62 protein-coding genes, 1 rRNA gene and 1 riboswitch are annotated in these 56797 nt (G+C 52.5%); of the genes, 12 read left to right on the forward strand and 51 right to left on the reverse strand.

The genetic code is table 11. The annotated features are described in order from the left end of the window. Both BN2762_RS00985 and BN2762_RS00990 read right to left on the reverse strand, forming a co-directional pair. Window positions 1-332: ribosomal RNA gene (locus BN2762_RS00985) — 16S ribosomal RNA — on the reverse strand; the annotation flags it as partial. Between the two features lie 384 nt (window positions 333-716). Further along, window positions 717-1604, reverse strand: a complete 888-nt coding sequence (locus BN2762_RS00990; RefSeq protein WP_055105203.1) for a nucleotidyltransferase-like protein — start codon at window positions 1602-1604, stop codon at window positions 717-719. Window positions 1605-1726: 122 nt separating this feature from the next. Between BN2762_RS00990 and BN2762_RS00995 the strand changes: the two genes are divergently transcribed. Continuing rightward, window positions 1727-2110 carry a DUF2614 family zinc ribbon-containing protein gene (locus BN2762_RS00995; RefSeq protein WP_055105204.1) on the forward strand — a complete coding sequence of 128 codons (384 nt, stop codon included), beginning with the start codon at window positions 1727-1729 and terminating at the stop codon, window positions 2108-2110. A gap of 130 nt (window positions 2111-2240) precedes the next feature. Here the strand turns inward: BN2762_RS00995 and BN2762_RS01000 are convergent, their stop codons facing one another. The 18 genes from BN2762_RS01000 to BN2762_RS01085 all read right to left on the reverse strand — a co-directional run bounded on the left by BN2762_RS01000 (window position 2241) and on the right by BN2762_RS01085 (window position 16647). Next, a complete protein-coding gene (locus tag BN2762_RS01000; RefSeq protein WP_055105347.1) occupies window positions 2241-3911 on the reverse strand; it encodes a glycosyl hydrolase family 18 protein in 1671 nt (556 codons plus the stop codon). Window positions 3912-4101: 190 nt separating this feature from the next. Further along, window positions 4102-4527: a Fur family transcriptional regulator gene (locus BN2762_RS01005; RefSeq protein WP_055105205.1), complete on the reverse strand. Its 426-nt coding sequence runs from the start codon at window positions 4525-4527 to the stop codon at window positions 4102-4104. A 138-nt stretch (window positions 4528-4665) separates the two neighbouring features. Further along, complete coding sequence (locus BN2762_RS01010) at window positions 4666-6498, reverse strand: DUF4097 family beta strand repeat-containing protein (RefSeq protein ID WP_230202394.1); 1833 nt, start codon at window positions 6496-6498, stop codon at window positions 4666-4668. Between the two features lie 182 nt (window positions 6499-6680). Continuing rightward, entirely contained in the window at window positions 6681-7157 is a 477-nt protein-coding gene (locus tag BN2762_RS01015) for a GNAT family N-acetyltransferase (RefSeq protein WP_055105206.1), read from the reverse strand. 63 nt (window positions 7158-7220) lie between these two features. Beyond that, entirely contained in the window at window positions 7221-8660 is a 1440-nt protein-coding gene (gene gatB / locus BN2762_RS01020; RefSeq protein ID WP_055105207.1) for an Asp-tRNA(Asn)/Glu-tRNA(Gln) amidotransferase subunit GatB, read from the reverse strand. A gap of 42 nt (window positions 8661-8702) precedes the next feature. Beyond that, entirely contained in the window at window positions 8703-10157 is a 1455-nt protein-coding gene (gatA, locus tag BN2762_RS01025) for an Asp-tRNA(Asn)/Glu-tRNA(Gln) amidotransferase subunit GatA (RefSeq protein ID WP_055105208.1), read from the reverse strand. Between the two features lie 139 nt (window positions 10158-10296). Next, window positions 10297-10584: an Asp-tRNA(Asn)/Glu-tRNA(Gln) amidotransferase subunit GatC gene (gene gatC, locus BN2762_RS01030; protein ID WP_055105209.1), complete on the reverse strand. Its 288-nt coding sequence runs from the start codon at window positions 10582-10584 to the stop codon at window positions 10297-10299. A gap of 192 nt (window positions 10585-10776) precedes the next feature. Beyond that, a complete protein-coding gene (locus BN2762_RS01035) occupies window positions 10777-11160 on the reverse strand; it encodes a hypothetical protein (RefSeq protein ID WP_055105210.1) in 384 nt (127 codons plus the stop codon). A gap of 116 nt (window positions 11161-11276) precedes the next feature. After that, a complete protein-coding gene (locus tag BN2762_RS01040) occupies window positions 11277-12062 on the reverse strand; it encodes an ABC transporter permease (RefSeq protein ID WP_074048542.1) in 786 nt (261 codons plus the stop codon). Further along, window positions 12059-12976, reverse strand: coding sequence for an ABC transporter ATP-binding protein (locus BN2762_RS01045; RefSeq protein WP_055105211.1), 918 nt, complete (start codon window positions 12974-12976; stop codon window positions 12059-12061). Before BN2762_RS01045 ends, BN2762_RS01040 begins: the two co-directional genes overlap by 4 nt. 1 nt (window position 12977) lies before the next feature. Continuing rightward, the gene (locus BN2762_RS01050; RefSeq protein WP_316246751.1) at window positions 12978-13172 is read right to left on the reverse strand and encodes a PLD nuclease N-terminal domain-containing protein; all 195 of its coding nucleotides are present in this window, start codon (window positions 13170-13172) and stop codon (window positions 12978-12980) included. A gap of 4 nt (window positions 13173-13176) precedes the next feature. Then, a complete protein-coding gene (locus tag BN2762_RS01055; protein ID WP_055105212.1) occupies window positions 13177-13413 on the reverse strand; it encodes a hypothetical protein in 237 nt (78 codons plus the stop codon). Continuing rightward, entirely contained in the window at window positions 13410-13751 is a 342-nt protein-coding gene (locus BN2762_RS01060) for a DUF5345 family protein (protein WP_055105213.1), read from the reverse strand. The genes BN2762_RS01055 and BN2762_RS01060 overlap by 4 nt, the downstream gene beginning before the upstream one ends. After that, the gene (gene sigY, locus BN2762_RS01065; protein WP_055105214.1) at window positions 13741-14271 is read right to left on the reverse strand and encodes an RNA polymerase sigma factor SigY; all 531 of its coding nucleotides are present in this window, start codon (window positions 14269-14271) and stop codon (window positions 13741-13743) included. Before sigY ends, BN2762_RS01060 begins: the two co-directional genes overlap by 11 nt. Before the next feature lie 143 nt (window positions 14272-14414). Next, complete coding sequence (locus tag BN2762_RS26695; protein ID WP_222861004.1) at window positions 14415-14687, reverse strand: hypothetical protein; 273 nt, start codon at window positions 14685-14687, stop codon at window positions 14415-14417. 152 nt (window positions 14688-14839) lie between these two features. Further along, window positions 14840-15466, reverse strand: coding sequence for an MBL fold metallo-hydrolase (locus BN2762_RS01075; RefSeq protein ID WP_055105216.1), 627 nt, complete (start codon window positions 15464-15466; stop codon window positions 14840-14842). A gap of 1 nt (window position 15467) precedes the next feature. Then, a complete protein-coding gene (locus tag BN2762_RS01080; RefSeq protein WP_055105217.1) occupies window positions 15468-16034 on the reverse strand; it encodes a thioredoxin family protein in 567 nt (188 codons plus the stop codon). A gap of 1 nt (window position 16035) precedes the next feature. Further along, window positions 16036-16647, reverse strand: coding sequence for an undecaprenyl phosphate transporter UptA (locus BN2762_RS01085; protein ID WP_055105218.1), 612 nt, complete (start codon window positions 16645-16647; stop codon window positions 16036-16038). A 130-nt stretch (window positions 16648-16777) separates the two neighbouring features. On the opposite strand from BN2762_RS01085, the gene BN2762_RS01090 reads away from it, so the two are divergent. After that, window positions 16778-17116 (forward strand): dehydrogenase, encoded by a 339-nt coding sequence (locus BN2762_RS01090; RefSeq protein WP_230202395.1) that lies wholly within the window; start codon window positions 16778-16780, stop codon window positions 17114-17116. Here BN2762_RS01090 and BN2762_RS01095 read toward each other — a convergent pair. From BN2762_RS01095 to yyaC, 6 genes are all read right to left on the reverse strand, one after another. Continuing rightward, window positions 17113-19479, reverse strand: coding sequence for an O-antigen ligase family protein (locus BN2762_RS01095; protein ID WP_055105219.1), 2367 nt, complete (start codon window positions 19477-19479; stop codon window positions 17113-17115). The two genes, BN2762_RS01090 and BN2762_RS01095, sit on opposite strands and share 4 nt — an antisense overlap. Window positions 19480-19678: 199 nt before the next feature. Then, on the reverse strand, window positions 19679-20845 hold the full coding sequence (locus tag BN2762_RS01100) for a class I SAM-dependent methyltransferase (protein WP_055105220.1): 1167 nt from the start codon (window positions 20843-20845) through the stop codon (window positions 19679-19681). Between the two features lie 63 nt (window positions 20846-20908). Further along, window positions 20909-21556 (reverse strand): DUF6483 family protein, encoded by a 648-nt coding sequence (locus tag BN2762_RS01105; protein WP_055105221.1) that lies wholly within the window; start codon window positions 21554-21556, stop codon window positions 20909-20911. Between the two features lie 20 nt (window positions 21557-21576). Beyond that, window positions 21577-21735 carry a hypothetical protein gene (locus BN2762_RS26700; protein ID WP_154674759.1) on the reverse strand — a complete coding sequence of 53 codons (159 nt, stop codon included), beginning with the start codon at window positions 21733-21735 and terminating at the stop codon, window positions 21577-21579. Between the two features lie 116 nt (window positions 21736-21851). Beyond that, window positions 21852-22652 carry an alpha/beta fold hydrolase gene (locus BN2762_RS01110; protein WP_055105222.1) on the reverse strand — a complete coding sequence of 267 codons (801 nt, stop codon included), beginning with the start codon at window positions 22650-22652 and terminating at the stop codon, window positions 21852-21854. 98 nt (window positions 22653-22750) lie between these two features. Continuing rightward, the gene (yyaC, locus tag BN2762_RS01115; protein ID WP_055105223.1) at window positions 22751-23296 is read right to left on the reverse strand and encodes a spore protease YyaC; all 546 of its coding nucleotides are present in this window, start codon (window positions 23294-23296) and stop codon (window positions 22751-22753) included. Between the two features lie 137 nt (window positions 23297-23433). Here yyaC and BN2762_RS01120 point away from each other — a divergent pair, with 137 nt between their 5' ends. Further along, the gene (locus BN2762_RS01120; protein ID WP_055105224.1) at window positions 23434-23661 is read left to right on the forward strand and encodes a DUF1128 domain-containing protein; all 228 of its coding nucleotides are present in this window, start codon (window positions 23434-23436) and stop codon (window positions 23659-23661) included. 112 nt (window positions 23662-23773) lie between these two features. Here BN2762_RS01120 and BN2762_RS01125 read toward each other — a convergent pair whose 3' ends face one another. Together BN2762_RS01125 and BN2762_RS01130 are read right to left on the reverse strand one after the other, a co-directional pair. After that, the gene (locus BN2762_RS01125; RefSeq protein ID WP_055105225.1) at window positions 23774-24493 is read right to left on the reverse strand and encodes a pirin family protein; all 720 of its coding nucleotides are present in this window, start codon (window positions 24491-24493) and stop codon (window positions 23774-23776) included. A gap of 143 nt (window positions 24494-24636) precedes the next feature. Continuing rightward, on the reverse strand, window positions 24637-25650 hold the full coding sequence (locus tag BN2762_RS01130) for an asparaginase (RefSeq protein WP_055105226.1): 1014 nt from the start codon (window positions 25648-25650) through the stop codon (window positions 24637-24639). A 207-nt stretch (window positions 25651-25857) separates the two neighbouring features. Here BN2762_RS01130 and BN2762_RS01135 point away from each other — a divergent pair, with 207 nt between their 5' ends. The 3 genes from BN2762_RS01135 (at window position 25858) to BN2762_RS01145 (ending at window position 26920) form a co-directional block, all read left to right on the forward strand. Beyond that, window positions 25858-26223, forward strand: coding sequence for a YtxH domain-containing protein (locus tag BN2762_RS01135; protein WP_055105227.1), 366 nt, complete (start codon window positions 25858-25860; stop codon window positions 26221-26223). A gap of 97 nt (window positions 26224-26320) precedes the next feature. Further along, window positions 26321-26641, forward strand: coding sequence for a DUF5665 domain-containing protein (locus tag BN2762_RS01140; protein WP_055105228.1), 321 nt, complete (start codon window positions 26321-26323; stop codon window positions 26639-26641). 51 nt (window positions 26642-26692) lie between these two features. Continuing rightward, window positions 26693-26920: a hypothetical protein gene (locus tag BN2762_RS01145; protein WP_230202396.1), complete on the forward strand. Its 228-nt coding sequence runs from the start codon at window positions 26693-26695 to the stop codon at window positions 26918-26920. Between the two features lie 151 nt (window positions 26921-27071). Here the strand turns inward: BN2762_RS01145 and BN2762_RS01150 are convergent, their stop codons facing one another. From BN2762_RS01150 to BN2762_RS01200, 11 genes are all read right to left on the reverse strand, one after another. Further along, window positions 27072-28049, reverse strand: coding sequence for a magnesium transporter CorA family protein (locus BN2762_RS01150; protein ID WP_055105230.1), 978 nt, complete (start codon window positions 28047-28049; stop codon window positions 27072-27074). 83 nt (window positions 28050-28132) lie between these two features. Continuing rightward, complete coding sequence (locus tag BN2762_RS01155; protein WP_055105231.1) at window positions 28133-28906, reverse strand: sigma-70 family RNA polymerase sigma factor; 774 nt, start codon at window positions 28904-28906, stop codon at window positions 28133-28135. Next, complete coding sequence (rsbW, locus tag BN2762_RS01160; RefSeq protein WP_055105232.1) at window positions 28903-29355, reverse strand: anti-sigma B factor RsbW; 453 nt, start codon at window positions 29353-29355, stop codon at window positions 28903-28905. The genes BN2762_RS01155 and rsbW overlap by 4 nt, the downstream gene beginning before the upstream one ends. Before the next feature lie 18 nt (window positions 29356-29373). Beyond that, window positions 29374-29712 (reverse strand): STAS domain-containing protein, encoded by a 339-nt coding sequence (locus BN2762_RS01165; RefSeq protein ID WP_055105233.1) that lies wholly within the window; start codon window positions 29710-29712, stop codon window positions 29374-29376. 54 nt (window positions 29713-29766) lie between these two features. Next, a complete protein-coding gene (locus BN2762_RS01170; RefSeq protein WP_055105234.1) occupies window positions 29767-31461 on the reverse strand; it encodes a response regulator in 1695 nt (564 codons plus the stop codon). 29 nt (window positions 31462-31490) lie between these two features. Next, entirely contained in the window at window positions 31491-32363 is an 873-nt protein-coding gene (locus BN2762_RS01175) for a CheR family methyltransferase (RefSeq protein ID WP_055105235.1), read from the reverse strand. A gap of 57 nt (window positions 32364-32420) precedes the next feature. Further along, on the reverse strand, window positions 32421-36089 hold the full coding sequence (locus BN2762_RS01180) for a response regulator (RefSeq protein WP_055105236.1): 3669 nt from the start codon (window positions 36087-36089) through the stop codon (window positions 32421-32423). Further along, window positions 36086-37261 (reverse strand): SpoIIE family protein phosphatase, encoded by a 1176-nt coding sequence (locus BN2762_RS01185; protein WP_055105237.1) that lies wholly within the window; start codon window positions 37259-37261, stop codon window positions 36086-36088. The genes BN2762_RS01180 and BN2762_RS01185 overlap by 4 nt, the downstream gene beginning before the upstream one ends. 228 nt (window positions 37262-37489) lie before the next feature. Beyond that, window positions 37490-37834 (reverse strand): YflT domain-containing protein, encoded by a 345-nt coding sequence (locus BN2762_RS01190; protein WP_055105238.1) that lies wholly within the window; start codon window positions 37832-37834, stop codon window positions 37490-37492. 121 nt (window positions 37835-37955) lie between these two features. Beyond that, a complete protein-coding gene (locus tag BN2762_RS01195; RefSeq protein ID WP_055105239.1) occupies window positions 37956-38513 on the reverse strand; it encodes a hypothetical protein in 558 nt (185 codons plus the stop codon). 51 nt (window positions 38514-38564) lie between these two features. Then, window positions 38565-39071, reverse strand: coding sequence for a DUF948 domain-containing protein (locus BN2762_RS01200; protein WP_055105240.1), 507 nt, complete (start codon window positions 39069-39071; stop codon window positions 38565-38567). A gap of 264 nt (window positions 39072-39335) precedes the next feature. Between BN2762_RS01200 and BN2762_RS25685 the strand changes: the two genes are divergently transcribed. Continuing rightward, window positions 39336-39500, forward strand: a complete 165-nt coding sequence (locus tag BN2762_RS25685) for a DUF1328 domain-containing protein (protein ID WP_074048543.1) — start codon at window positions 39336-39338, stop codon at window positions 39498-39500. Window positions 39501-39626: 126 nt separating this feature from the next. Here the strand turns inward: BN2762_RS25685 and BN2762_RS01205 are convergent, their stop codons facing one another. Further along, on the reverse strand, window positions 39627-40211 hold the full coding sequence (locus BN2762_RS01205; protein WP_055105241.1) for a hypothetical protein: 585 nt from the start codon (window positions 40209-40211) through the stop codon (window positions 39627-39629). Window positions 40212-40339: 128 nt separating this feature from the next. On the opposite strand from BN2762_RS01205, the gene BN2762_RS01210 reads away from it, so the two are divergent. After that, on the forward strand, window positions 40340-40663 hold the full coding sequence (locus BN2762_RS01210) for a hypothetical protein (RefSeq protein WP_055105242.1): 324 nt from the start codon (window positions 40340-40342) through the stop codon (window positions 40661-40663). A 97-nt stretch (window positions 40664-40760) separates the two neighbouring features. On the opposite strand, the gene BN2762_RS01215 is transcribed toward BN2762_RS01210, so the two are convergent. Together BN2762_RS01215 and BN2762_RS01220 are read right to left on the reverse strand one after the other, a co-directional pair. Further along, window positions 40761-41792, reverse strand: a complete 1032-nt coding sequence (locus tag BN2762_RS01215) for a C40 family peptidase (protein WP_055105243.1) — start codon at window positions 41790-41792, stop codon at window positions 40761-40763. A gap of 292 nt (window positions 41793-42084) precedes the next feature. Continuing rightward, window positions 42085-42957 (reverse strand): cation diffusion facilitator family transporter, encoded by an 873-nt coding sequence (locus tag BN2762_RS01220; RefSeq protein WP_055105244.1) that lies wholly within the window; start codon window positions 42955-42957, stop codon window positions 42085-42087. A 194-nt stretch (window positions 42958-43151) separates the two neighbouring features. On the opposite strand from BN2762_RS01220, the gene BN2762_RS01225 reads away from it, so the two are divergent. Then, entirely contained in the window at window positions 43152-43340 is a 189-nt protein-coding gene (locus tag BN2762_RS01225; RefSeq protein ID WP_055105245.1) for a hypothetical protein, read from the forward strand. A 1610-nt stretch (window positions 43341-44950) separates the two neighbouring features. Here BN2762_RS01225 and BN2762_RS01230 read toward each other — a convergent pair. The 6 genes from BN2762_RS01230 to BN2762_RS26705 form a co-directional block, all read right to left on the reverse strand. Next, complete coding sequence (locus BN2762_RS01230) at window positions 44951-46576, reverse strand: ABC-F family ATP-binding cassette domain-containing protein (RefSeq protein WP_055105246.1); 1626 nt, start codon at window positions 46574-46576, stop codon at window positions 44951-44953. Window positions 46577-46737: 161 nt separating this feature from the next. Continuing rightward, window positions 46738-47688 carry an MBL fold metallo-hydrolase gene (locus tag BN2762_RS01235; RefSeq protein ID WP_055105247.1) on the reverse strand — a complete coding sequence of 317 codons (951 nt, stop codon included), beginning with the start codon at window positions 47686-47688 and terminating at the stop codon, window positions 46738-46740. A 107-nt stretch (window positions 47689-47795) separates the two neighbouring features. After that, window positions 47796-47897: a cytochrome bd oxidase small subunit CydS family protein gene (gene cydS, locus BN2762_RS28275; protein ID WP_407668402.1), complete on the reverse strand. Its 102-nt coding sequence runs from the start codon at window positions 47895-47897 to the stop codon at window positions 47796-47798. A gap of 8 nt (window positions 47898-47905) precedes the next feature. Then, complete coding sequence (locus BN2762_RS01240; RefSeq protein ID WP_055105248.1) at window positions 47906-48937, reverse strand: cytochrome d ubiquinol oxidase subunit II; 1032 nt, start codon at window positions 48935-48937, stop codon at window positions 47906-47908. Then, on the reverse strand, window positions 48934-50283 hold the full coding sequence (locus tag BN2762_RS01245; RefSeq protein ID WP_055105249.1) for a cytochrome ubiquinol oxidase subunit I: 1350 nt from the start codon (window positions 50281-50283) through the stop codon (window positions 48934-48936). Before BN2762_RS01245 ends, BN2762_RS01240 begins: the two co-directional genes overlap by 4 nt. Next, window positions 50216-50449, reverse strand: a complete 234-nt coding sequence (locus tag BN2762_RS26705; RefSeq protein WP_148499847.1) for a hypothetical protein — start codon at window positions 50447-50449, stop codon at window positions 50216-50218. The genes BN2762_RS01245 and BN2762_RS26705 overlap by 68 nt, the downstream gene beginning before the upstream one ends. 162 nt (window positions 50450-50611) lie before the next feature. On the opposite strand from BN2762_RS26705, the gene BN2762_RS01250 reads away from it, so the two are divergent. Beyond that, a complete protein-coding gene (locus BN2762_RS01250) occupies window positions 50612-51760 on the forward strand; it encodes a virulence factor (RefSeq protein ID WP_055105351.1) in 1149 nt (382 codons plus the stop codon). A gap of 138 nt (window positions 51761-51898) precedes the next feature. After that, a riboswitch (Lysine riboswitch) is annotated at window positions 51899-52103 on the forward strand. 99 nt (window positions 52104-52202) lie between these two features. After that, the gene (locus BN2762_RS01255; RefSeq protein WP_055105352.1) at window positions 52203-53675 is read left to right on the forward strand and encodes an amino acid permease; all 1473 of its coding nucleotides are present in this window, start codon (window positions 52203-52205) and stop codon (window positions 53673-53675) included. Window positions 53676-53755: 80 nt separating this feature from the next. Here the strand turns inward: BN2762_RS01255 and BN2762_RS01260 are convergent, their stop codons facing one another. Then, complete coding sequence (locus BN2762_RS01260; protein WP_230202397.1) at window positions 53756-54916, reverse strand: transglutaminase domain-containing protein; 1161 nt, start codon at window positions 54914-54916, stop codon at window positions 53756-53758. 291 nt (window positions 54917-55207) lie between these two features. Here BN2762_RS01260 and BN2762_RS01265 point away from each other — a divergent pair, with 291 nt between their 5' ends. Beyond that, a complete protein-coding gene (locus BN2762_RS01265; RefSeq protein ID WP_055105250.1) occupies window positions 55208-55405 on the forward strand; it encodes a hypothetical protein in 198 nt (65 codons plus the stop codon). A gap of 105 nt (window positions 55406-55510) precedes the next feature. Here BN2762_RS01265 and BN2762_RS01270 read toward each other — a convergent pair whose 3' ends face one another. Beyond that, on the reverse strand, window positions 55511-55759 hold the full coding sequence (locus BN2762_RS01270) for a glutaredoxin family protein (protein ID WP_055105251.1): 249 nt from the start codon (window positions 55757-55759) through the stop codon (window positions 55511-55513). Window positions 55760-55791: 32 nt separating this feature from the next. After that, window positions 55792-56742: a thioredoxin-disulfide reductase gene (trxB, locus tag BN2762_RS01275; protein WP_055105252.1), complete on the reverse strand. Its 951-nt coding sequence runs from the start codon at window positions 56740-56742 to the stop codon at window positions 55792-55794. Window positions 56743-56797: the final 55 nt, after the last annotated feature.

The following is a 56797-nucleotide window of genomic DNA, read 5'->3' on the forward strand; positions in this document are numbered from 1 at the left end:
CCCAGTGTGGCCGTTCACCCTCTCAGGTCGGCTACGCATCGTCGCCTTGGTAGGCCATTACCCTACCAACTAGCTAATGCGCCGTAGGCCCATCCCTTAGTGACAGATTGCTCCGTCTTTCATTGCTCCTTCATGCGATGAAGCAAATTATCCGGTATTAGCTAACGTTTCCGCTAGTTATCCCAGGCTGAGGGGCAGGTTGCCTACGTATTACTCACCCGTCCGCCGCTAGGTTGCTTCGGAAGCAAGCTTCCAAAACAACCCCGCTCGACTTGCATGTATTAGGCACGCCGCCAGCGTTCGTCCTGAGCCAGGATCAAACTCTCCAATAAAGTTGGATATCCCTCGCCCGAAGGCGATGACAATCCAGTTGGAATAAGCTGATTAAGCTCATTTTGAATCTGACGAGATCAGATTTGCATCTGACTCTATTATTTAGATTTCACTTCCGTGAAACCCGCTCACTCGTTGTTCAGTTTTCAAAGATCAAACCTTGTTTCGCACGCCGCTGTTGTTTCAGCAGCGACTCTTATAATATATCATATTCACCCGGTTTGAGTCAACAAGTTTTTTCGAAAACTTTTTTGGCTGTTTTTTAATGCCTGTATTAAGATTCTTAAAAACTCGATGCCTTGAAGGGGCGAGATTTAATTTAACACAGATCATCCATTGGAGTCAATCTCTATTTATATTTATTTTCCTGGAAATGAGTGACATCAGTATTTGCCCGCCAAATACCTGATCTCGCGGTCTTCGTCAATGCTTCCCTTCGGCTCTTTGATAATTTCCTTTGCCAGGGAGTGATGAACCAGCTTACGCAAAATCATCGGAATATCCTCCCGAACATGAGCCAGCTCGGATAATCCTCTGAGCTCCTGGATGCTCCAGGCTTCTTTGCGGCTTGATAGAATACGAAGCAGCACAGAGCAGCAGTCAGCCATTTTGGACATAATCGTAAACTCGCAGGCCAGCAGCACAAGCTGAATGCGCTGCTCCAACGTCTCCTTATTATCCGTCAGCTCATCAAACAGCTTATACACGACAGAATTCAGCGGGCGCACCTGTTCCCATACGCTGTTCTCCGGCAGCATTCCCTGTTCGATCAGCTCGATCCTTGCATAATGCTTTAAAGCCTGCAGGACATGATAGTAAGCATCGAGAAAATCAAGCTCCTGAGTATAACGCTTTGCCTCTATGTACATTTTAAGAAACTTGGCAAATTCAATGAATTTGCGCTGTTCCCTTATACCTGCCCCGAAATCAATGACTTCCTCGCGCAAACGGGCCAATTCTCCTTCAACATCCCAGATAATATCCCCATGTAAAAAACACTGTACAATTTCCCGGTTCTCACCGGTCATTACCCAGCGTTTCAAATCCTTGTTGCTAATATGAATCAATTGGTACTGCAAATCCCCATTCGTGCAGTGTTCAATTTCGATGCCCGCGTCATTCTGCCCCTCGCATACCGTAATGACAACCAGTTCGAAGTCATACGCGAGCGAGCTGTGAAATTCGCCGTTATTATGGCGATATCCGATAGCGCCTAGTGCTTGGCGGCCGACACTATCTTCATCAACCAATGAAAAAATAGTTGGTTCCACGATATCCCCCTACCTTGGCGTTCCCCCGCCAATTCGTTATAATATAGTTCTACGCTATATTTAAGTTTCCTGCTTTTCTGAAGAAGCGTTCTAAAAAAAATAATGAATTGAGGTTTGCTCAAATGTTCTTCAAATCAAGCAAAATCAATGAATTCAGACTATGGGGCCTCCTCTTGACCATGCTAGGGATGGGCTTAATGGTTCTCGGCACCGCAGGAATCGTCTTCTGGGGACAGTCAGGCAAAGTGATCGCCGGAATAGGACTCGTCATTGGACTCATTGCAATGCTGGGGAGCCTGGCCATTTATTTCATCGCAGGCATGCTGTCCACGTCTGCCGTTCAGCTGGAATGCCCAGAGTGCCATAAATTGACCAAAATGCTGGGGAAGACAGACCGCTGCATGTTCTGTAAAACCATGCTGACCTTGGATCCGGAACGGGCAAACATTACAGCCGAACAACTTGAGCAGCAAAAAGCCGCGTCGCAGACAGCCGAATCACAATAAAAAGTAAATAGCGATTATAGAGGCTTCAGCTCTGCGGAAGACTCACCAAACCCTATAATCCGCAACGAAATAATTCACAACGAAAAAGGCGGGACCTGCACAGGTCCCGCCTTCTTTATTCCCAAACTGCCTACTCGGCGATTTTGCTAAGCACGTCCCAGGCTTCGCTCGATGCAAAGCTCCGGTTCCACGTCGCGATGCCTCCAAGCTGAAGCGATTTCGCCATTTCTACCCGACGCGCCAAAGATTCCTTGTCCTCCAGCCAAATTCGGTGCAGGGCGCCGTTTTCACGGTATTCGACGTAGTTTTGGCCGGTTTTTTCCGATAGCTTCGGCTTGAGTGACTTTTCCTTAATGATCTCTTGAGCCTTCTTCATGCCAATGGCCTTCGATTTGACTTTCGTTTTCCCGTCTTCTTCTGTTTCTGTCCATACCCGCGTGTATAGCGGTATCCCCATGATCAACTTGCTTGGCGGCACATCGTCTTCCTCAATAATGCGCGTCATGGACGAGCGGGACCAAGGCAGCGACGCTACGGAGCCGGCTACCGGGCTTGCCGCCCAATGCTCATCATATGCCATCACGATCAAATAATCGCTCACTTCCGCCAGTGCCCTGCGATCAAGGAACGCCGACCACATCTCACTGTTCGACTTCGGAGTCACGTCAATGGACAACACCAGCCCCTGCTCCTGGGCGAGCGGCCAGAGCTCCCTCATAAACTGGGTCAAGTTGGCCCCATCCTTCGTATGAACATTCTCATAATCGATATTGATTCCGTCTAAATCATATAATTTAGCATAATGGAGCATTTGTACGATCGTGGTCATCCGGCGGTCAAACGTCGATAAGGACTCCGATGTAATCTCCGGTTCGAAGCTGTTGCTGAACAGCCCCCATACCTGCATGCCCCGCTCATGCGCCCACTTCACATATGCACGGTCCGCCTTGCTCTTTACATTTCCTTGCCCGTCAACCAGCGAGAACCAGGTAGGGCTCACTACATTGACGCCCGGCAGTTCCCCGATCGAGGAAGGTTTGGGCGCTACATTGTATACGGCCTCCCAGGTCAGATTAACAACCTTGGATTGCCATTTTTGCTTAGCTGGAGGCACCTCCTGCTGTTCCAGCGGCGGAATCGTCATTAGGCTATCCAGTGCAACATTCTTTTTTTTCACGTATCCCGCATAGCCGTTGTCCAGTTGGGCATAATACCAGTCATCCGCCTCATCCAAAATCCGCAGCTTCTCCCCCGGCTTCATCTCCGCCAATATCGGGGCATGAATACTGCTGTCCTGCCGCATAGCAACCGTGGCATCCTTACTGCGGCTGGACGTCTGGACATGAGCCATCTGAATCGTCTCCCCGGCCCTGTAGAGCAGAACGGCACCGGACGCGGCATCCTCATGCACCTCAATGCCATACAGCTCCTTCAGAAGATAAGCGGGCAGATATAATTCGCCTTCCTCCTCCACAGGGGCAAACAGCAATTGAACCGGCTTGTTGTTGATTTTTCCCTTCATATCGTCCGCCTTCATCCATACAAGCTTGCGCTGCGTGGTAAGAATAACCGATTTGCTCTCTTCCTCATATCTCACATGGGGATCAACCTCTGACTGAATGACGGAAAAAGGGAGCTTAAGCCCCTCACCGTTGTCCAGAGCGGGCAAGTCCATCACTTCGCCTGCAACAAATATCGGCTTCTCGAATTTCCCCTTCCATTCCGGAACCGCATGCTCCCGGCTTGGCAGAAGCTCCGATGCCGCCCAGTACGCACCGGCTGCAAGAAGCACAAGCACCATAAACCATTTCAACCGTCCCCCGCGCCTCCGCTTCGTACGAGCCGTTCTTCTTCTTTTCAATCCGCAGTACCTCCATCAATAAAAATAGTAAATTGCGATGCGGCAGCTTCATATTGGACTCCAAAAAATAAGAACGTGAAGAATTCACGAAGGAATCCGTCACGTTCTTCCAAACCCGCAGGTCAAATGATTATTGTTTCCGGCAATCGCCGCAAACCCCGTAAAGCTCCATTCGGTGACCATGCACCTGGAAGCCGGTCATCTCTTCGGCCTTTTGTTCCACATCCTCCAGCGAGGAGTATGTGAAGTCTTTGATTTTGCCACACTTCTCACATATCACATGATAATGATTCGAGACGTCCGCGTCAAAGCGGCTGGAGTTGTCCCCGTAAGTCAGCTCTCGAACCATGCCAGCTTCAATAAACATCTTCAAATTGTTATATACTGTTGCCACGCTCATATTCGGAAAACGGGGCGCTAGCGCACGATAGATTTCATCTGCCGTCGGATGGCCCATCGATTCCATAAGGAACGTTAAAATGGCATGACGCTGCGGCGTAATGCGGACCCCGTTGATTTTCAATTGGTCCAATGCATGCTGTACCCGCGTAGTCATTATGTCCACCGCCTTTAAGAGGTTGTTGCCAATCCCCTCTTCTGTCTTCTTACAACTTTATTGTACTTTTACAATAATTCGTTTGTCAACGAGAGCAGCCGGAAGGTATGAGGCCTGACAAGCCCCGTGGCAGCACGTTCATTGCCCGTTCACATATAAATTGCTGTTTCCCTCGATTTTTACCAAATGCTCCCCTGTACCCTGGACTCCATAAATTTCCTTGTTATCCACCTTAAAAGGTAAGTCCGTCTCAATATCGCCGTATCCGCTCGAGCCTTCCAGCGTGTAGTCGCCTTCCGCCGGAATGGTCAGCTTCATTTCCCCTACCGCGCTATAGACATTCCAGTCCCCCCCGATCAGCGGGGATTCAATCTCAATCCTGCCGTTCAAGGATTCGGCCTTTAACGCAGCGGGGACGCCCTTGATGGTGATGTTGCCGTTCTTTGTATTCGCATGGATATCGTCATCCACGTTCAGCAGCACGATATTGCCGACCAAGGTAGACATGGACACCTGTCCCGTAATCATGTTGCCGATCATGTTCCCCCCTTGGGTCTCTGCGCTGACATTGCCGAAGATCCGGTACATTTCCGCATCGCCATTCAGCGTTTTTGCCGTTACATCTCCATTGATGTCCCACAGCTTTAAATCTCCGTTGCCTGTCTGCAGCTTGATTTGCTTCAAAGCCCGGACGCCGCTCATCTTGATTTTACCGTTTGTGGTGCTTATATCGATATCCAAAAAGCGATTCTCCGGCAGGTATACCGTTATATTCATGCGCGGATGCCTTTTGCCGGAAACGCCGTACACCTTATCCTTTACATTCAGAGTTAGCGCCTTGCCCCCGGCTATCTGCAGCTCCGTATCCTCCGCCACAGACCGGGCTTCCTCGACCGGCAGCTGATCGACCCATACCGTGCTCTCCACGCGGACTCCTTCAATTTCCGCCCTTCTTACATCAATATTTCCATTAATGCCGTTAATGACGATTTGTTCAGTGCGCAGGTCGATGGGAATCTCCAGCGTATCTTTAGCCAGACTGTAGCCTTCCTCTGCGCTGAAATCCGTGCCGGCCGTCGTTAGATCCAGACTGACCCGGTTCCATAAATGCATATAGTGATCCTGCTGCGTGACTGCAAAGACCGAAAACGCCACAAACAGCGATAGCAGGAGACCTTTGATGTCAACGCGAAGCATGCGCAGCGGGTGAGCTGTTTTACGCCGATTCCACAGGAAAACATAAATCTGTTCAAGGCCGGCAACAACCAGCAGCATCGGCCACCAATTCAACAGGCGAAGCATCAAGCTGCTTCCCGAAGCGACGTCGGTCAGAAGGATAACTCCTGTGCCCATAAGAAGCAGTGAGGCGGTCATCCGGCCCGTTCTAAACAGGCGGCGCCGGCACTCTCGAACCATGAGTGCAGCGGCGCCTAGAATAAGCCCCGCCGCCACCGCATATCCCGCGCTTGCCTGAATGACAGCTGCGAGCCAAGGCGGCTTCTGATTCAGCAGGAAAATTACGCCGCCGCCCGTGATAAGCAGAAGACCGGAGAGCATCCCCCTCCAGACTTGCCCATGAGTTCCGACGGCCTGTTCCCTTGGGGCAATCCTCTCATTCCTTACTCGCGCATTAACTAGATCGGTAGATTGAAGCACGTCATAAATGCTATAAAAATAAATTGCAGGAATCAAAATACCTAGCAGAAACAAAAAGGGGATATTGATGGTCATTCGTACGGATGAGAAATAAATCATGGACGAAGCATCCAAGATCAAAAAATAACTGATGGCTATTCCCCGCCAGAACATTCGCAAATAAAGATGGCCTAGACCCGGAAACAAGGCCGAGAGCATGCAAGCTATGAATTTACGTTTAAATCGTCTGGGGCGGTAATGTCTGGCCTTTTTCCCGGCTCCCGACTTCTGATTATGCCGTGCTTGATCCGTTGCGGTCATTGGTTCCGGTGTCATATCCATCCTCCTCTTTTGATTAATCATAACCGATTTCGGCCTTGCTCGTAACTTGGAATTCCTGGCGAAGCAATTCTTCTAAGGGAGCATGCGCAGGGATACAGAAATTGTTCTGGCAAGCGGCAATTTCCCCCTGCGAGGAGACTTTACTTCAGGGCATGGGGAAATGCAAAGAAACTCTCCTATGAAGAGGAGAGTTTCAAGGGCTCTAGCCGGTATATCGTTAATTCAACGTTGGACATCGCCATTATCGTGCCTGCGGCTATGAAGCCCTGCTGCTCATACAACGAGACAGCCGGGGCATTCAGCGTGCCCGCCTTCACCTCGAGCAGCGATGTATCTGAATATTTCTCGATAACATAACGCAGCAATGACCGCCCTATACCCTGACGAAGATGCTGAGGATGCACCATAAGGCGCGTAATCTCGACTTCACCCTCCTTCTTCCGGGCAACCGCGACCGCACCGAGAACTTCCCCTTCCGGAGTAACTGTTCCATAGAAGGACTCAGAGCTGTTCGCCAAAGTCTCAAGAGTATCCGGAAGCGGGGGCAGATGCCTTACCCCTACCGCGTGCGCCTCAAGCCGGTACGCCGCATGCTGCAGGCTCCATATTTGTTCGACGATATCCGGATCCCGCAGCGATAGTGGCACGATCACACGCTCGCCCCCTTCTTCATAGATCCCATTTGAAATAGTTCAGCGGCGGCCGGAATAGAAGCTCTAGCCCTTCAGAACATCTACCAGCAGCTTGTTGACGAGCCCAGGATTAGCCTTGCCTTTACTGCGCTTCATCACCTGTCCTACGAGGAAGCCGATCGCCTTCTCCTTACCCGCCTTGTAGTCCTCGACAGAGGCCGGATTCTCGGCAATGACTTCATTGACGATAGCCAGAATCGCCCCTTCGTCGCTAATTTGGACGAGTCCCTGCTCCTCAACGATTTGCTGAGGCAGCTTGCCGCTCTGCAGCATTTCCTTGAACACCGTCTTGGCAATCTTGGAGCTGATCGTTCCTTTCTCAATCAGGCCGATCATTTCACCCAAGCCCTGGCCGGTCAGCTTCACATCGGACAACTCTAGGCTGTTGCTGTTCAAATACCCGAGCAGATCACCCATGATCCAGTTGGACACCGATTTGGCATCCTTCGTGAACTCCAGACTGCTCTCGAACAGATCGGCCAGCGCCTTGGATGAGGTAATGACTTCCGCATCATAACTAGGAAGCCCAAGCTGCTCCGTATAGCGGGCCTTGCGGGCATCCGGAAGCTCGGGAATGGATGCTCTGATCCGATCCTTCCAGGCTTGATCGATATGCAGCGTCACTAAGTCCGGATCCGGGAAATAGCGGTAATCATGCGCTTCTTCCTTGCCGCGCATCGAGAAGGTCTTGCCCTGGGCCTCATCCCAGCGCCGCGTCTCCTGAACGACCTCTCCGCCCTCATCCAAAATCTCGGCTTGACGGTATTGCTCATACTCCAAGCCGCGCAATACGCCGCGGAAGGAGTTCATGTTCTTAAGCTCGGCCCGGGTGCCCAGTTCCTTCTGCCCCACGGGACGAAGACTGATGTTCGCATCGCAGCGCATCGAGCCCTCTTCCATTTTCACATCGGACACGTCGCAGTACTGCATGATCGCGCGCAGCTTCTCCAAATAAGCCCGCGCCTCCTCCGGTGAAGAAATCTCCGGCTCGGATACGATCTCTACCAGCGGAGTACCCACGCGGTTGAAGTCGACGAGCGAAGCATACCCCCCATCGATATGGGTGAGCTTGCCCGCATCCTCTTCCAAATGAAGACGGGTAATGCCGATGCGCTTCGTCTTCCCGTCAACTTCGATGTCGATATAACCGTTCTGCCCGATCGGCTGGTCAAATTGGGAAATCTGATAAGCCTTCGGGGAGTCGGGATAGAAATAGTTCTTCCGGTCGAATTTGCTGACATCTGCAATTTCGCAGTTGAGAGCCATGGCGGCCTTCATCGCGTAATCCACGGCCTGGCGGTTAAGCACAGGCAGCACGCCGGGATGCCCGAGGCATACCGGGCAGGTATGACTGTTGGGCGGAGCGCCGAATTCCGTGGAGCAGCCGCAGAAAATTTTGGATTTCGTATGCAGCTCCACGTGCACTTCCAGCCCGATTACCGTTTCATATTTGGATGTTGACATATTGATCCTCCTGAACACTTTAGTGAAACCATCCTGCTTCTCTTACAACGCCGGGCGCCGCTTGTGATGGTCGGTATTGGACTCAAAAGCATGAGCAAGCCGCAATATCGTGCTCTCATCAAACGCTTTGCCGATCATTTGCAGCCCGATCGGAAGCCCGTCCGCAAATCCGCAAGGGATGCTAAGGGCCGGCACTCCTGCAAGACTAACTGGAATTGTCAATATATCATTCAAGTACATCGTCAGCGGATCATCCACTTGGGAGCCTAACGAGAAGGCAGTCGTCGGCGTCGTCGGCCCGACGATGACATCATATTTCTCGAACGTCTGATCAAAATCTTGCTTAATTAAGGTGCGTACCTTCTGGGCTTTCAAATAATATGCGTCATAGTATCCGGAGCTAAGAGCGTACGTACCGAGCATAATGCGGCGCTTGACCTCTGGACCGAAGCCTTGGCTGCGGGATTCATGGTAAAGATCGATCAGGCTGCCCGCATGATCAGCGCGCACCCCATACCGTACGCCGTCAAAGCGCGACAGGTTCGAGGATGCCTCCGAGGAAGCCAGCAAATAATACGCGGCGACCGCATACTCGGTATGCGGAAGCGATACCTCTTCCCATACAGCTCCCAGGCTCTCCAATAGACGCAATGCCTCCATCACGGAAGCCTTGATCTGCGGATCAACGCCTTCGAGGTATTCCTTCGGCACGGCGATGCGAAGCCCGGCAATATCACCAGTCAAAGCGCTGGCATAATTCGGGATTTCCACCTGCGCCGACGTGGAATCCTTCGGATCATAGCCTGCGATGGCCTGCAGCAGAAAAGCCGCATCCTCCACGTTCTTCGTAATCGGCCCGATTTGGTCAAGCGATGAGGCAAAGGCGACCAAGCCGTATCTCGATACAAGGCCGTAGGTCGGCTTCAGGCCAACCACGCCGCAATACGAGGCCGGCTGGCGGATCGAGCCGCCGGTATCCGAGCCTAAAGCAAAATAAGCTTCGCCCGCAGCCACGGCAGCAGCTGAACCGCCGCTGGAGCCGCCCGGTACCCGATTCAAATCCCAAGGATTGCGTACCGGATGGAAGCTAGAATTCTCATTGGAGCCGCCCATCGCGAACTCGTCCATATTCAATTTGCCGACCAGAACGGAATCCGCCTGCTTCAGCTTGGTGATGACCGTGCCGTCATAAATCGGATCGTAGTTGGACAGGAACTGGCTTGCACAGGTCGTGAGCAATCCCTCCGTCACCATATTGTCCTTCACTCCGATCGGCAGCCCGAACAGAAGACCAAGATCCTCTCCGCGGGCCAGCTTGTCGTCAAGCCGCGCCGCTTCCGCTCGCGCACCATCCTCGTTCAATGTCAAATAAGCGCCGATCCGTTCATCTCTTTCCCCGATCTTGGCAAAGGCTTCATTCACCAGATCGATAACCGATAACTCCTTGCTGCGGAGCTGGCTATGTATATCCTGTAAACGTAAATCAAAAAGCGTCACAACCGCTTCCTCCTTCCGAAATTGGGCAGCTCGTCCACTGGACAGCCATTGGTTGGCAGCATCTTCAAGGATGCATGCACTCCAGACCTGCACTGCATCGTGCGGCCAGGCATATTGCCGGAGCTCAAGTCAGCTCCGGTTACTCCAGGACGGCAGGCACCTTGAATTGCCCATCCTCTTCCTCAGGCGCATTGCGGAATACCTTCTCCTGCGCCAGGCTTTCCTGCACGATATCCTCGCGCATGACATTGCTGAGGCGAAGCACATGCGTCGTCGGCTCTACATCCTCCGTATCGAGTTCATTCAGCTTCTCAGCATATTGTAAAATAGCGTTCAATTGCTCTGTGAACATATCCCGCTCTTCATCCGTCAAATTCAAACGGGCCAGCTTGGCCACATGTTCAACATCTTTAGTCTCGATGCTCATTCCAAATCCTCCTCGTAACCTTCCCTGTCGGGACTGGTTTGTCCATTCTAACATGACCGCATAGATGATTAAAATTATATTGTAGATTATCCCACAATTCAATCCATTAGCGCGAAGCATGGAATAAATGCCAGGCCGCGGGCGTCAAGCCTAACCGAACTCAAAAAAGGCCGGCATCGCCGACCTTTTTCCCTAGATCCAAGCTCGCAAATTCACCTGCTTGATGAATTCCGCCTGAGACATAACTTCCTTTGTTGGTTCTTCTTGCTCCTCCGCGTGAGGATCTTCTCCATTGATAACCTGGTGGAACAGCTTCTCATTGTAAGTAGCCAGTGCATAGTCAATCAATGCTTCCTGGGTGGTGCGCTCTACTTCCTGCTCAATCAGCCGTTCTTCGGATTCCACATCCTGCGATGGGACAAAATAATTCCGCCCAGTCTTTGGAGACCGAACAACATAATCAAACACATTGTCCGGATTACGGTCATAAGCAATGATATAGCCATATTCCCCAACAGGAAGATTCTGCTCAAAAGCATCGCCGACGATAACAACCTTCTCTCCCAATTGCAGCATCGTCTACCTCCCTGATTATTACTGTCAGTTATTCTACTATCCTACTAAAAATACGCGAGATTGGTCAAGCGTTTCAGGGATTTATTCAACTTGCGCAGCAAAATGCGGGTGTCGGCCTATTCGCCCCTGAGATCAGGTATAGCTTGCCGGCGAAGTCCCCATATGGCCATGCCTACACATACAAGGCATAGACACACGGTCGATACAGCAGGAAAATATACCGGCTCCGCGAGCGCGTCCGCGATGGCCGCATTGGCCAGCGGAAGCAGCCGGGCCGGGCTCCAGGCAAACCAGGAAGGCGCCAGGCTGTGCCCCAGCGACAGCCCGCCGATCAACAGAAGCGAAGCCACGGCGGCAACACTGCCGCGCAGCAGGGTACTAAACAGCAAGGTCAAGGAAACGGCAAACGCCAGCCAAAGCATGTACAGCCCCCCGGCCATCAAGCCTGGCCGCCAGGGCACGGGACCGAGCAGAAGCACGGTATAGTACCAGGCAGCTGCATAACTTACCGTGAAGGAGAGGAGCAATAGCGTCATTTGACCCGCCCACTTTGCGGAAATGAAGGAGGCCGAGCTTACGGGACGAACGAGCACTAAAGCTGCCGTTCCTCCGTAGCGCTCGCCAGCTACGATCTGCATTCCGGCAATGACCAGAATCATTACGCCGATCGTACTGTACTGTCCAAGCACGCCTCCCATCACCTCGGCAGGACCCGGAATCGGAAATCCTGCAAGCATCTCCTCCGGAACGCTGCCTGAGGCGGCTAATATTTCCGGCAAATAATATGAAGTTACCGGCTGCATGACCACGAGCAGCAGGAATACGACCGGAACCCAGAGCAGCTGGTAGCTGCGAGCCATGCCAAGCATTTCCTTGCGATATATAAGCCATGCTTGTCTCATGCTGTCACCACCTTCATAAACATCTCTTCAAGCGAGGTCACCCCTGCCTGAAAGCTGATCAAAGGGATTTGCCGCGAAGAGACCTCATCCAATATGAGCCGTCTTGCTTCTTCTATATGATCGACGGTGAGGAGCGCGATGCTGCCCTGAATCCGCGCTTCCTGGACAAAAGGACGCGCCCCCAGCGACTCCAGCCATTCGCTAGCCGCCAATTGCCGATCCACCTCAATAGTAAGCAGCGGGCGCCGATATTTATCCGCAAGCGATTGCAGCTCGCCGTTCTCCACGATTTCCCCGTCCCGCATCATCATGATTCGGTCGCAGACCTCCTCGGCGTCCGGCAGCACATGGGTTGAAAATAATATCGTCGTCTCCGTACGAAGCTGCTGCAGCAAATTCATAACCTCGCGCCGTCCGATCGGATCCAGTGCCGATACCGGCTCATCGAGCAGCAGCAGCTGCGGCTGATGGACCAATGCCTGCGCCAGGCCAAGCCGCTGCTTCATTCCTCCGGAGTATCCGGCGATGCGCCGTTTGGCCGCCTCAGCCAAGCCAACCCGCTCCAGCACAGTACGCGTCCGCTCCCGGGCCTCTTTACGGCCCATTCCGCTTAATCCTGCCGCATATAATACGAATTCCTCCCCGGTCATCCAGCCATAGAACGCGGGATGCTGCGGCAAATATCCGATCAGCGAGCGATAGTCCCCGCTGGAATGCTGCCGTCCCTGAACAGTAATCCGTCCCGCGGACGGCGCGATCAGCCCGGCAAGCATCCGCATCGTCGTGGTCTTCCCCGCTCCGTTCGGACCTAGCAGTGCGGTGCAGCTCCCGCGTTCCAGCCCGAAGGAAATTCCTTTGACCGGGGTGCCCGAGCCGAATCGTTTCGTTAATTGATCGACAGACAGAAATGACATTTTAGTTCTCTTTCCTTCCGAGTATAAAATAAACGATGCTTCCCGCAATATTTCCAAAAATAATGACCAGTGCCCAAATCCATTTAGCCCCTGTCACCGATTCCGCCCGGGCCAGCGAAACAAGCGCGGTAAGCATCAGAATAAACTGCAGGACAATAATGGGGGCAAGCAAGCCCCAATTCACGTTGATGTCCACTTTCTCATTCCTCCGTTCTTTTGGCCTTGCGATAATCGGCCCACACGACAACAAGCAAATATACGAGCAGCGGGCTGGGGAAATTGATAACCCCCCACAGACCCCAGAACCAGGCATTTCTCCCTCGCTTGCGGGCATCTATAAACATCCATGTGCCTTGAACCAGCAGAAGCACCGCAAGGAGCACAAATACCCACCATGGCGGCAGCGTCTCTGACTCAGGTGTGAATGTCAAATTCATTCTGCTCTCCCCCTTCTCGCTGGACGTACCGCCGCGGCTACAGCTACGGCTACAGCCGCGACAACTCCAAGCCCTTGCAGCATTGCGTACATAACCGGAGTTGCCAGCGCGAACAGGAAACCTCCGCTAATCATCAGCAGGGCGACCAGGCAGAACAGCAGGACCTCCCATCTCTTCATCCTGGCCATCATGCGCCAGCGCTCTTTCACGGCCAGCTCCCAGGCTTCGGCCGAAGGCCCGTTCTTCTCGGGAACGACGCGATCCAAGGTCCTTAGATCCTTTAGAAGTTCATGTATTAGCTCGTCCTCCGGCTCCCTGTCTTGTCCATTATGATTCATGAGAATTCAACTCCTTTCGCAATTCACGCAGTCCATATGCGACTCGGGACTTTGCCGTGCCGGCAGGAATATTCAGCATGCTTCCGATTTCATCGTAGCTGTATCCGTAATAATGCTTCAGCAGGATGGCTATGCGGTGCTCGGGAGACAGCTTCGAGAGCAGCTCAAGCAAATCGCTCCACTCCTCCTGATTCGCTTCAAAATGCCATTTCAACCGGCTGGCGTTCCCGTCCTGCATCAGCCAATGCCTCTCTCTTTTCCTGCGCCGGGTTATATCGATAAACAACCGCGTTGCGATCGTTATGAGCCAGGAGGAAAAAGCGGAGGTTCCGTCATATCTTTGTATATTTTCCATGCATTTCAGCATCGTGTCCTGAGTTAAATCCTCGGCCGTTTTGGGCTCCATCGTCACCTTCACCAAATATTTGTAGACATAAGAATAATGAAGTTGCATCAATGAAGCGAGAGCGGCGGCATCGCCTTGTCTAGCTAGCTTGATCCATTCCTTCTCCTGCGGCATCCCGTCACCCCTTTTTGTCCACAGCACCTATAATACGCCCAAGCAGCCCAAATCGTTCAACGACGATTTACAAAAAGCGGGCAAATTCAAAAAAAAGCTGAATGAAGGGGTATACACCACTCATTCAGCTCATCCGAACATGCCTATCTATACAGCTCTTTCCGTATTTGCATCAGTTTATAATGCCACGGCTGGTTAATCCGCCCCGAAGCGATGGCAACCTGGCGCCATGCCCGGAAAGTATCGGAAGCCGAAGCCTCCGCAACCACCATACATTCCTGCTTCTTGCCCAAGTAACACCCAAAGCCCACATCCGTAAAATAGGATATGCTGCGCTTCACCTTTCCCGCTCCTTCCTGATCCTGCCGTGCGGCCCGTCTATCCCCGCCAGCCTTCGATAGTCCGAAAAAAGACAAAAAAAGAACGCAAACCGGGACTGATTCCGCAGCTTGCGTGCTTCGCAAAGGTTACAAACATTTAATTAATATACATCCTAGCAAAGGAATGTAGTTTTGTCTAGTATTTTTGTACTTTTTGTAGCAAATTCTCACTAAATTGCGTTTCCTGCTTAGGAAACGTACGGATTATTCGTTTTTTCGAAGCCGATCGTCGTTTTCGGCCCATGGCCCGGATATACCGTAACTTCGTCCGGCAGACGGTACAGCTTGCCGCGAATGGAGTTATAGAGATCCGCCTCCCGCCCTCCCGGCAAGTCCGTGCGTCCCACGCTGATCCGAAACAACACGTCTCCCGAGAAAAGGTCGTTTCCGCAAAGAAAGCTGACGCTCCCTGGGGAATGGCCCGGAGTATGGTAGACGGCAAACTCGTGGCCGATCAGCTTCAGCTTCTGCCCCTCGGCAAGCTCATACTCTGCCGGACTGCTCTCGATAGGCGGCGATACTTCCGACCAGCGCAGGGATCCGTTAAGGCCGGGCGTTGTCAGCCAGTCGCTTTCAAGGGAATGCAAATATACCGGGCATTGCTTCAAGCGGCGAATCTCATCCACTCCGCCAATATGATCAAAATGGGCATGCGTCAGCAGAATCGCTTCGATTTCAAGCCCTTCGATCCGGCGGATCAGCGGAGCCGGATTCATTCCCGGATCGATGATGATGGCTTTGCCCTCATCCTCCCCTCGAATCAAATAAGCATTGGTCTGCAGTGGTCCTAATGAAAATGTCTCAATCTTCAGCATGTTAAAATTTTGAGAGCAGCGCGCGAAGCTCGGTTACGACCTTGCCGTTGACTCCCGCTCCTTCCTCGTATTGCTGGGCCATTTGCTGTCGGACTACAGCGATCTTCTCTTCGTAACCAGGCGCTTCGCGGTCCGGGTTCTCCTGCTTGAACCGGATCATGAACTCCTGCACGTCTGCCGGTCTGGGCCCCCAGTGGCCAAGAACTTGTCCGTCTGTATTCACCACGATTACAATCGGAACGGCGCGGCCGCCCATAGTCAGGAAATGATCCATCACATCCTGATGCTGCTCTACAATGAGGACCTCCGTTACCACGCCTGCCGCCTCAAGCGCCCGGAAAATGACTGGAACGCTGCGAATCACGTCGCCGCACCAGTCTGCCGCAAGGACCAACACCCGCAAATCATTCCGGGACCGCAAGCCTTCGAAAAATTGGCGATCCTCCTCGCTCACCCAATGAAAGCCGTCATAGCCGGTCTGGAAGGCTTCTTTATTTCGCTGCATTCCTTCCATGAACTGCTTCGGCGAAATCCCTTTACCCCATTTATCTTTTAAATTTACACTCATTTCAAGCCTCTCCTTTCTTTTTCGATCCATACCATTTTACGAGGACATACCCGATCAGCAGCGCGAGGGCAACGAGCAGAATCGGGATGATGTAAGGTCCGGCTGTCTCATCGATCGTCTGCCACTGCTCCCCCAGCATCTTCCCTAAATAGACAAACAGCACCGACCAGGGGATAATGGCCAGCGTGGTCAGCCATAGGAACTTGCTAACAGGCATCTTGGCCATCCCCGCCGGAATGGAAATAGCATGCCTCACTACCGGAATGAAGCGAGCCGTAAAAATAACCCCTGATCCATATTTCAAAAACCAGGCCTCGGATAAATCGATATGCTTTTTCTGAATCAGAATGTACTTGCCGTACCGCTCCAAAATCGGCCGTCCGCCGTAGCGCCCGATCCAATACACGAACAGTTGGGCGATTACGCCGCCGATCACGCCGAATATCACCGCTCCAATGAAGCTGATGCGCTCCGTGTACACGAGATATCCCCCGTAAGCGAGCACGATTTCACTTGGGATGACCTCGATCATTAGCCCCAGCATAATACCGATATACCCCAGCTGCTGTATCCATTCAAACAATGCCCCGATTACATTTGACAACCATTCCAATACTAGTCCTCTCCTCAAAGTCTTCTTACTTCCAATCTATTCTATCATAGCCTCAGACATGCCTTCTAGTTGGAGAGCATGCAGCAACGGCTGGCGGCTGTGCCAGTGTCCAGTCTGAATCGGGGCGCATATGCTGTTACAAAAGGAGGCGATCATTCTGAACAAGATGCACGGCAAGCATCAAGCCGCCCTCCCGACGCCGCGCAAAATCCGCCGAGGGTGCAGCAAGGAATTGTACCGGACGATCAAACGGCTCGGAGTATACATTCCCGAGGATCTGCTCAGGGAAGGTGAGGCCTTGTACTATAAAAAAGTGATTGCCAACCTCCTCTGGATCGGCGAGAACAGCAGCAACCGGAAGGTGCTTGCGGACTGGTGGGACGAGGAGGTTGGACCCGAGCTCGCCGAGCTGTGGGGCCTTGACACCGAGGCGCTATGCAAGGCGTTCCGGGCGGCCTTCGGCGGCTAGCGATAACCGGGAGAGTAGCGGTGCACATACTCTCCCAGCTCGCGCCCGCGGTCCTTCGCCTCCGCCGTTACGCTGAAGCGCCGGTCATTGCGCCGATCCGGTGCAGCTGCCAACCGCCTGGCAAGCTTCTCGTAACGGACGTAGAGCTTGTAACCAGACCGGGCGGCGGCTAAAGCCTCCTCGGGCCGCTGGCTCCGCTGCAGCTGGCTGACGAGGGAGGCGAACCCGCCCAACGCCTCCGTCTGTCTTCTCCAGCTGTAGGGATCAAGCTCCACGGCCTGTTCCCAGGCAGCAGCAGCCTCCAGCGGCCGCGAGCCGGACAGCGCCCGCCCCAAGGCGGCCCATAGATCGGGATTGGCCCGGTCATAAGCGAGCCCCGGCTGCAGTACAGCAGCCTGCTCGTCAGCAGCGGACAAGCCGGCGAGATGCAGACGGGCCGAGGAGCGGGCGGGATACATCGCGAGCGACTGCTGCAGCAAGGCCGTGGCCTGCTCAGGCCTGCCCGAGGCGGATGCGGCCAGCGCCTGCTGCTCCTGTGCCAGGCTTGCGGCCTGCCGGGCTCCGGCTAAGCCCACGAGCATAAGCAGCCCGGCAGAGAGCAGAAGGAAGCTGCGGAACAGCGGCCGCGCAGACGCCGTTCGAACGGTTGGCGCGGCGGATGCCGGATGACGGGCATAGCCGGAGGCGGCCATCCAAATGACGAGCAGCCATGTCAGACCGTAGCTCATATCGAAATCGGCCGCGCTGTGGAGCAGCAGCACAAGGAAGGACGGCAGCATCCGGCTGCGCGTATACACCAAGGCAGCGCCGATCCCCACGAGCCAGAGCAGCAGGACGGCCAGCCCGGCCAGGCCGAGATCCAGGCCGATGTTCAAATAACCGCTGTGAACTTCCGCCCCGACGTAAGGCAAGCTCTGAATACTCCGGAACATCGCCCCCCAGGTTTTTCCCCCTTGGCCGACCCATGGCGAGCTGAGAAACAGGCTCCACCCGTCGTAATACATAAGCGCGCGGGCAGAAAGGGTTGCTAGCGGACTTGCCCGTTCAAGCAAGCCTTGGCTCGGCAGTGTGCCAAGAAGGCCTGCCCCTAGCAGGATGATAGTGGCGGCGACAAGGCGGCGCTGTCCTTGTCCTAGCTTCAGCTTCAGCTCAAGTCTTTGTTTTTGTTTTTGCTTTTTTCCAGCTCTTTGTCGTTGCTTTGCTCTATCTCCTGCTCTTTCACTTTGATCTTCACTATGCCTTAGCCCTTGTTCATCCTCTTGTTTATTAGGCTTCCCATGCTGCAGCTCTTGATGATGCTCTCCGTACCCTCGCTCTTGTCCACATCCACGCCCCTTTCTTTGTTCTTGCTCTTGTGCCTGACCCGTCCAGGTGGCCATGTTTACGGCAATCATGGCCGCCGCTGCGGCGACGGCAAGCCAGAGCAGCCCGGGAAGTAACGGCGGCGCAAGCGATGAGGCGGATAGCTGGCCTGCGGCAGCCCAGCCGCAGAGAAGCAGCGCTCCGCCTTGCCGCGCATAGCGGAAGCGGTCGACGGCCCGAAGCCGGTACAGCCCTACAGCCCACGCAGCGGCGGTCGACAGGCAGGCTCCTCTAGACTCTGTCAGCAGCAGGCATAGAATATAAAAAAAGGCGCTGCCTGCCGCGATATATCCTCTCCAGCCGTTCCTGCGGGTGAAATCGGCCCTCTCCATCCGGGCCAGAAGCATTAAGCGCTCCAGAAGAAACATGCCCATTACCGCTCCGAAGGTATTCGGATACTGCAGCGTCCCGCCAAGCCGAGCGCCGCTGGCAGATACCTCAGCCTGATCCGTGCGAAGAACGGCCTCGGGAAACGGAATCAGCCCATATACCGAGGCCAAGGCCGCTCCCACAAGCAGCAGCCCAAGGAAGCTCCAACCGATACGGAGAGCTGTCCTGCCCTTTGCACCGCTTATGGCAAAGCAGACCAACAGTCCAAAGCAGCCGCAGAAGCTCCAGCGGAGGACGGCCTCCCCAGTCGCCTGCACAGACAAAGGGCCGGCTAGCAGATGGACGGCATACAGCATGGCGATAAAGAACGGGCTGCCGAGCAGCAGCCAACGGATAAGCTGCCCCGCCTTGCTGCCGCAGCCGGCGGCTGGAAGGCTCATATCCCGGATCATCCCCCGGCCCGGCCCTCGTCCCGCCATCGCTCCTCCCGCCAGCAGGATGGCTGTCAGCAAAATCCCTGCTGACATCAGCACCAATACGGCCAGGTCGTCAGTAAAATACAGCCCCCGGCTCAAAGCAGCGATGCCCCCTGCCCCCATGCAGGCGATGGCGGCCAGCACTGCCGTTATTCCTTCTCTTCCCTCTTCTTCTCTCACCCCATTTGCGATCATCCCGCTTTCCTTCTTTACCTTGCCGATCTACGACTTCTGCTGCGATATCGCAGTACAGTACTGTGCAGCCGCCCGTTCAATCCAGCTCTTTCGCAGCGAGATTTTATCTAAAGCACGCAAAAAGGCCAACACTTCAAGTGTTGACCTTCCCTTGCCGCTTCAAACTATGAACAGCGATCGTTGCGCTGTATAACGGGACTTAGCTGCTGGGCAGCAAATCCCGGCAGGCCCTTTCCAGATAAGGATCGGCATGCAAGAAATCTCGGAAAGCGGCGTATTCCTGCCACAGCCGATCCTTATCAGCGGCAGACGACTTAACGGCTCGAATCAGTATGTTCTTGGGCGTATGCTCCATATCGATGAACTCGAGCAGCTGCGTCTTGTAGCCGAGCAGATCCAGCAGCTTGGCGCGCAGGGCATCCGTCGCCAATGCCGAGAAGCGCTCCTTCAGGATGCCGTGCGACAGCAGCGGCTCAAGCACGGGGCTGTGTACTTGATTGAACAGTTCATGCTGGCAGCAAGGCACGGACAGAATAACCGATGCGCCCCAGCGCACCGCCTTCTCCAGCGCGGCATCCGTGGCCGTATCGCAAGCGTGCAGGGTGACGACCATGTCCACTTGGCTCAGCTCATCGTAATCCGCAATATCACCGACAAGGAATCGCAATTGATCATATCGCAAATTCCGCGCGAGCGTTCCGCAATGCTCGATGACGTCCGCCTTCAAATCAAGCCCTACGATGTTCAGCTCCCGGTGCTGCTGCACGGACAAATAATGATACAGCGCGAACGTCAAATAGGATTTTCCGCAGCCGAAATCGACGATAGTGAGCGGACGATCCTCCGGAAGATGAGGGATCACGTCCTCCACCATTTCCAGGAAACGATTGATTTGCCGAAATTTATCGTACTTCTTGGCGAATACCTTCCCGTCCGGGTTCATGATGCCCAGCTCCACCAGGAACGGCACCGGTGTGCCCTCCTCCAAAATGTACCGCTTCTGCCGATTATGCGTCAGCGGGCCGGGCTTCTTGGAAGGGGACTTCTTCAAGATGGATACCTTGTATTTCTTGCTGATCAACACCTGATAGTCGGCTTGGACGGTACAAAACAGCCCCTGCCGGAAGGTATCCTCGAACAGCTTCATCATCTTCTCTTCAAGCAGCGAAGCCGCAACATTCTCGTGCTTAACCTTATTTGCATAATGATAAGCCAGCTGATAGTGAAGGCTCTTCTTCAATTCAACAGGTTTAATGACCACTTTTGTATAGCCGGCATCTCCCGCCTTGCGGCGCTGACTGAGTGTAGCGGAAATCAGGGTGCCTTCTTCCGCCAGCTGATGGACAAGATTCCGCAAAGACTCCATAGTTTAGACAACTCTCTTTCGCTTCTCAAAATAATTGTTTCTCAGGTCGCTAATTAAGCCATTTTACAAGCGATGGCGCAGTTCGGCAAGCCCTTCCTGCACCTCGGCTGCGGATAGCCCGCCCTCCACCAGCCGTTGCGGATCCAATTCAGCCAGCCGTTCGTAGAACGCGATGCCTTCATGCACATCCATTGCCTGCTGATCCATCAGACGATACAAAGCATTTTCGGCCAGATCATACCTTCCCATCTCCTCCGCAAAATCGAATACCAGCCTTTCTGTATCCGGGTTCAAGGAATAGCCCTTGAGCTTGGACATAAGACCGAATATCTCTTCATCCAGCTGCCACAGAGATGGATCCGCACCATGCTGCCTGGCCGTGAGAAATAAATGGAGAGCCTTCTGCTGCCTCATCCGGCCTTCATCCGTCTTGCCGCTGTCCAGGAATATATCCCCTTCCTCCCGAAGCAGCCGGGCCAAGGTCTGCAATTTATCTGCCTCAACGAAGCCTCCGCTGCGGAATAACTCGGTAATATCCTTGGGCGACAGCGATCCAAGCAGCAGGGAGCTAAGGCGGAACTGGGTTTGGTACAGCTCTTCAAGCTCCCGCAGCGCATCGGGATGCTTCTTCTGCTGCTTCAAGCCAAAAATCACTCCCAGCGCTTCCGTAATTTCTTCGATGATTCGGACAAGGTAATCTTTTCGGAACATGCGCAAGGCCTCCTTCCCTTCTAAATGGCTAATATTTTATATGATTTTGGCTGCCATTTCCAGCTGGCCCCGCGCTTCTGCAAAATTCCTTGCCATTCGCCAGCCCCGGGGCCTTTTGTTTTATGAAAAGAGCGCCATATTGAAATTTCCGCCAGCTTGGCCGCAATTGCTATAACCACAGCCTAAAACTCCCTACGCCAAAAAACCGGAGTCTGCAGAAGACGTCCGGTCGTTATTGATGAAGCTGTAAAAACCATTGATTCGCATTTAGCTCATTATATAGCCAGCATGTAGCTCATTCGTTCTCTTCATGGATGTGGCGCAAGAAGTCGCTGATGACGGCTGCCAGCTGTTCAGGAGCCTCGTACATGCTCATATGACCCGCGCCTTTAATCACAGCCTTGGTCACATTGCTGCCCTCCGCTGTAAACGTCCGCTCGAGCGGAATAAGCCTGTCATCCTCTCCTGCCACCAGCAGGACAGGCAGCGTCGTAGCGGACAGGACGTCCCTGCGGTCGATCCGCTCACGCATTGCGAGGGCTGCGCCGGAGGCTCCTTGCGGGGGCGTCTTGTAGCCGATTTCTTTCGCGCGATCCAGTGCTGCTTCATGCGAAGCCGCATTCGCCGGAGCAAACAGCCCGGGCACAAGGCCGTCAACGAACGGCGTTATTCCCTCGGTGCCGATCACCGACACGGCCTGCAGCCTTTTCTCCTTGGCTTCCTCGCTATCCGGATAGGCCGTTGAATGGATCAGACCGAATCCGTTCAAGCGTCCCGCATAACGCTGCGCCAGCGAAAGCGTAACGTACCCGCCCATGGAGTGGCCAAGCAGCGTATATCGTTCGACCGACAATTGCTCCAGCAGGCCGGCTACATCATCCGCCATTTGCTCTATCGTATAAGCACCTAGCGGCGCATCAGACAAACCATGTCCCCGCAGATCAGGAGCGATAACGCGATATTGCTTGGACAGCAGCGGCATCACCTGCTCCCAATAAGCCGAACTGCCGCAGAAGCCGTGCAGAAGCACGAGTACATCTCCCTCACCCTGTGACTCGTATGCGATCGTTGTCCCGCTTATCGTTAGCTTTTCCATGTTCATCCTTCTTTCTTGTCTATGTATTGAATATATATAATTAAGCCAATATCATTCATCTGAAACGCCTCTGCCGATAATTTGAACTTGCCGGCAGTTTATTGGCCACCGGCGCCGAACCCTTCGACCGCCGCACGGACGATTTCATCCGCCATCTGCATGACCTGATACAATGAAGTCATCCCTAGCGTCCAATAAGGCTTCGGTCCGTTGACGTTCACGACGGCAGCAATGCTGTAGTGGCCGGCTTCCGGCAATCCACCGCCTACCGATTGGGCTGGAAGCAGCGGCTTCCCCGATACGATGTAACAGCCCACCGAAGCGGGAACGCCGAGGCAGGCATCAATCGCGACAATAACATGATCCTTGGGAATTGCATTCATCCGATGCACTAAATTATCGGCATCGCAGGGGTGGCGCAGCGAACCTACGACCGAAGGAAAACCCAGCTCCTCCAGGCGGGTGCCGACGAGCGGGCCAAGCGCATCCCCGGTGGAACGATCCGTCCCGATGCACAGAAAAGTAACCCTGTCCAGCGGATGCTTCCTACGAATGCTGTGCATGAACTCCGGCAGCTCCTCGCCTGTCAGCTTCCTCCGGTTAAAGGCAGAATCATTGTGAAGCCCTTGACCCTTTAACTTCATCCTCATCCCCCCCATATTCGATTGTATTTCGATTGTACCTTAACCTTCACTTCATCGCAAAGCGTAGAACCCGATGAGCGGTCATGATACAATACAATGAGGCCTTAACGAGCACATAAAAGAGAGGATGAACGGTCATGGCGGATTTAACGCAAAAAACCCAGGAGAACGTGGAATATATGATCGAAGCGATTAAAGCGAAATTGAGGATGGCGACCGGTGCGGCCATGTCGGCTTCCGCCTTTCATGTGGACCGCTACGACGACATTCTGGAGGTATACGAAATCGTCATGAGCAAGGAAAGATTGAGCATCTCGGAAGTGGAGGCGCTCGCCAAGGAGCTCGGACAGCTTAGAAGCAACTAACCTCCTCCCTGCAACTCCTAATATCTTGACGGCCCCCAAGCCAAGACAGGGCAAGAGTCCAATTCCCGCTTCAGCACGCAGCTGATGGCAGGATATTGGACTCTTTGCTCGTTTACGGCAGATCGATCAAAATGAATTCGGCCGCCTCTTCGCTGCCGATGCTTCGAATGGTCAGCCCCTCGGCATTTCGTACTCTGGCTGCGTCACCCGGCCGCAGCGAGAATTTTTGTCTGCCGCAGTACAGGCCAATATGGCCGGAGAGCATAAATACATGCGTTCGGCGTTCGCCGCGGGAAGGGATGGTCAGTTCCTCGCCTGTAGGCAGTATAGGAATGAACAGTTGAACATCCTGATTGATCCGCAGGCAGTCTCCCCGAGCCTGCTCAGCCGCAACGGGCTTCAGAAGCCCTTCGCGCTCCTGCCGCGGGAACCGTCGGCTAGCCCAAGCAGGCTGCAAATTTCTCTCCGCTGGAAGGAACCACATTTGGATAAAGCGGACAGGCTCCGTCGGCGAGGGATTGCTCTCGGAATGGCGGATGCCTGCGCCGGCGCTCATCACCTGTACGCTCCCTGCCGTCAGATCCTGCGTGTTTCCGAGATCATCCTTATGCCGCAGTGTGCCCGACACCACATAAGTAACAATCTCGAGGTCATGATGCGGATGAGAGGCCAGCCCCTGACCGGGCTGAACAACGTTGTCATTTAATGCAAGCAAACAACCGAAATGAGCATTGCTTGGATCGTCATAGTCGGAAAAGGAGAAGCTGAATTCGCTATGGATAGCCCCCTTGATCGAAGTATGACGCTCCTCAGCGGTGACCACTTTGATCATCGTTATCCTCCTCGCTCTCTATCAGGATCAATACTTGGATTTTTGGTTTATTGAAGGGTAGATTTAAATATTTCTTACCCCTAACGCAAAACCGCTAATCAAAGCACATCTCGTAAAGAACTCGGACTTAGGGGGACAGGCAGCTAATTCTCAAGCGTGAATACCGTTTCCGTATGTCCGACCGCGCTTCCTTCGTCATTCAAGATGCGGGCCGGAAATTGCTCCTCCAGTCTGGACATCAGCTCCACATTCCCATAGCGGATCTGCCGCAATATTTCAAGGACGATCCGGCCCCATTCTTCTTCCGAGCCATCCGATATTTTAAAGGCGATGCCGAGCCGTTCCCGTCTCAGGCTAAATCCATACACGCCTTTAAAGCCGCCCTTGGCAATGATGTTGTCATCCTCCAGCAGCAGGGAATCAATTCGTCCGCGGCCACCGACAAGCTCCGGGCGCGCATGCATCGCCTGTGTAATCTGCCTTACGGCCTCCGCCGTCCGTTTGTCCTCAATCCGCTCCGGGCAGGCCAGCTTCATATAAGCTGCGGCCAGGGCGGACAAGGGCAATGCAAATACGGGGAACCCGCATCCATCGATGCCCCGGCCAAGATCCTCCGGCTCCATATCCGCAAGGCGGGCGAACGTCTCGACGATTTCCTGCTGAACGGGGTGAGTCGGCTCATGATAGCCCGCTAGGTCGTAGCCCTTCATTTTGCAATAAGCAAGCACTCCCAAATGCTTCCCGGAACAGTTATGATACAATCTGCGCCGCTCTCCCCCTGTACGAAGAAGCGCTTCCCTCGCTCTGCTGTCCAGCGGCAAGCTCGGAGCGCACACAAGTTCTTCCTCCTTCACCCCAATCTTGGCTAGTAAGGATTCCAGCGCATGAATATGAACATCCTCTGCACGATGGGATGCAGTCATTACTGCAACCTCGGCATCGGTTAAGCCGTAAGCTTCCTTTATGCCGGCCCGAATGGCCGGAATAGCCTGAAAAGGCTTTGCCGCCGAACGGGTAAATACCCGGACGCCAGGATTGCCGGCATGCTTCACGACTCGGCCATCCTCATTTACCACGCAAATATTCCCGCGATGGCTGCATTCCAGAATGCCTCCGCGATACTCCTGAATCAATAATGTATCTTCCAAGCTATCCATCGCTCTGATATCCCCTTTCATGAACCCGTTGCAATACAGTATAGTACAGCGGCTTCGCAGGTGCCAAATCGCCGGTGCCGGCGGCAGGCTTTGGCAGTCATGGCAAGGGATTCGCTGTTTCACTGCTCCTTCTGGCGTTTATATAGAAAGTAAGCTGGACATGATCTGGTCAATCAGGACAAACTGGCATATAAGGAGCGATGAGACATGAATAAAGAAGAAATGGATTGCTCGGTTCAAAGCGGTTCTACGTTTACCAAAGGCCTCATCATCGGCGCATTGCTCGGGGCGGCGGCCGCTCTGCTGTACGCGCCAAAGCCCGGACGCGAGCTGCGCAGCGATCTGTCCGAGAAGCTGAGCGCGGCCACGGATAAATCGAAGGAGGTCGCTGCCGTCGTAGGCGAGAAAGCTACCGACCTCGCCAAGAACGTAACCGAGAAGACGACGGACCTGGCCAAGACGGTCAGCGCCAGCGCAGGGAACATTCTAAGCAGCGCTAAAGAAGCCTCTGCCGATGTAGCCGAGGATGTAAAGCGCGCCTCCGACGACGTGATGAATGAAGCGAAGCAATAATGGGGCTGTCCCCTGAAGTAGCCGGCTCTCCAGAGCTGGCTACTTATGTTTCGCCCCCGAATAGGCTAATCCATACCACATTCGAGGAGGGATCACCATGGCGCGCAGTCAATCCTTCGATCCTCAGGAGCATCCCTTTGAATTGCGCCACGAGGTCAAGCGTTTGAACGGACGGTTGGACTATATCGCAGATTTGCTGGAAAAAGCGGAGTTCAAGGATATTCTGGAAAATTACACAAGTCCGAAAAAACGCATACTAACCAACTTCATGGCCGGCATGTCCCGCGGGCTCGGACTAAGCGTCGGCACCTTTGTCGTCCTTGGCCTGCTCGGCTGGATTCTTAGCCTGTTCGTGGATATTCCCATGGTCGGCGATTATATTAAAGAGCTTCAAGATTACATTAAATCCAAGCCTTAATGGCACACTGTGTATTAGGGGCTAGCTCCCAATCACTAAGAGGAGTTGATAATGATGGCTCGATCCCATGCAGAGCAGGAGCAGGAGGACTATGTGAAGAAACAGATCAGGGAAGCGCGTGAGGGCGAATACTCCGGGCATAAGAGCATCCAGGTGGCCCAGAACGGCTCCATGGTCAATGATATGGAGGATCTGAAGCAGCTCGGCGAGGACATGGAAGAGATGCGAACGAACAGCGAGGACAAGGCGCGGGGCCTGAAGCCCGATCCAGAGCAGTAAGCGCCGGCAAGGCGATCAGGCGAGCCCAGATCACTTAAACGAGACATATATCGCCGGGGTTTATACTTATATTTTCAATTACAAGGATTTATAAAACAAAGAACCTGCCGCCTTTTCTCAGCACCAGGTTCTTTGTTTTATTACTTTTCCTTCACAAATGAGCGTCCTTCTTGTCCACCTGCAGCAAATCTCCCGTCCACCCCTTCATGTTCATCCACAGATAAAAGGCCAGGGTGCTGAAGGCCGTAATTGCGCTGATGATGAGGAAGCCGCTAACCCCCGTTTTGACCCAGGGCAGAAAATCGAAATTCATGCCCCAAATCGCCCCGATAACCGTGGCTGGCGTAAAGATGGCCGTAATGATCGTCAGCGTCTTCATAATATCGTTGCCGCGAAAGGCAGATACGGCCTCATCGATCGAAATCAGCGTATCGATCTCCTTCTCGTAATGCTTGAAGAGTACATGCATGCGCTCCGTGCGGAATACCAGCCGCTTGAAATATGCGCTGTTCTCGATCTCCCCCCCGGAGTAAGCCTCGCGGGACGCTGTCACGATTTCCTGGAACGGAATGAACAGGTTGGACCAATACAGCAGCTCAAAACGCGAGTCTAAAATCCGGTCCATGAGATGTTTCTTATTGTGCTCCTTCATGATTTCTTCCAGCCTGCGCAAATTCATCTCAAACCGGTCCATGCCGATATGAATATAATGCAGTATCGTGCGGATCAATACGAACATTCCCTCGACAGGCAGACGGCAGGCATGGAGCATCAGCATCTTCTCCCGTACATGCATTCTTTCCCGGGTATGGGCGTCCAGGTTCAGCGTAATCAGGCAGTCTTTGCTTACAAAAAAGTGCATATGCACACAGTCCTTGATCTCCTGCATTTCCTCCTCTATGGAGTAGACAAGCGAGCCGAAGATAATCGCATTTTCACCATCCGGAAACCGTACCGATAAATAGTTCGTTTCTACAGAAGGTATAAGCTCCAGCCACTCCTCTGTATCGGGAATATCCCGGCGAAGCTTATGGATCACCGCATCTTCCCAGCTCTCAATCTCAAGATCATGCCACTTCCATCCCTGCTCGCTCGTAATGAGGCGCTGCCCCCGGTTCGCGTTCGTCAAGCTTGCTCTCCTCCTTTCATCGAAAAGGCACGCTGTTCCTCTCGGAAAAAAGCGTGCCTCTACGCGATATATCCTTCAAACGGCTAATATAAATTAGCGTTTGACATAATCTGCTTTAGCTTCTCGGTCGCTCTTTTTTGAATACGGGAAACGCTCATCTGCGATACTCCCAGCTGCTGAGCGATAGCCCGCTGGGATTGCCCTTCCTGGAAGGCCAGCAGCAGAACCTGCTGCTCCTGCTCCTTCAGCTGGCTAAGCGCCTGCTGCAGATCCATCCGCTTCTCCACCGTATCGTAATCATTGGCTTCAGAGCTGATAAGTTCTCCGAGCGTGGCCGCGCTTTCATCTTGGGATAAGGGAGAGTCCAGCGAAACATAGTGGTAACATTCCCGTCCAGCGAGTACTTCGACCGTTTCCTCCACCGAAAGATCTAAATATTCTGCGATTTCTTTCACGTCGGGGGAACGTTCCAATTTCACTGTGAGCTCATCGATCGCCTGCTGGACGAGCGCTCCCTTCTCTTTAATCCGGCGCGGGACCTGGATATACCAGGACTTGTCCCGCAGGAAGTTCTTCATGTGCCCGATCATGCTTTTCATGGCATAAGGTTCAAAGGGGATGCCTAGTTCAATGTCGTACTGCTGCAGCAGCCGAATCAGCGCCATCTGGCCGACCTGATACAAATCCTCGTACAGATCGGGACGGTTGCGGGCAATTTTGCCTGCAGCCATCTTGACCATGGGCTCATATTTCTGAATAAGAACTGTAGCTATTTCATTGTCTTTCGTCTGCTGATATTTCCAGATCAGGCTGGTTGATTCATTCAAAGACTCGGGGGGAGTCATATTGTCGCTCATACCTTCTCCTCGCTCTTAACGAGCCGGCGAGTCAGAACAACCTTGGTTCCCTGCCCGGCAACGCTCTCGACGCTTACGTCATCCATAAGCGCCTCCATAAGATAAAAGCCAAGTCCGCCAATTTGAGCTTCGCTCAATTCCTTATCGTGTAACGATGCCCGATCTGCTGTCTTGCCCCAAGAATCAAAGCTCTCCCCTTCATCCTTCACCGTAATTGACAATGCATCCTGATGCACTTCAAAGGTAACTTCCATTATTCCTGGCTTATGCTTGTACGCATACAATACAGAGTTGTTACAGGCTTCCGACACTGCTACCTTCATGTCTTCAATTTCCTCATAGGAAAATCCGATTTTGGAGGCCACACCATAAAGATTCAACCTGACGATATCCACATAATCCGCCGTCGCTGGCAAACTGATAACCACTCTCTGAACTTCGTCTTTCATTCTTACTTCGATCCTTTCCTATTGGGAATTCTCTTGTGCGGCAAAAAACTTGGCAATCCCGGTCATGTCGAACAGCTTCTGAATTTGATCTGGCACTTCCTCTACCAAAAATTCGGCCTTCATGCCATGTCTTGCTTTTAGAATAGACAACAGAATTCCGATCCCCGTGCTATCGATATATTTCAAGTCCTTCATGTTGATGATGAGATTGAGCTCTTCGTCTCCTACTAGCGGTTCCATCACCTGGCGAAAGTCTGGAGCCACAGACAAGTCCAGCTCTCCCCGTAAATACACCGTGCAAGTGCCGTTCTCCAATTGCGACGTAGCTGAAAACTTATCATTCTTATTTGTATTCATAGACACTCTCTCCTGAAAAAATGTTTTTCACTATTCATAACCCAAACATACTGCTTATGAATCAACAACACTCTCCTGGTATGCCCCATGGAGCTGCTTCATCGGCCCTTGCATAGCCCCGCTGCTGTACTTGGCAATCATCTTCTTCACGGAGCTGAGCTTAACCGGCTTGCTGATATAATCATTCATGCCCGCCTGCAGGCATTTGCTCTTTATGCCCTCCATCACGTTCGCAGTCATAGCAACGATAACCGGAGGCTGACGGTCGGATGGCTGTTCCTTGCGAATCCGCTCGGTCGCCTCAAGCCCGTCCATCACGGGCATTTGCAGATCCATGAAAATAAACGAGTAGCCGTCGCCGCACGCAGCCAACCGGACAGCTTGAGCCCCGTCCTCGGCTACGTCGGCAGCATAGCCCAGCTTGGTCAGCATGCTGACCATGAGGCGCTGATTGATCGGGTGATCATCGACAACAAGCATCCGCTCAGCATGCGGGAACTGCCCTTCCGTCGAGAAGCCCGGACAGCCGTGCGGAGCTTCATCATCCTGCGCAAATTTGCGCACCCGGACGGTAAAGGTAAAGGCGGCGCCTTTCTCCTCCTGCGGCTCTACCCGGATCCCCCCGCCCATCAGCTGGACCAGCGTCTGGCAAATAGCGAGGCCGAGGCCGGTCCCGCCGTATTTTCTCGTCATGGACGAATCCAGCTGGGAGAATGGCTTGAAGAGCTTGTCTACCTTATCGGGGGCAATGCCGATCCCTGTATCCTTCACCGTAAATTCCAGCATAAGGCTGTCCGTGTCCGCCTCATCGCTGTTAGCCGACACGACTAGATAAATCCCGCCCTGATCGGTAAATTTGATGGAATTGCCGATCAGATTGATCAGTACCTGGCGTAATCGTCCCATGTCGCCGTAAAGAACCTGCGGGATATCATCATCGAGGAAGTAGACGAGCTCCAGTCCCTTGCGGCTGGCATCCATCGAGAAGAAGCCGAATACCTCCTGGATGCAGGCCCGCAGCTCGAACGGGCTCTCCTCCAGCTCCATCTTGCCGGACTCCATTTTGGTAAAATCGAGAATATCGTTGATGATCGTCACTAAGGTATTCGCGCTGCTGCGGATGATCTCGGCATATTCCTTCTGTTCATCCTGCAGCTCCGTCTCCAGCAGCAAATCGATCATGCCGATGACACCGTTCATCGGAGTGCGTATCTCATGACTCATCATCGCCAGAAACTCCGTCTTGGCCTTCGCGGCGATCTCAGCCGCCTCCTTGGCCTTGACCAATTCATCATTGATCCGCTCGAGCTCCTGGGTCTTCTGCTGCAGCAGCATGCTCTGGGTTTTATGCCGCTGATTCGTAATATACATATCCACGAAACCATCGATTTTCGATTTTAAAATTTGCGGTATAAACGGCTTAACCATATAATCGATCGCCCCCGCCGAATAACCCTCGAAGAGATGCTCCGCATCCTTGCTGTTAGCCGAAATGAAGATGATCGGAATATCCTTCGTCTTATCGCGGGCTTTAATCAGCCTGGCTGTCTCAATGCCGTCCATTCCCGGCATTTGGACATCCAGCACGATTACCGCAAAATTATCCTTAAGCAAATACTTAAGCGCCTCTTGGCCCGAAGTGGCCATCACGAGCTTATACTGCCCGCTGCCCAACACAGCCTCCAAAGCCATTAAATTCTCAGGACGGTCGTCTACCAACAAAATGTGAATCGGTTCTTCAACCCCCATGAAATCCTCCTGCCAATACTGTCGTAAGATCACCTGATCTTACGATATATTTTCTCCTCACGATCCAAAGCCTCGTAGCAGTCCGTGAAGTCCGTAAAATGAATCGATTCCTTAGCTCCCAGCACCAGAACGCCAAAATGGCTCAGACTTTCGTGGAACAGGGCATGAACGCGGTTGCGCAGCGTTTCATCAAAATAAATCATCACATTCCGACAAAATATGACATTGAACTCATTAAAGGAACGGTCTGTCGCCAGATTATGCTCGGCAAAAATAATGTTCTTGCGCAGAAAAGGCTGGAAAATAACCGAATTGTACTTGGCCGTGTAGTACTCGGAGAACGAACGGGTGCCGCCCGCCTCCAAGTAATTCTTTGTGTATTGCTTCATTTTTTGAATGCCGACGATCCCTTCCTTGGCTATTTGCAAAGACCTGTCGTTCATGTCCGTCGCATAAATGCGGGCTTTATCGTACAGGCCTTCTTCATGCAGGAGGATCGCCATGGAGTATACCTCTTCCCCCGTAGAGCAGCCTGCATGCCAGATCCGAATGTAGGGATAGGTTCTGAGCAGGGGAATCACCTTTTCCCGGAACACCCGAAACAGGTTCGGATCGCGAAACATTTCCGTAACGGGAATCGACAGGTTGTAGACGAAGCGCTCGAAGCACTCCCGGTCATGGAATATTTTCTCCTGCAGCCCGGAGATCGTCTTCAGCTGCTCGGAGTGCACATGATGCCATATTCTCCGGCGCAGGGAAGGAATGGCATAATTGCGGAAATCGTATCCGTAGAGCCGGTGAACTCCCTCCAGCAGCAGCTCGATCTCGATATTCTCGCGCTCGCACTGATGGTCGTCATAGGGCTGATCGTCTTCTAAATCTATGAAATCACTGGATGACATGTATTCAACTCCACTTTCTCAAAAAATACGGTAAATATTATTACCCTGAAACTCCGGTTACGAATACAACCACACACGCATTAACGAGAGCAATTGATCCGTCTGTATCGGCTTCTTCACATAGTCGGAGGCTCCAGCCTCAATGCACTTGGAGCGGTCCTCCTTCATCGCCTTGGCCGTCAAGGCAATGATCGGAAGCTTCGCGAATTCCGGCTTCTCGCGAATCCGGCGCATAGCTTCGTAGCCGTCCATCTCCGGCATCATCATATCCATCAGAACAAGGTCGAAATCGCCCTGCTCCTCCAGAATCTCTAAAGCCTCCCTGCCGTTCTCTGCATAGACGACATTCATCCGGTAGCCTTCCAGTACGCTGGACAGGGCGAAGACGTTGCGGACGTCATCGTCGACAAGCAGTATTTTCTTGCCTTCGAACAGTTCTTCTTTGTTATGCAGCTTCTGCAGAATTTTCCGCTTGTCCTCCGGCAGGTTTGCCTCTACGCGGTGAAGGAACAGGGTCGTCTCGTCCAGCAGCCGCTCCGGCGACTTAACATCCTTTATAATGATCGATTCCGCGTATTTGCGCAGTCTGGTCTCTTCCTTCGCATCCAGATCCTTGCCCGTATAAATAATGATCGGCAAATCATTCAAATTCTCGTCATCACGAATTTGATCAAGCAGCTCAAAGCCGGTCATGTCCGTAAGCATCAAATCAAGGACCATGCAATCGTAATGCTTCGTTCGCAGCTCTTCGAGCGCTACGGCGCCCGTCGACACAGCCGTAATCGCTACATCATCATGGCCGATCAGCTCGATGATCGATTTCTGCTGGATTTCATCGTCCTCCACGATCAGCAAATGCTTCAAGCTCTTCTCCGTATAAGACTCGATATAAGTAAAGGCCCGCTCGAGATGCTCCCTGGAGGACGGCTTGCGCAGATAAGCGATCGCCCCCATCATCAAGCCCTGCTTCACATCGTCGACGACTGAAATAACATGCACAGGAATATGCCTAGTCTTGGCATCGCTCTTCAATTCGTTCAGAATCGACCAGCCATCCATGACAGGCAGCTGGATATCCAGAATGATCGCATCCGGCAGGTACTTATGAACGAGCCGGAGACCTTCGTCTCCTTGAACGGCAACAAGCCCTTTAAATCCGTGGTTCCGGGACATCTCGAGCAGGATCTTGGCAAATACGACATCGTCCTCGATAATCAGCAGCACTTTATCCTCCGTAGCGATCGCCTCCCGGTCATCGTCGATCGGATTCGGCGCTGGAGCATCCTCTTCCTCTGGAGCTGGCAGCATATAAGCTCCCTGACGCACCGGCACCCCGACCGCAGCGGTGGCAGCCGCCTCCCGGCTTGCTCCTCCGAACAGCTTGGAGCTCGCTTCCTTCGGCAGGTATAGCGTAAAGCTGCTGCCCTCGCCTTCCTTGGTCTCGAGTCCGATCCCGCCGCCAAGAAGCGCGGACAGCCCCCGGCTGATGGATAGCCCCAAGCCGGTTCCGCCGTATTTGCGGCTTGTCGTTCCGTCCACCTGCTGAAAAGCTTCAAAAATGAGATCCGTCTTATCCTTCGGCACACCGATCCCAGTGTCCTTGACGGTAAGCGCCAGGTATTCCCGGTCGCGCTCCAAATAGCTTGGCAGTTCTTCTTGGGAAGCCGGTCTAACCATAAACGCAACCTCGCCTTCGTTCGTAAATTTAAAGGCATTGGACAGCAGATTGCGCAAAATCTGCTTCACCCTGTGACCGTCGGTCATAATGCGCTCAGGCACCTCCGGACTGGTCTCCAGCCGCAGAGCAATCCCTTTGCTCTCAGCCACGGGCCGGAAATTATGCTCGACAAATTTCTCCAGCTCCTTGATGCTGACCGATTCCTGATTCACTTCCATTTTACCGGCATCCACCTTCGATAAATCGAGAATCTCATCGATCATCTTCAGCAAATCCGTGCCCGACATATGGATGGTATGGGCATATTCGACCTGCTTGGGCGTCAAATTATTGTCTTTGTTCTCTGACAGGAGCTGCGACAGAATGAGCAGGCTATTGAGAGGCGTGCGCAGCTCATGCGACATATTCGCGAGAAACTCCGATTTATATTTGCTTGTCACGGCAAGCTGGGATGCATGCCGTTCCAGTTCATCCTTCGTTCTCTCGATTTCTTCGTTCTTCTCCTTGACTTCCTGCACCTGCTCCTCCAGGGCACGCGTCTTAGCGATCAGCTCGGTATTGTAGTGCTCGAGCTCTTCCTGCTGCCGCTGCAGAAGCTCCTCGGAACGCTTCAATGCTGCCGTCTGCTTCTCCATGCTTTCATTCGAACGGCGAAGCTCCTCCTGCTGTGTCTGCAGCTCCTCCGATTGAACCTGGAGCTCCTCGGTCAAGGCCTGCGATTCCCGCAGCAGCTCTTCGACGCGCAGCCTGCGGTTCACGTTGTTCAGAACGACGCCCAGATTATTCGTCAGCTCCGACAGCAGCTGCTCCTCAAGCGGCGTAAATTGATCCAGGTTAGCCAGCTCGACGACGCCAAGCAATTCATCCTCGAATAATATCGGATAAATTAGGATATGGGCCGGTTTGGCTTCTCCCAGAGCGGAGCGCACGGACAAATAATGACTCGGCGTCTCTTTCAGGGATAATGGCTTCTGATCCAGAGCTACCTGGCCAATAAGGCCTTCCCCCACTTTGAACATCGCCGGGGAGTTCAAATCTCCGTCCCTGGCGTAAGCCCCTGCCAAATACAGCTCGTCCGGATTCTCGCTTTCCTTCCGGATATAGACGGCGCCGACATTGCCGCCAAGAACAGGCGTAAATTCATTAATGAACATTTGCGAAATTTGCTCCAGCGAATTGATGCCATGAAGCAGCTCGGTAATTCGCGCCAAATTGGAGTTAATCCAGCTTGTGTCCTTCTGCTGCTGCATAAATCGCTTCTCCAGCTGCTGCTTCTCGCGCAGATCCTCGCTCAGCTCCTGAAAAACCTTGGCTACACTTCCAATTTCGTCATTGGATTTCACAGGAATGGCCCGAATGTCCTCCCACTGCTCCTTGCCGAAATGCTTAATCATAGCATTGACGATGCTCAATCCCTTCGTTATGCTTGGCAGCACCCACAGCACTATGCCCAGACCCATCAGCAGGCCAATGGTCATCGTAGCAATCGTAATCTGGATCGAGCTCTGGTAAGCATCGTTCGCATTCTTGATTTCCGCCTCAATTTGAATGTCCAGATAATCCCTGAGATCATTCAGCGCATTCAGCAGGCGGTCCTGGATATCCTGGCCCGAGGAAATACGGTATTCGTTGGCCCTGTCATATTGCCCGCTGCCCAGCAGCGTCAAAATCCGGGCCTGATAACTATCGAAATCAAGGCTTGCCTCCTCGATCTTCTTGATCAGCTGGCGTTCTTCGCCGGAAACCAGGCTGTCCTGCAGTTGCCGCATGTTCTGCTGTACCAGCTCGCCCTTCTTCTTCAGCTTGTTGCTCTCCTGAATGAAATAATCCTGGCTTTTCACCTGTACCATATTTGTAAGAATGCGTGCCATATCGTTGACATCGCCCCGTACGGCCGTAGATGCCTGGACTTTCATGTAACCGTCTGAATACACGTGCTCCAGCTGCTCATTCATGAAGTGAAGCCTGTCGTAGCTGGCAAATGTAAGCACCAGCATGATGACCAGAAGCGAGCTGAAACCGATGATCAGCTTGTTTCTTATTTTCATTGACTAACCGTCCCTTCTTTAAGCGTAATCCACACGAGGCATTTGTCGTCCTCCCTCTCGTGGAGATGATTCTCATCAAAAAATAGCCGCTCCATCAAGTCCTTGTCCAGCCTGTGGATTCCCTTCAAGGTCCGCTCCAGATATTCGATCTGCTCCTCCTGCGTACCCTCGATCACTTCCATCAACCCGTCTGTATACAGTACGACATGGCCTTCTCCCTCATAATTGATCGTGTGGGTCGTCGTCTCAATCTTGTCGAACAATCCTACGGGCGGGCATACCGTCTCCAGCCTGACCACTTCTCCCCCCTTCTGAAAGAAAAGAGCGGGAGGATGCCCGGCATTCACATAGTCGATCTTCTTATGCTTCGTATCTACTACAAGATAGATAGCCGTGAAATAATACTGCACCAGCTGATTCTCGATATGCAGCTGATTGAAGCGGCGGTTCAGCTCCTGCACGACCTTCTCCGGCTCTACATAGGTGCTTACTGTATCCTTAAGAACCGAAGCGATGAACATGCAGAACAGCGACGAGGATATGCCATGCCCCATCATATCAAGCAGAATAATGCCGTATCTTCCCTCATCTAGCGGATACCATGAATACAAGTCCCCCGCTAGCTCAAAGGAGGGCTTGTACAGCGCATCGATTTCGAATTCCGGATCATTGATGGCTGAGCTAAGTACCGCATTTTGCACTAAAGCCGCCAGCTTCAGCTCCTCCTGAATCCGCTGATCCCTTTCTTTATGCCAATCCTTCTCCTGCTTCAGCCTCAGTGCAAGCCGTATTCTCGCCATCAGCTCGACCTTATTGATCGGCTTGGTCACATAATCAACCGCGCCGGCGTCCAGTGCTTCCGCCAGCTTCTTGGAATCTCCTACCGCGGTTACCATGATGATCGGAATATCCTTAAGCCCGTCATATTGCTGTATGACGCGGCAAGCCGTTATGCCGTCCATCTCCGGCATCATCATATCCAGCAGAATCAAATCGATGTCAGAAGGCCCCGGCAGCTTCCCTGCCTCGTGCCCGTTCTCCCGGATCCCCAGCTGCTGGAACATTTCCGCCGCCGAAGAAGCAGCAGCTGTATTCCTGTAATTTTCCTTCTTCAAAATCTCCCGGATGATGATGATATTAGTCGGATTGTCATCCACGATTAAAATTTTCACCTGAATTCTCCTCACAACAGAATATAGACTGCTGATTTTACTATGAACTAATTACTTCGTTACTCGGGGAAGATTCCCTTCGTCCAATTTAAGCCAAGCCCCATCTGTCGAAGCATTACTGTTTGGCTAATCTCTTAATAAAACATAGATAAGGAATGGGGGATTACGGTTCCCCATTCCTTATCTATGTCTTAAAGCTATAGTGTCAGGCCGGAAGCTCCTGTTCATTTATGCCGGATGCCTTGCAATCACCAGCACTTTACCTAAATCCAGCTCCTTCTCGTAAAAAGCAGCCTCCGTCTCCGTGAACCCGAGCGATACGATCTTGGCCCGCAGCTCGTCCCCGCGGGAACGGAACAGGTTGGCAATGGCATCAAAGACGCCTTCCTCCTTAATGCCGATTTCATTTGCATCGGATGTGTCTGCAATTCGTTCTGTACGATCCTGGTTATGTGCAAGCACATAGATATGATCTTTCGCATATCCGGCAGCGCGCAGCTCATTTACGGCTTCAACGGCCTGAACCCCGTTCTGCACAACCTTGGCATAAGACTTCTTGTCCGTCATACTCATCGTCAGCACTCTCCTTTGTCTATAATGAAATCCTATCCACCTTCTCTAGCGCTATGGCTGTCATTACCCTTCTTGATCCGGTTTGAAACAGCCTGTTGCTATTTTCTTTGAATTTTTATGATTAAAAAGCGATCGTATCGAATAAGTCCACGCCCACGATGGTCCTCGTCTCAGGATCACGGTAGATCTTGATCGCTGCCAGATCGCGGATGTATACGTCGCCGTCCTCGGCTTCAAAGTCCGGCTGGCCGAGGGCCAGCGCAAGCCCGCCGCTCTCCAAGAACAGCCACTTTCCGTTCAATTTAATCTTTCCGGGAGACGCCGATGCATTCATATCGACGTCAGCATGTACATAATAGACCATTCCCTCGTACAGCCCTACCGTAATGTCCTCGTAGCGGTATTCAGTATAACCGGTGTACGCATCCTTAGTTACCGATAAAGGGGGGCCCTTCTTGCCGACGACGCTATCACGGTCATCGTATAGGGCTACATCGCCCATCGAATAAAACTGGCCCATCGGATAAATCGCTTCCCTATCGTCCGGCAGCAAGCCTAAAAAAGAGGGGGGCGACTGGGCAAGCTTTACCGAAGGCTGCGGAACACTGTCCGCGGTTGCCGGAGTATAGCCCGCAGAGGCAGACAGGAGCCCAAGCACTAGTATCATCATGTTCAGCATCGTTCTCACCTCTTTTTGGAGACCTGCCGAATTTCGATCCTGTTCCCGATTCTACGAGCGGTATTTGGTCCAGACGCCGGAAGCAATGTCAACCCATTTCATCCAACCCGGCTCCTGCTTCGAATTTCCCATGTGGTCATAGGCCGAGCCGTGAGTATGTGTGGATCGGTCGATAGGGTGTTCCTCTTGTACGCCTTGTGCCGCTCCTGCAGTGCTTGCTGCTTTAGGGGAGGATTTCTTCATTCTTCCCATCAATGAGGTCGATACCTGCTTCGCCGCAAGCGTCACTTCATTCAGCACATCTCCAACATTTTTGACGGATTCAAGCACGGGATCGAGCTGCTTCATCTTATGTTCAACATCCACGGTAATGCTGTTAGCCTGTCTAACGACCTGCTTAACTTCATAGCTAAGCTCGTCAACCGTCTTCTGGATTTCCTGCAGCGTCTGGGTCGTTTTATCCAGGGACTTTTCCGCTGCCTTCAACGTTTTAACCAGAAAAACAACGAGTACTATAAATGCTGCAGCTATAAGTGCCACACTGATTTGCCAAATCATGCCATTCCCTCTCTTTCTGTCCTGACTTTACGTCGCTATTCCTTAGTTACCCTTGGCCTTTTAGGGCGAAACAACGGAACCGGGATCTGCGTTCCCCCTAAAGCTCCTCCTGTTTCACCGGGTTTTCCCCCGGTTAATGACAACTACAAGCGACGAGTCACCAAAATTTAGCTGTCACTTCCGCATAGGGCGAACGACATATTGCGCCTATGTCGCTTTAAGCTTCATACTACACTATTTTACTATGAAGGAAAGGTGATTATCATGTTGAAATGGTCAGTAATTTTTCTGATAGTGGCGATTATCGCGGGAATATTCGGATTCTTTAACATCGTCGCCGCCGCTGCTTCCATCGCCAAGGTGCTCTTCTTCATTTTCCTGATATTATTCGTCATCTCCCTCTTTACCGGACGCAGCCGTTCACTTTAATTAATAATTTGTTCATAAAAGCAGCATATACATCATCTTCCAACGAGCTATGCAAAAGGTTAGGATGAATAAATAGAAGCCAAAGCGGCCCTTCCGTCTGAAGGGCCGCCTTTTTTTAAGATTATATTAGAAAGAGGACAGGTATTTGGCAATTTCAAGCCAATCCAGCTTAAACTTAACTGTCATTTCACGGTCATGGAAGACCATGTCCTGTACCGCAACCGGATCAGGCACATAAGGGCTTGGATCAATTTCCACCCGCTCCAGCCTCAATAATTGGGGAGACAGGGACCATTTTCTTACCTTTACCGCCTCTGGGGTCAACACCAGACGCCCGGCTGAATATTCCATGCCGTACTGTACTGCTGCCCCGAACGGTACAGGACCCCACGCGCCATTCAGATAGACGGTTAGCAGGTCTCCCCTCAGCTCGAACCTCATTCCCGTAATTTCCACGGGAAGCTCATTACTACGGATTGCCTTTGATACCTGCTTCTTGGCTAAATGATTGAATTCCTCCTCCGAAATTTTTATTTCCGGCTTGCGGCTGTCGATCATCCCGACAAGCTTGTCCTTCCAATTTATTTCCGCGTATCCCATGTCCAGGCTTCGCTCCGGGCGAATGTACCCTGCCAAGGCTGCGACAAGCAATATTAATGTCAGCAGAAGCAGGAGCAGCCGAAGCCCCCATCGAGACAGTCTTTTTCTCACGTCAGAGCTCTCCTTTCCAACCTATTTATTAAAAACTATCATTTTAAATGATTCTTAAGTTGCTTGATGGTTTATTACATAAGTACGAACAAGTATACAACCAAATATATTCTAAGGAGGAGTTTCATTTGAAGAAATTTGCTGCTATTACCGCTTCACTGATTGTCTCAGCCGCCCTGGCTACCGCAGCTTCGGCAGCAGAAGCCGATGCGGTGATCCCAAATCTTGAAGAGCCGATCATTCAAGCTAGCGAGACCGTGATTGCTCCTAATCCTATCGAACTAGAAGATATCACGACATTCTACAGCGCTCCGAACGGAGATGCCTTGAACGCGCTGGCCCCCCAATATGTACATCCTACCGGACAGATCATCGACGATTGGGTAGAAATATACACCTGGCTCGGCAAAGCCTGGATCCACGTTCCAGACTATGTTCCTGACTATAGCTAATATATAACACAGATGATGTCAGGAATGCACGAAACCGCTCTGCGGAACAAGGGTTTCCTCGTTCTGCGGAGCGGTTTTAGTTTCAGTGCCTGGCAGGTTATCGAAGCACGCTGCCGCCGAACAAGAAGCGGCGCTCCCACGAGCCGTCCAGCTTATCGATTCGGACACCGCCGGATTTGACGGAATAAGTTTGCAGCAATTGGCCGTCGCCGATATACAATGCAACATGCGTGATCCGTTCGCTATTCTTGTCGATCCCCTCATAGGCGGATGCGGAAGAGCCTTTATAGCTCATGAAGAAAACCAGGTCCCCCGCCTTCAGATCGCTAATCCGATAGACCGGCTCGCTGTTCTCCTTGATCCAGGCCCCTTGCTTTCGAGAATCGGACGGAAGCGTAATGCCAAGCGCCTCCTTATAAATATGTTTGACGAAGTCGGAGCAGTCAAAGGTAGCCGTCGTATTCCGGTTGGATCCGAACTCATAAGGAGTTCCCATGTACTTCTTCCCTGTTCGAATCACTTTGTCCACCTGCTCCTTGATGCTCTCTGGGACAGACGGATTAGGCGCAGGCGAGCTTTCCCCGTTTATAGATCCCGCACCCTTGCTGGTCTTCATATATTTACTCGAAGAGCTGACATAGCCGGTCAGGCCTTCCGAGGTTTTTACTTTATAAAATGATTTGTTCGCTTCCTCCAAAATGGTGACACGAGTGCCTTTCTTCAGCATAGTAATAATGCTGCCCGAGGTGGAGGGCTGACTGCGCAGATTCACCCCGTAGATGACTTGGCCGCTCCATTCTACCGAGGAAGATCCCTGGTCAGCAGACGCCCCTTGAACAGTGATATATTTGGGTGCAGAGCTGACATAACCGGTATTTCCTGCGGCATCCTTCACCTTATAGAAATAGCTGTTGCTCTGATCCAGAACTTGTACCGCCGTCCCCTTCTTCAAGAAGCCAATCACTCTCCCCGACATCGAGGGCTTGTCCCGCAAATTGACGCCGCCCGCGATCACGCCCGTTTGTACTGCACTCTGCTGGGACGCAGCCGCTGACGCTGCGGTCGGCATGGCTGAATAAATCGACAAAGCCATGATACTGGATAATAAAATAGCCACACTCCGTTTCATTGATGAAAAACCTCCTAGATGCAAATTGGAATAATGGATATTGCTGCTAATTCCTCCTTTCTTTTTAACTTCTAACCATTATATCCTTTGTCGATGTTTGTCTAAATAAGTCGATTTTCGTGTTCTGATTTTCCTCCACATACTAATTGCCTAATATTTTTCCAACGATTAGGTCTTGTTTCCTATTTGTGGCTTAGCGTTATGAATGACCTGCCTTTAATAGGACAACCGGAGAAATTTGTATTTGAACGCAAAAAAACCGTTAGAGCATTGCAGACTCTAACGGTTAATATTAAGTTCCCGTCTTGGGCTCGACATGAACATGGACGTGCATTACATTCCGTTTCCGGCGCATATGTTCCTCGACACGGTCGCTGATTTCATGGCTCTCGATGACGGTAAGCATCGGATCCACCTCAATAACGACGTCGACCAGTACATGATTGCCGTGAACTCGCGCCTTCACATCCCGTATCCCCTCGACTCCCTGAATTCTGGCGATCGAGCTTCGCAAATCCCCGAGCTCGCTCTCATCGAAGCCGTCGGTCAATCGATGCGTCGAATCTCTGAATATGTCCCAGGCGGTCTTGCAAATCAATAGCCCGACGGCAAAAGCCGCTACGGTATCCAGCCACGGAAGCCCCAACTGGGCTCCGATAATTCCGACCGCCGCGCCGATACTTACCAGCGCATCAGAGAGGTTGTCCTTGGCTGCGGCCATCAGTGCCTGATTATTAATCTGCGCCGCTAATCTGCGATTATAGGCATAGACGAACCACATCGCCGCCGCACAGATTAAGGCTACTCCCGCAGAGCGAATGTCCGGCTCGACCTCTACCCCCGCCAGAAGAGAACGAATCGACCCGTAAATGACCTGGATTCCGACCATAGCCATAATAAAAGAAGCCACTAATGCAGCAATCGTCTCTGCCCGCATATGCCCGTACGCATGATCGGAATCCGGAGGCTTCTGGGATATGCGCAGGCCGATTAATACAGCCAGGGAAGCAACGATATCGGTTACGTTGTTGAAGCCGTCTGCCAAAAGGGCACTCGATGCAAAGAGGTACCCGCTAATCAGTTTGAATGCAGACAGAACCAGATAAGCGGAAATGCTGATCCAGGCACCCCGCTCTCCTTTGCGTATATCATCATAAATGTTCAAATCTGCACCTCCGGCTCCTTCTCTATTTGGATAATAAAATTTGCTATACCATCGTAGCAAATGAACTTCATGTGAGTCTAGAGAAACAGTGTTGCCTTGGGCTAAAGCAAGCGTTATTCATTATTCCCGTTGTCCAATAATTTAAAAACGTTTAGAATAAGGGCAACCCCCTTTCTTATAGGAGATGATCGTATATGACAGAAAGCAGTGAACCTCGAAAAATCGACCTGGCTGAGGCAATGCGCCAGAAGCTGCAGCAGAAAAAGCAACAGCAGACCGCAGCAAATAAACCAGGGTTCTCGGGAAGCCAGCAAACGAAAGCGATGAAAAGCCAAAACAACAAAAAACCGAACAACCAGCGCCGCCGTACGGGCGGGTCATAGGGGCAGCAGCTCCAAGACACAGAGAGGCTATCCCAAAGGCAAACTTTGGAACACCCTCATCAGCCAAATAGGATAGCATTCGTAAAAACCAAGGAGCTAAGCGGTTTGTTCTCGCTTAGCTCCTTGGTTTTTGGCATCGACAGCGGCTTTCTTAAGCGAATTATGGACAAGGGAAAGCCGCCCGACCTCCTGCCTCACTGTGGTAAGCCTCGAATCAGAAACCTTTGGAAGCCCCGAAAGCTCGGTTTCTCTTCCTATCGCTAAATACAGGCTCCCGCTCGATCATGCGCCTTACGGCCTCGCTTACGCTCTGCGGAGTCCGTTTTACTTTTTAAAGGCTGAGACACCGGGGCGCTGCATGGATGCTTTTATGTACAAATACTTTAAGGCACAGCCTTCTTCATTGCGAAGCTTGTGGTTTGCCTGGTTCTTTAGCCACAAATACTTCATTTCATGCTAACTTTGATCTAGCGATTACCTTGGGCTTGGCTTCTGTTCACTGCGGCTCTAGCGGATAATCCTCACGCCACCCCTTCGGTAATGACATTCGATATTCCCATATTTGATATTTGGTGTTTAGTATTTGATATTCGATATTTGATATTTGATATTCGATGCTTGTATTTGGTATTCGTTATATGATATTCAATATTCGATTCATACCCACTTTCTACTTTTCCTTACTCACTCTCCGGAAATGGAACGTCTGCCAGCCGCGCAAAATCCTTGTATCTTGTTCACTGTTTTAGATCCAGTTGCCCTTGATGTGGCGTCAAGCACGCTCCTCACCTTTGGTTGCGTTGATGTTATCAAGCGCGCTTTCCACCTTTAGTTTGATGGGACCAAGCCGCTCTTTACCTCTGGTTGTGTTGATGGGATCAATACGCTCACTACCTCCCCTTTACGCCAAGCATGAATCGTGGAATTCACGTACTAAATGGATTTATAGAAGTTTGTTCCATCGTAGAATTCACGTACTAAATGGATTTATAGCAGTTTGTTCCACTGTACAAAGTTTATGAAAGAGAAATTGCTCGTGTGAACAAATGGATTTATAGTAGTTAGTTTCCGCTACAAAGAAAGAAAAGTAGATTTAAATGGATTTCATGTCGTTAGAAAAAAGGAACTGTCCATCACAGACGGGATTCTTGATTTTAGGTGCATGAAATCCATCTAATCCATTGAACTATTCGTTCAGAGCATAATTAGATACATGAATTCCATTTAGAGTTCGTGTTCCTTAGCTTATATAACATAAGCTAAAGAATGGGGTTTTAGTGTTCGTGTTCGACACCTTATATATGAGCTAAGAATGGGATCAAGGCCGGGGAGAAATTGCTTCCACAGATGTTGCATCTAGCAGATGTTGCATCTAGCAGATGTTGCATCTAGCAGAAATTGCTTCCACAGATGTTGCATCTAGCAGATGTTGCATCTAGCAGAAATTGCTTCCACAGATGTTACTTTCACAGAATTTACTTCTACAGAAGTTACTTTCACAGAAATTGATGCCGCAGAAAAGGATCGCTTTCTAAAAGAAAAGGGCGCCCCTCAGTCATCTATGATGACTTCTGGAACAGCCCCTTCTGCATTTAGCGCCAGGTTGGCGGTTATTTCTCTTCAGGATACATTTGCTTACGCAAATTTTGAATCTCTTCGCTCTCCAGGTATTCATCGTAGGTCATAACGCGGTCGATGATGCCATTTGGCGTAATTTCGATAATCCGGTTGGCGATCGTCTGGATGAACTGATGGTCATGGGACGTAAACAAAATCGTTCCATCGAAATCGATCAGCCCGTTATTGAGCGCCGTAATCGACTCCAAGTCCAGATGGTTCGTCGGCTCATCGAACAGAAGCACGTTCGCGCCGTTCAGCATCATTTTCGCCAGCATGCAGCGAACCTTCTCGCCCCCGGACAAGACGCTCGCTTTCTTCAGCGCCTCTTCCCCGGAGAACAGCATCCGGCCCAGGAAGCCGCGGAGGAAGGTCTCATCCTGGTCATTCGAATATTGACGCAGCCATTCGACCAGATTAAGGTCGACGCCGTCGAAATATTTGGAGTTATCCTTAGGAAAATACGCCTGCGACGTCGTTACGCCCCAGCTGTATTCTCCCGCGTCCGCTTCCAGCTCGCCCATTACGATTTGGAAGAACGTGGTCTTCGGAATGCTGTTCGGACCGACAAAGGCGATCTTATCACCCTTATTGACGACAAAGCTGAGGTTGTCGAGCACCTTCTCGCCTTCGACTGTCTTGGTCAAGCCTTCTACGCTCAGCAGTTGCTTGCCGGCCTCACGCTCCGCCTTGAAGTGCAGGAACGGGTATTTCCGGTTGGAAGGACGGATGTCGTCCAGCGTGATTTTCTCCAGCTGCTTCTTCCGGGACGTGGCCTGCTTCGATTTGGAGGCATTGGCGGAGAAGCGCTGAATGAACGCCTGAAGCTCCTTGATCTTCTCTTCCTTCTTCTTGTTGGCGTCACGCTGCATTTGCAGAGCCAGCTGGCTGGATTCATACCAGAAGTCGTAGTTGCCGACGTACAGCTGAATTTTGCCGAAGTCGATGTCCGCGATATGCGTACAAACCTTGTTCAAGAAGTGACGGTCGTGAGATACGACGATAACCGTTCCCTCATAATCCATGAGGAAGTTCTCAAGCCATTGGATCGATTCCAAATCCAAATGGTTCGTCGGCTCATCCAGCAGCAGGTTGTTCGGGCGGCCGAACAAGGCTTGGGCAAGCAATACCCGCACCTTCTCGTTGCCGCTCAGCTCGGCCATCTTCTTGTCATGAAGCTCGCGCGGAATGCCCAGCCCGATCAGCAGCGCAGCCGCATCCGACTCGGCTTCCCAGCCGTTCAGCTCCGCGAACTCCCCTTCGAGCTCGCCGGCGCGCATGCCGTCCTCTTCGGAGAAATCAGGCTTCGCATACAGAGCGTCCTTCTCCTTCATGATGGAATACAGACGGGTATGCCCCATGATCACCGTCTCCAGAACAGGGTACTCGTCATACTCATAATGGTTCTGCTTCAGCACCGCAAGGCGTTCGTTCGGCGACATATGCACCTCGCCCTGATTCGGCTCGATCTCCCCGGACAGAATTTTCAGGAAGGTGGATTTCCCCGCCCCGTTCGCACCGATGAGGCCGTAGCAGTTCCCCGGCGTAAATTTTATATTTACATCTTCAAAAAGTGCTCGTTTTCCATAGCGGAGCGTTACACCAGTAGTACTTATCATTTCGGCATTACCATCCTTTATTATTAATACACACTGGTCAACATTATAGCATAAATTATGGCCGTCCGCCCGGAAGGAAAGCGAATTTGCACGCAAAAAAAGACGCATGAAACAGCGTCTTCACAGTATTGCTTATCGGCTTGCACTAGCTCCGTCCCTCTCTAACCGCTTCCCGGATAACGCAGCGTCTCGCCATGGAGCAATATTTTAATGGCCTCCTCCGCGATCCCCCGGCGCTTCCGATCCGCCTCGAGACGGTCAAGCGCCTCCCGGGCGGTATCGTCCGCAAGCCGAAACGTCCCGTAGTGCATGGGAATCATCAGCTTGGCCTTGACGTCGAGGAAGGCCTGCAGCGCCTCCTCCGGGGTTGTATGCTGGGAAGTCATGAACCACTCCGGCTCATAGGCTCCAATGGGCATCAAAGCGATATCGATATTGTACCGCTGGCCGATCTCTTCGAAGCCGCGGAAATAGCCGCTGTCGCCAGCGAAATAAACGACATGCTCCTGCTGTCCTTGCACTGCCCTTGCCGGTTCCAGCACATATCCGCCCCAATGCGACGTATTCATATCGAATAGCGTACGGCGGGTCCAATGCTGGGTCGGGACGAATGAAATTTTGGCCTCGCCGATCTCCATATGCTCCCACCAGCTCAGCTCATGTACCCGTTTGAAGCCCTTGCGCCGCATTTTGCGCGCCAGCCCGACCGGCACGATCAGCTGGGTATTTACCCCGTACAGCTTGCGGATCGAGGAGATATGCATATGATCATAATGGGAATGAGAAATGAGAATTACATCAAGCTCGGGAACGTCCGCGATCGGTATTCCCGGCGTTCCAAGCCTGCGCTGGAACCCCATCCGCCCAGCCCACACGGGATCGGTAACGATATTCAAGCCCTTGTACTGGATCAGAAAGGTGGCATGGCCGATCCAGGTTACAGTAAGCTCAGTCTTATTGGCCTGCAAAAAATCCAGCTGCGGCGGAGAGTTTGGAATAATATAGGAGTAGTCTTTTCTCTTGCTGCGACGCTCCTCACGCCACTGCCTGAATTGCTTCAAGGTTCTGTCCGTGTTAACGTTGTCGATGTTCGTATAGCGTTTCTTGGCCACTCTTGAGGATCCCCTCCTTCTAGCTCCCCTCCAAATATAGTTCTTTACGCTTTTTATTTTACTATACCTAGAACATATACACCCGTAAAACCCCTCGGTTAATCAAGTCAATCCGAAGGATCCTTATAGCGGTATGCATACACGAATAGAAATGCAACCGCAACGATAATGACCAGCTGCGGCGCCCGCATCATCAGGAAATGCTCCATAGCCTTGCTCACCCCTTCTTCGGTGATCCTCCCCGAATATATTTGGCATCGAATAGAAAAAGGCGCATCAGCAGCACCAGAGACGGTATTAAAATAAACAGGCCGGCAATGAACGCCGCAATCAGCGCCACAGCCATTGCCTCATTCGTAAATCCTTCGTAAATGCTCACCTGCTTGAACAGGATATACGGCAGATGCGAACGTCCGTATCCATACCAGGCAAAGCCGAATTGCAGCATAACGAGCAGAAAGGACCAGCCCAGACGGATCCTTCTCCAGACAAAATATACCGCCAGCAGGAAGCAGAAGAAGGAAGCGATAAACATCCAGGCAATATTGAGCATATTTTGGAAATGTTCCGGATTATGCCGGTTGAGCTGAAAAAAAGCAAGCACCGAGGCGAGGATCGTCGGCGCGCTCCACATGAGCGCATATCCCCGCAGTACTTCGAAGGCCTGGCGGTCCCCGGCCTTTTTCGCATAATAGGTCAGGAACATGGCGGAGATGTACAGCACGGAGACGATCGCCAGCACAATGACCGACCATGTGTAGGGACTGGCGAAGAACAGCGCCCAATCGAGGATGACGTGGCCGCCCTCTTCCCGGATAATGCCGCCTTCAGATATCGCCAGCACCGTTGACAACGCCGCTGGAATCAGCAGTCCTGTCGCCCCGTAAACCGCCATGTAAGCTTTGTTGTCCTCCCTGCTGCTCCCATAGGTGTTATAGGCGTAATAAGCGCCTCGAAGCCCGAGCAGCACGGTCGCCAAGCTGCCTGGAACCAACAGGGCAGTGCCGTAATAGTATGCGGATACCGGAAAGAAGCCCACCAGCCCGACGACGAAGAAGATCAGGAAGACGTTCGTCACCTCCCAGACCGGGGAGAGATACCGCTGGATAATGTGGTGAACCCTGTTCTTATGCCCGGTAATGACGCTGTAATAGCTGAAAAAACCGGCCCCGAAGTCGATGGAAGCAACGATCAAATACCCGAATAGAAATGTCCAGAGCACTGTGATTCCGATGATTTCGTAACTCATCCCTGCTCCCCTCCTTCGATTCCCCGCTCTTTCATTTCGGCAAATACGTCTTTATTCCGGAACAGCTTGGCCAGCACATATACGCAGGATACGCAAAGCACGAGATACAGAAGGATGAACAGCACGAGCATCTCGCCGACATGAGGCGAGGTCGTGGCCGCATCGACGACCCTCATATAGCCGCGGACAATCCACGGCTGACGCCCGATTTCCGCGAACATCCAGCCCAGCTCGATCGAGACCATCGCAAACGGTCCAAGCGTAAGGATGCCGATCAGCAGCCATTTGGGATACCCTTTATTCCTGCCAGGCAGCCAGCGGCGCAGCAAATACAGAAATGGAATGAGGACCAGCAGCATGCCGATCGTCACCTTCATATCGAACATATAGTGGATGAGCAGCGGCGGCCAGTCGTCCTGGGGATACTCCTCAAGTCCGATCACCTCGGTGTTCGGGGAGCTCCCCGCCAGAATACTTAGTGCATAAGGGATCCTCAGCGCATATTTCACTTCGTGGTTCTCATCCAGAATCCCCCCGTAGATAAGGGGGGCCTTCTCCATTGTCTTGAAATGCCACTCCGCTGCTGCCAGCTTCTCCGGCTGGTATTTGGCGAGGAATTTGCCGGAGAAATCCCCGATAACCGCCGTGGATACCGCAAAGACGAAGGTGCAGGTCACTGTAAGCTTGAGCGCTTTTTTAAAATAGATGTGATTGCGACCCCGGAGCAGGCTATAGGCGGCGATTCCTGCCAGCAGCCCGGCGCTCATCGTCAGTGAAGACGCCAGGACATGGGATACCTTGGTAGGCGTCGCTGGATTGAACATTGCCCTTATCGGGTCGATGTTCGTAAACACTCCGTTCTCCAGCGTGAAGCCCTGCGGCGTATTCATGAACGCATTCACCGTGGTGATGAAGAATGCCGAGGAGAAGGCCCCGAGTACGACGGGAATCAGCAGCAGCAGATGCAGGCCAGGCCGTCTGAACCGCTCCCACGTATACAAATATATGCCGAGAAAAATCGCCTCCACAAAAAAAGCAAAGGTCTCCATAAACAGCGGAAGGGCTATCGCCTGCCCGGCTACCCTCATGAAGCTGGGCCAGAGCAAGCTCAGCTGCAGGCCGATCGATGTGCCCGTCACGACGCCGACCGCCACGGAAATGACGAACCCGCGAGCCCATCTCCGGGCCAGGAGCGAATAATGGGGATCCTTCTGAGTTATGCCTCTCCACTCGGCCAAAGCGATGATTAGAGGCACGCCTACGCCGATCGAAGCGAAATTAATATGTACAAACAGCGTAAGGCCGGTAAGAATCCGGCTCAATGTAACTGGGTCCATAGAAAACATCGGTTTCGCTCGGCTCCTCTCTCGTCATTCTCCAGTGGATGGGCGCAGCGTCCGGCTTCACTGGCGCGCCTAAATACCGGAAGGCGCTCTTGATGGTGGCGTACAGCATGATGACCGCTACGGCGAAGCAGACGAGGATAAGTATCCGTTCCTGCTTTTGGAACATGATAACAACAACGCCTCCTCTGGAAATCAATTCTTCTAACCTGTATTGTGCCGCTTCGGTTCCTTTTTATTCCTGACCATGTTCCCCGAAAGGCCGTTCCTCCGAGACTTGGGTTAACCCCGTCCTTGATGTACAATGATCTAGAAGGAGTGTGAACGAATGATGAAAATTGTATTTATCGAACCTACGCCGAGCCCGAACACGATGAAGCTTCATTTGAGCGAAAGCCTGGAGCCGGGCATCCGCAAAACATATACGCTGGACAATGAACGCTCTGCCCCGCCCTGGATCGCTCAAATGCTGCATATTCCCGGGGTAAAGAGCGTCTTTCATACCGCCGACTTCGTCGCGCTCGACCGGAAGGGCAATGCCGACTGGTCGGCCATCCTGGCCGAGGTACAGGCGCAATTCGGCCAGGAGGGCATAGCCTCCTCCTGGGAGCAGAGCGATATGGAGGCAGCGCAAGGCTACGGCGAAGCGCAGGTCTTCGTGCAATTCTTCCGCAGCATCCCGATGCAGATCCGCGTGAAATCCGGCAGCCAGGAGGAACGGATCGGCCTGAGCGAGCGCTTCGTAGCCGCGGTAACCGAGGTGTCCAGCGCTACGCTGATCAAAGAACGCAAGCTGACCGATTATGGCGTGCGTTACGGCGAGCTGGCGGATATCGCCCGCGAGGTGGAGCAGGAGCTCGAAGCGGCCTACCCTCCGGAGCGGCTTCAAGCGCTGGTAGCCCAGGCGATCGAGCACGGCAGCAGCGATAGCGAATTCGTCGAGCAGCGCCGTGAGCTTAGCCTGGACGAGGTGCGCGAGCGGATGCAGAACGACGATTGGCGCGTTCGCTATGCGGGCCTGGAGGCGCTGAAGCCGGAGGCCGAAGCGCTGCCGCTGCTCGCCGAAGCGCTCGGCGACAAGCAGATGCAGGTGCGGCGCTTGGCCGTCGTTTACCTCGGCGATATCGGCACGCCGGAGGCCATGGAGCTGCTCTACGAGGCGCTGCGTGATAAATCCGCCGCGGTGCGCCGTACGGCAGGCGATACGCTGTCCGACATCGGCGATCCGGCGGCAACGAAGGCGATGATTGCCGCGCTGCAGGATTCAAGCAAGCTCGTCCGCTGGCGGGCGGCCCGGTTCCTCTATGAAGTCGGAACGGATGAAGCGAGGGACGCGCTTCGCGCTGCGGCCGACGACCCCGAATTCGAGGTCGGCCTCCAAGCGAGAATGGCGCTTGAGCGCATCGAATCCGGGGAGCAGGCCGCAGGCACGATCTGGCAGCAAATGGCGCAGCACAGACAGAACAGTTCCAAGGACTGATAAGACCGGGCGAATCCGGGAGGGCGGCCTGTCTGATCCAGCGAATGACAAAATTTGATCCTTGTCCTGGACAGGCCGCTGCTATATACTGAGTAATTATTTAAACTGACAAACCAATAAGAACCTCATCGGCATATCGGATGAGGTAGAGGTCGCGATGTTGATCAGTACGTCCGGGAAGGCTGGGAAGCCGCCGATGAACCGGACGGAAAGGCAGCATCGCCGAAGTGTGGACGTCCTGCTTCCAGAAGACGGACATGCTGGGGCTGTTGCCGAAAGGGACAGAACTGTCACGGCTGACTCCTGCGGGAGCCTGCAAGAGCCGTGTTGCGCTATCTTGAAGAACGTTGATGGGGAAGACGGTATAGACGATACGACCGCGGAGCCCTTCCGCGGTCTTTTGCTTTTTTTGATTTTCAACCTAGATTTCAACTTAGAGAGGATGCGGACAATGGGCACCAGCAAAAAGACGACAAACCATTTAAAGCGAGGACTCAAGGCGCGCCATATGACGATGATCGCCCTGGGCGGCTCTATCGGGACAGGATTATTCCTCGCCAGCGGAGGAGCGATCGCTTCGGCAGGCCCGGGCGGTGCCCTTCTCGCCTATGCCGCCGTCGGGATCATGGTGTATTTTCTTATGACGAGCCTGGGCGAGCTTGCAACATATATGCCGGATTCCGGATCCTTTGAGACCTACGCCTCACGCTTCGTCGATCCGTCCCTCGGCTTTGCCATGGGCTGGAATTTCTGGTACAACTGGGCGATCACGATTGCCGCCGAGCTGTCGGCTGCGACGCTGATCATTAAATATTGGTTCCCGAACAGCTCTTCGTTCATGTGGAGCCTGCTGTTCCTTGGCCTTATTCTGGGTCTTAATTTATTATCGGTTAAAGGGTATGGCGAATCGGAGTATTGGTTTGCAACGATTAAGGTGGCGGTAGTCATCCTATTTCTGGTCATCGGCGTATTAATGATCTTCGGCATCATCGGCGGCGAAGCGGTCGGCTTCAAGAATTTCACCATTGGCGACGCGCCGTTCCACGGCGGTTTCTTCGCCTTCCTGGGCGTGTTCATGGCCGCGGGCTTCTCCTTCCAGGGAACGGAAATGGTCGGCGTGGCTGCCGGTGAAAGCGACAATCCGCGGGAGCATGTTCCCCGGGCGATCCGGCAGGTATTTTGGCGAATTCTTATTTTTTACATTCTGGCGATTCTGGTCATCAGCTTGCTGATTCCTTACACAAATCCCAATTTGCTGAAGGAAGGCATCGAGAGCATCGGCGTCAGTCCGTTCACGCTCGTATTCGAGAAAGCGGGACTGGCCTTCGCCGCCTCCGTCATGAACGCGGTCATTCTCTCCTCCGTTCTGTCGGCGGGCAATTCCGGCATGTATGCCTCCTCCCGCGTCCTGTATTCGTTGGCCAAGCGGGGCAAGGCACCGAAATTTCTCGCCAAGCTCAATCGCCGGGGGCTGCCGATCAATGCGCTGCTGCTGACGACGCTAGTCGGAATGACCGCCTTTCTCGCCTCCCTGTTCGGAGACGGAATTGTATATACCTGGCTGCTTAATGCCTCCGGCATGTGCGGATTTATTACCTGGCTCGGCATCGCTATCAGCCATTACCGCTTCCGGCGCGCCTTCGTGACCCAGGGAAAAGATTTGAACGATCTGCCCTACAAGGCAAGATGGTTCCCGTTCGGCCCGCTCTTTGCCTTCGTTCTTTGCGTCATCGTAATCCTGGGACAGAGCTTATCGGCCTTTAACGGCGGGCGGATCGATTGGTACGGCCTCGTCGTGTCGTATATCAGCATCCCTTTGTTCCTAGGCATCTGGCTCGGATACAAATGGATTAAACGCACCAAACTGATTCCATTGCAGGAGTGCGACCTGGAGCCGGCGTCCACGAAATCATAATCTTCAAGCTTCAACGCCAAAAAAAGGAGTTGCCCCAATCGCAGATGACTCTGCTTGGGACAGCTCCTTTGTTCTTATTCTTATTTATTCTCCCAATGGATTTCGACCCGCAGATCGCCGGTTCCTTCGAGCGGCTCAGCCAGATAGGAGATATTCTTGATGCCTAGCTCATAGAGGCTGCCCAATTGGTCAACCAGCTGGCGTTCCGAGCCAGCATACCGGATCGTAACAGCCTGCTGGCCGCTGCCGATCGCTTGCTTAATCTGCCCCTGGATTCCCCGGGCGCTGCTAACCGCAGCTTCGGGACGGTACAGCGTATATTCCAGCTGCTGCTCCAGCTCCTGCAGCGCTGCAGCTGACTGGCCGCCTGCAGCGATCAGCGAAGCAAGCGTCTGGCGATAGGATTGCTTTGCGGCCGGATATACGTTATTCCACGTATGGGTCTTTCTCAACTGCTCGTCCGTCCGCATGTAGTAGCCGTATTTAACGACCCCTGGCATATCTGGTGCTGGGTCATCCCAAGTCGTATCAAGATGATACCAGTTCCCTCCCAAGGATACGAGGTTCCAGGCATGCAGCTGATTGCCTGCGCTGCCCTCGACGATCATGTTGTCGATCCCCGCATGCTTCAGCAGCTTGTAGGTTAGCAGCGTATATCCCTGGCAGACCGCTTCGCCTGTCTTCAGGCCTTCGTAGGCAGTATATTTCTTCAGATCCTCATCATATTTCATATTCAGTACGACATAATCATGAATTGCTTTGACTTTCTGATGATCGTTCATGCCGGGTTTGATGATCTCCTTAAGAATTTCTTTTACCCGGCTTTCAACATAGGCTGATTGCTCTGCCGTCTCCCGGTAATATATTTGGAAAGTAATTTTGGCTGACCCTGAGGTTCCCTTCCAAGAATATGTATAACGGTCAACGACATATTTAGTGTAAGGATCGCTCTCCAGTGCCCCATTAACGGCTTCCTTCAGAATATCCTTCAAATTGCTCGTCGAACCCTGATATTTCAAAGAGATCGTCGTTTGCCTAGCTCCCATGAACTCGGCCAGTTTGGATTGAAGCTCCTTCGAAGAGGTTACGGCTACGTCCTCTGCAGCTATCTCCGATTTCGCATATACTTCGCTGTAACCGACGACCGGGGGTATGGCACCAAACACAATGGCACTTGCAATCCCCGCCGTTAACCATCGTTTTGCGATTTGCTGCTTCATCATCTCCCAACCCTTCTCCATAAAATATAGCACTCTCCGTTGTTCAAGCCCATTGTAACATAATTGAAATGAAAAGGGCTTCTAGTTTTGTCGAATGCTTGTCCTCTGAATTTTTCTTTACTTCTCGCAGTTCCCAACACGCGAGGTTCGCTGCATGCCCCCTTCAAATCGCAAAAAAGACGCTAAAATGCCTTATTTCCCTGGATGAATTCCTTTAAAATAGATAGCAGTTTATGTATAATATAAAACATGCTAATAGTGTGATAAATATCATTGCGCAGTCAGCCATAATAGAAACGGAGAGACAAGTGTATGACTATAGTAAATATATCGGACATTTCCGTTGAACTTTTTATCACTGTGATGTTTTTTCTCCTAATCATTGCCCCGTTAGGCAGCTTGGGCCTGCTGCGCCTGTTTCAAGGGCGGAAGAAAAGCGGGTTCATCCTGATCGGCAGCGGAATTGTCAGCTATATCGTATTCCAGCTTGTTGTCGGCCTGTTTGTCTGACAATATTTATCCAACATTGACTTCGCATCATGGAATTAAAGAGGAGAACGGTTCAGCCGTTCTCCTCTTTTTGTTTCGGTCTTCGCCGCTCTGCATGCGCCTGACTTAAGCTTGAAGCAAAGCTTGCTCCTCCAAAGCCTTCTCCAGCTGGGCTGCGTTCAAGCCGAGAATACGGTGCTCGCCGATAACCGTTACCGGAACGACGCGTATCCCCATATCCCACGCCTGCTGAGCGAATTCCTTATTTCTCTGCACGTTGCGCTCTTCAAAAGCCACGCCCTTCTCTCCGAGAAAGCTCTTAATCCGCTGGCAGTTCGGGCAGTTCGTGCTCGTATATACGATTACCTGACTCATATGGTTCTCCTGCTCTCTATCCGGTTATCTATTTATTTCGAAGCGGCAGCCGCTGCCTCATGCTCTATGCTCTCGATGAATTTCTCGCAATCGATCGCCGCCATACAGCCGCTGCCCGCAGCCGTGATCGCCTGGCGATAACGGTTATCCTGAACATCGCCGCAAGCGAATACACCCGGTATATTCGTCTCGGATGTTCCTGGCTTCACGATGATATACCCGTTCTCATCCGTATCAATTTGACCGCCCAGGAAGCCGGTGTTCGGATGATGCCCGATCGCTACGAACACTCCGCTAGCCTCGATAATCTCCTCTTCTCCTGTCGCATTGTTGCGCACTTTAAGTCCGGTAACGCCCGCATCATTCGTAACTACTTCAAGAGGAGTACGGTTCAGCGCCCATTCCACCTTCTCATTGGCGCGGACACGATCCTGCATGATCTTCGAACCGCGAAGCTCATCGCGGCGGTGAACCAGCGTAACCTTGGAGGCAAACCGCGTCAAGAAGCCCGCTTCCTCCAGCGCGGAATCTCCGCCGCCGACGACGATAATTTCCTTCCCGCGGAAGAAGAAGCCGTCACAGGTTGCGCAGGTGCTTACGCCGCGGCCCACATTGTCCTGCTCTCCCGGAATGCCGAGATATTTGGCGGTTGCTCCCGTCGAAATAACCAAGGTCTCGGACACCAATTCCCCGATGCCCTCGACTTGAAGCTTGAACGGGCGGTTGCTCAGATCTACCGAGTTCACCCAGCCCATGCGGAATTCGGCGCCGAAGCGCTCCGCCTGCTTGCGCATGTTATCCATCAGCTCAGGCCCCAGAATTCCTTCCGGAAAGCCGGGGAAATTCTCCACATCCGTCGTTGTCGTCAATTGGCCGCCAGGCTGAGGCCCTTCGATGACCAGCGGCTTCAGGTTCGCACGTGCCAGGTAAATCGCCGCCGTCAGCCCTGCAGGTCCTGTTCCGATAATTATGGATTTATACATATAATAACTTCCTCCTTCAGGCAAATTTCACACGAGAATCAGCAGCAAAATTTCA

This window comes from Paenibacillus ihumii (assembly GCF_001403875.1).
GTDB lineage: Bacteria > Bacillota > Bacilli > Paenibacillales > Paenibacillaceae > Fontibacillus > Fontibacillus ihumii.

Bases quoted from the DNA above. Each gene is read 5' to 3' on its own strand.
- BN2762_RS00995 (WP_055105204.1), top strand. From the start codon at position 1,727: ATGTTCTTCAAATCAAGCAAAATCAATGAATTCAGACTATGGGGCCTC.
- BN2762_RS01000 (WP_055105347.1), bottom strand. From the start codon at position 3,911: ATGGTGCTTGTGCTTCTTGCAGCCGGTGCGTACTGGGCGGCATCGGAG.
- BN2762_RS01005 (WP_055105205.1), bottom strand. From the start codon at position 4,527: ATGACTACGCGGGTACAGCATGCATTGGACCAATTGAAAATCAACGGG.
- BN2762_RS01010 (WP_230202394.1), bottom strand. From the start codon at position 6,498: ATGACACCGGAACCAATGACCGCAACGGATCAAGCACGGCATAATCAG.
- gatB (WP_055105207.1), bottom strand. From the start codon at position 8,660: ATGTCAACATCCAAATATGAAACGGTAATCGGGCTGGAAGTGCACGTG.
- gatC (WP_055105209.1), bottom strand. From the start codon at position 10,584: ATGAGCATCGAGACTAAAGATGTTGAACATGTGGCCAAGCTGGCCCGT.
- BN2762_RS01035 (WP_055105210.1), bottom strand. From the start codon at position 11,160: ATGCTGCAATTGGGAGAGAAGGTTGTTATCGTCGGCGATGCTTTTGAG.
- BN2762_RS01040 (WP_074048542.1), bottom strand. From the start codon at position 12,062: ATGAGACAAGCATGGCTTATATATCGCAAGGAAATGCTTGGCATGGCT.
- BN2762_RS01045 (WP_055105211.1), bottom strand. From the start codon at position 12,976: ATGTCATTTCTGTCTGTCGATCAATTAACGAAACGATTCGGCTCGGGC.
- BN2762_RS01055 (WP_055105212.1), bottom strand. From the start codon at position 13,413: ATGAATTTGACATTCACACCTGAGTCAGAGACGCTGCCGCCATGGTGG.
- BN2762_RS01060 (WP_055105213.1), bottom strand. From the start codon at position 13,751: ATGAATCATAATGGACAAGACAGGGAGCCGGAGGACGAGCTAATACAT.
- sigY (WP_055105214.1), bottom strand. From the start codon at position 14,271: ATGCCGCAGGAGAAGGAATGGATCAAGCTAGCTAGACAAGGCGATGCC.
- BN2762_RS01075 (WP_055105216.1), bottom strand. From the start codon at position 15,466: ATGCTGAAGATTGAGACATTTTCATTAGGACCACTGCAGACCAATGCT.
- BN2762_RS01080 (WP_055105217.1), bottom strand. From the start codon at position 16,034: ATGAGTGTAAATTTAAAAGATAAATGGGGTAAAGGGATTTCGCCGAAG.
- BN2762_RS01090 (WP_230202395.1), top strand. From the start codon at position 16,778: ATGCTGTTACAAAAGGAGGCGATCATTCTGAACAAGATGCACGGCAAG.
- BN2762_RS01095 (WP_055105219.1), bottom strand. From the start codon at position 19,479: ATGATCGCAAATGGGGTGAGAGAAGAAGAGGGAAGAGAAGGAATAACG.
- BN2762_RS01100 (WP_055105220.1), bottom strand. From the start codon at position 20,845: ATGGAGTCTTTGCGGAATCTTGTCCATCAGCTGGCGGAAGAAGGCACC.
- BN2762_RS01105 (WP_055105221.1), bottom strand. From the start codon at position 21,556: ATGTTCCGAAAAGATTACCTTGTCCGAATCATCGAAGAAATTACGGAA.
- BN2762_RS01110 (WP_055105222.1), bottom strand. From the start codon at position 22,652: ATGGAAAAGCTAACGATAAGCGGGACAACGATCGCATACGAGTCACAG.
- yyaC (WP_055105223.1), bottom strand. From the start codon at position 23,296: ATGAAGTTAAAGGGTCAAGGGCTTCACAATGATTCTGCCTTTAACCGG.
- BN2762_RS01120 (WP_055105224.1), top strand. From the start codon at position 23,434: ATGGCGGATTTAACGCAAAAAACCCAGGAGAACGTGGAATATATGATC.
- BN2762_RS01125 (WP_055105225.1), bottom strand. From the start codon at position 24,493: ATGATCAAAGTGGTCACCGCTGAGGAGCGTCATACTTCGATCAAGGGG.
- BN2762_RS01130 (WP_055105226.1), bottom strand. From the start codon at position 25,650: ATGGATAGCTTGGAAGATACATTATTGATTCAGGAGTATCGCGGAGGC.
- BN2762_RS01135 (WP_055105227.1), top strand. From the start codon at position 25,858: ATGAATAAAGAAGAAATGGATTGCTCGGTTCAAAGCGGTTCTACGTTT.
- BN2762_RS01140 (WP_055105228.1), top strand. From the start codon at position 26,321: ATGGCGCGCAGTCAATCCTTCGATCCTCAGGAGCATCCCTTTGAATTG.
- BN2762_RS01145 (WP_230202396.1), top strand. From the start codon at position 26,693: ATGATGGCTCGATCCCATGCAGAGCAGGAGCAGGAGGACTATGTGAAG.
- BN2762_RS01155 (WP_055105231.1), bottom strand. From the start codon at position 28,906: ATGAGCGACAATATGACTCCCCCCGAGTCTTTGAATGAATCAACCAGC.
- rsbW (WP_055105232.1), bottom strand. From the start codon at position 29,355: ATGAAAGACGAAGTTCAGAGAGTGGTTATCAGTTTGCCAGCGACGGCG.
- BN2762_RS01165 (WP_055105233.1), bottom strand. From the start codon at position 29,712: ATGAATACAAATAAGAATGATAAGTTTTCAGCTACGTCGCAATTGGAG.
- BN2762_RS01170 (WP_055105234.1), bottom strand. From the start codon at position 31,461: ATGGGGGTTGAAGAACCGATTCACATTTTGTTGGTAGACGACCGTCCT.
- BN2762_RS01175 (WP_055105235.1), bottom strand. From the start codon at position 32,363: ATGTCATCCAGTGATTTCATAGATTTAGAAGACGATCAGCCCTATGAC.
- BN2762_RS01180 (WP_055105236.1), bottom strand. From the start codon at position 36,089: ATGAAAATAAGAAACAAGCTGATCATCGGTTTCAGCTCGCTTCTGGTC.
- BN2762_RS01190 (WP_055105238.1), bottom strand. From the start codon at position 37,834: ATGAGTATGACGGACAAGAAGTCTTATGCCAAGGTTGTGCAGAACGGG.
- BN2762_RS01195 (WP_055105239.1), bottom strand. From the start codon at position 38,513: ATGCTGAACATGATGATACTAGTGCTTGGGCTCCTGTCTGCCTCTGCG.
- BN2762_RS01200 (WP_055105240.1), bottom strand. From the start codon at position 39,071: ATGATTTGGCAAATCAGTGTGGCACTTATAGCTGCAGCATTTATAGTA.
- BN2762_RS25685 (WP_074048543.1), top strand. From the start codon at position 39,336: ATGTTGAAATGGTCAGTAATTTTTCTGATAGTGGCGATTATCGCGGGA.
- BN2762_RS01215 (WP_055105243.1), bottom strand. From the start codon at position 41,792: ATGAAACGGAGTGTGGCTATTTTATTATCCAGTATCATGGCTTTGTCG.
- BN2762_RS01225 (WP_055105245.1), top strand. From the start codon at position 43,152: ATGACAGAAAGCAGTGAACCTCGAAAAATCGACCTGGCTGAGGCAATG.
- BN2762_RS01230 (WP_055105246.1), bottom strand. From the start codon at position 46,576: ATGATAAGTACTACTGGTGTAACGCTCCGCTATGGAAAACGAGCACTT.
- cydS (WP_407668402.1), bottom strand. From the start codon at position 47,897: ATGGAGCATTTCCTGATGATGCGGGCGCCGCAGCTGGTCATTATCGTT.
- BN2762_RS01240 (WP_055105248.1), bottom strand. From the start codon at position 48,937: ATGAGTTACGAAATCATCGGAATCACAGTGCTCTGGACATTTCTATTC.
- BN2762_RS01245 (WP_055105249.1), bottom strand. From the start codon at position 50,283: ATGTTTTCTATGGACCCAGTTACATTGAGCCGGATTCTTACCGGCCTT.
- BN2762_RS26705 (WP_148499847.1), bottom strand. From the start codon at position 50,449: ATGTTCCAAAAGCAGGAACGGATACTTATCCTCGTCTGCTTCGCCGTA.
- BN2762_RS01250 (WP_055105351.1), top strand. From the start codon at position 50,612: ATGAAAATTGTATTTATCGAACCTACGCCGAGCCCGAACACGATGAAG.
- BN2762_RS01255 (WP_055105352.1), top strand. From the start codon at position 52,203: ATGCGGACAATGGGCACCAGCAAAAAGACGACAAACCATTTAAAGCGA.
- BN2762_RS01260 (WP_230202397.1), bottom strand. From the start codon at position 54,916: ATGGAGAAGGGTTGGGAGATGATGAAGCAGCAAATCGCAAAACGATGG.
- BN2762_RS01265 (WP_055105250.1), top strand. From the start codon at position 55,208: ATGACTATAGTAAATATATCGGACATTTCCGTTGAACTTTTTATCACT.
- BN2762_RS01270 (WP_055105251.1), bottom strand. From the start codon at position 55,759: ATGAGTCAGGTAATCGTATATACGAGCACGAACTGCCCGAACTGCCAG.
- trxB (WP_055105252.1), bottom strand. From the start codon at position 56,742: ATGTATAAATCCATAATTATCGGAACAGGACCTGCAGGGCTGACGGCG.